The organism is Streptomyces mesophilus (genome assembly GCF_040300965.1).
In the GTDB taxonomy this organism is placed as follows: Bacteria; Actinomycetota; Actinomycetes; order Streptomycetales; family Streptomycetaceae; genus Streptomyces; species Streptomyces mesophilus_A.
The window spans coordinates 1-57,671 of record NZ_JBEPEW010000023.1; the positions used below are offsets into that span (position 1 = coordinate 1).

Annotated in this window: 46 protein-coding genes; 21 read left to right on the forward strand and 25 right to left on the reverse strand. The window is 70.6% G+C overall.

Features of this window, described 5'->3' with window-relative positions; translation table 11 throughout:
• From ABT367_RS11520 to ABT367_RS11540, 5 genes are all read right to left on the reverse strand, one after another.
• Positions 1-681: DNA polymerase Y family protein (locus ABT367_RS11520; protein ID WP_434975446.1), on the reverse strand; the 681-nt coding region annotated here is incomplete at its 3' end.
• On the reverse strand, positions 678-4,133 hold the full coding sequence (locus ABT367_RS11525; RefSeq protein WP_352252004.1) for a DNA polymerase III subunit alpha: 3,456 nt from the start codon (positions 4,131-4,133) through the stop codon (positions 678-680). The genes ABT367_RS11520 and ABT367_RS11525, both read right to left, overlap by 4 nt.
• Before the next feature lie 273 nt (positions 4,134-4,406).
• Entirely contained in the window at positions 4,407-4,589 is a 183-nt protein-coding gene (locus ABT367_RS11530; protein ID WP_187815806.1) for a hypothetical protein, read from the reverse strand.
• Between the two features lie 180 nt (positions 4,590-4,769).
• Positions 4,770-5,201: an SRPBCC family protein gene (locus tag ABT367_RS11535; RefSeq protein ID WP_352252006.1), complete on the reverse strand. Its 432-nt coding sequence runs from the start codon at positions 5,199-5,201 to the stop codon at positions 4,770-4,772.
• Between the two features lie 184 nt (positions 5,202-5,385).
• Positions 5,386-6,384, reverse strand: coding sequence for a lytic polysaccharide monooxygenase (locus ABT367_RS11540; protein ID WP_352252008.1), 999 nt, complete (start codon positions 6,382-6,384; stop codon positions 5,386-5,388).
• A 612-nt stretch (positions 6,385-6,996) separates the two neighbouring features.
• Between ABT367_RS11540 and ABT367_RS11545 the strand changes: the two genes are divergently transcribed.
• Both ABT367_RS11545 and ABT367_RS11550 read left to right on the forward strand, forming a co-directional pair.
• On the forward strand, positions 6,997-7,491 hold the full coding sequence (locus ABT367_RS11545; RefSeq protein ID WP_352252010.1) for a DUF6650 family protein: 495 nt from the start codon (positions 6,997-6,999) through the stop codon (positions 7,489-7,491).
• A 72-nt stretch (positions 7,492-7,563) separates the two neighbouring features.
• Positions 7,564-8,025: a hypothetical protein gene (locus ABT367_RS11550; RefSeq protein ID WP_352252012.1), complete on the forward strand. Its 462-nt coding sequence runs from the start codon at positions 7,564-7,566 to the stop codon at positions 8,023-8,025.
• 688 nt (positions 8,026-8,713) lie between these two features.
• On the opposite strand, the gene ABT367_RS11555 is transcribed toward ABT367_RS11550, so the two are convergent.
• On the reverse strand, positions 8,714-10,621 hold the full coding sequence (locus ABT367_RS11555; protein ID WP_434975447.1) for an ATP-binding cassette domain-containing protein: 1,908 nt from the start codon (positions 10,619-10,621) through the stop codon (positions 8,714-8,716).
• Between the two features lie 268 nt (positions 10,622-10,889).
• Positions 10,890-11,594, reverse strand: coding sequence for a response regulator (locus tag ABT367_RS11560; RefSeq protein ID WP_352252015.1), 705 nt, complete (start codon positions 11,592-11,594; stop codon positions 10,890-10,892).
• A 185-nt stretch (positions 11,595-11,779) separates the two neighbouring features.
• Here ABT367_RS11560 and ABT367_RS11565 point away from each other — a divergent pair, with 185 nt between their 5' ends.
• Genes ABT367_RS11565 through ABT367_RS11575 form a run of 3 tightly spaced genes read left to right on the forward strand, consistent with a single transcriptional unit; the run spans position 11,780 to position 14,815 of the window.
• Positions 11,780-12,763: a Bug family tripartite tricarboxylate transporter substrate binding protein gene (locus ABT367_RS11565; protein ID WP_352252017.1), complete on the forward strand. Its 984-nt coding sequence runs from the start codon at positions 11,780-11,782 to the stop codon at positions 12,761-12,763.
• A complete protein-coding gene (locus ABT367_RS11570; RefSeq protein WP_352252019.1) occupies positions 12,760-13,293 on the forward strand; it encodes a tripartite tricarboxylate transporter TctB family protein in 534 nt (177 codons plus the stop codon). Before ABT367_RS11565 ends, ABT367_RS11570 begins: the two co-directional genes overlap by 4 nt.
• Before the next feature lies 1 nt (position 13,294).
• A complete protein-coding gene (locus ABT367_RS11575) occupies positions 13,295-14,815 on the forward strand; it encodes a tripartite tricarboxylate transporter permease (protein ID WP_352252021.1) in 1,521 nt (506 codons plus the stop codon).
• Between the two features lie 80 nt (positions 14,816-14,895).
• On the opposite strand, the gene ABT367_RS11580 is transcribed toward ABT367_RS11575, so the two are convergent.
• Positions 14,896-15,039 carry a hypothetical protein gene (locus tag ABT367_RS11580; protein ID WP_352252023.1) on the reverse strand — a complete coding sequence of 48 codons (144 nt, stop codon included), beginning with the start codon at positions 15,037-15,039 and terminating at the stop codon, positions 14,896-14,898.
• Between the two features lie 264 nt (positions 15,040-15,303).
• Here ABT367_RS11580 and ABT367_RS11585 point away from each other — a divergent pair, with 264 nt between their 5' ends.
• Positions 15,304-16,842, forward strand: a complete 1,539-nt coding sequence (locus ABT367_RS11585) for a trifunctional class I SAM-dependent methyltransferase/NUDIX hydrolase/VOC family protein (protein WP_352252025.1) — start codon at positions 15,304-15,306, stop codon at positions 16,840-16,842.
• A 52-nt stretch (positions 16,843-16,894) separates the two neighbouring features.
• Here ABT367_RS11585 and ABT367_RS11590 read toward each other — a convergent pair whose 3' ends face one another.
• Positions 16,895-17,401, reverse strand: a complete 507-nt coding sequence (locus tag ABT367_RS11590; protein WP_352252027.1) for a DUF402 domain-containing protein — start codon at positions 17,399-17,401, stop codon at positions 16,895-16,897.
• Positions 17,382-18,302: a GNAT family N-acetyltransferase gene (locus tag ABT367_RS11595; RefSeq protein WP_352252029.1), complete on the reverse strand. Its 921-nt coding sequence runs from the start codon at positions 18,300-18,302 to the stop codon at positions 17,382-17,384. Before ABT367_RS11595 ends, ABT367_RS11590 begins: the two co-directional genes overlap by 20 nt.
• Before the next feature lie 151 nt (positions 18,303-18,453).
• On the opposite strand from ABT367_RS11595, the gene ABT367_RS11600 reads away from it, so the two are divergent.
• Positions 18,454-18,825 carry a GntR family transcriptional regulator gene (locus ABT367_RS11600; protein WP_352252031.1) on the forward strand — a complete coding sequence of 124 codons (372 nt, stop codon included), beginning with the start codon at positions 18,454-18,456 and terminating at the stop codon, positions 18,823-18,825.
• Positions 18,826-18,837: 12 nt separating this feature from the next.
• Here the strand turns inward: ABT367_RS11600 and ABT367_RS11605 are convergent, their stop codons facing one another.
• Positions 18,838-19,950, reverse strand: coding sequence for a DUF5925 domain-containing protein (locus ABT367_RS11605; RefSeq protein WP_352252033.1), 1,113 nt, complete (start codon positions 19,948-19,950; stop codon positions 18,838-18,840).
• 146 nt (positions 19,951-20,096) lie between these two features.
• Here ABT367_RS11605 and ABT367_RS11610 point away from each other — a divergent pair, with 146 nt between their 5' ends.
• Positions 20,097-21,503: a GH39 family glycosyl hydrolase gene (locus ABT367_RS11610; protein WP_352252035.1), complete on the forward strand. Its 1,407-nt coding sequence runs from the start codon at positions 20,097-20,099 to the stop codon at positions 21,501-21,503.
• Positions 21,504-21,531: 28 nt separating this feature from the next.
• Here ABT367_RS11610 and ABT367_RS11615 read toward each other — a convergent pair whose 3' ends face one another.
• The 6 genes from ABT367_RS11615 to ABT367_RS11640 all read right to left on the reverse strand — a co-directional run bounded on the left by ABT367_RS11615 (position 21,532) and on the right by ABT367_RS11640 (position 30,854).
• Complete coding sequence (locus ABT367_RS11615; RefSeq protein ID WP_352252037.1) at positions 21,532-26,193, reverse strand: polysaccharide biosynthesis C-terminal domain-containing protein; 4,662 nt, start codon at positions 26,191-26,193, stop codon at positions 21,532-21,534.
• Positions 26,186-26,986, reverse strand: a complete 801-nt coding sequence (locus ABT367_RS11620) for a polysaccharide deacetylase family protein (RefSeq protein WP_352252039.1) — start codon at positions 26,984-26,986, stop codon at positions 26,186-26,188. The genes ABT367_RS11615 and ABT367_RS11620 overlap by 8 nt, the downstream gene beginning before the upstream one ends.
• A 34-nt stretch (positions 26,987-27,020) precedes the next feature.
• A complete protein-coding gene (locus ABT367_RS11625) occupies positions 27,021-28,049 on the reverse strand; it encodes a glycosyltransferase family 2 protein (RefSeq protein ID WP_352252041.1) in 1,029 nt (342 codons plus the stop codon).
• Positions 28,046-28,933, reverse strand: coding sequence for a glycosyltransferase family 2 protein (locus ABT367_RS11630; RefSeq protein ID WP_352252043.1), 888 nt, complete (start codon positions 28,931-28,933; stop codon positions 28,046-28,048). Before ABT367_RS11630 ends, ABT367_RS11625 begins: the two co-directional genes overlap by 4 nt.
• Positions 28,934-29,270: 337 nt before the next feature.
• Entirely contained in the window at positions 29,271-30,395 is a 1,125-nt protein-coding gene (locus ABT367_RS11635) for a GNAT family N-acetyltransferase (protein ID WP_352252045.1), read from the reverse strand.
• A gap of 18 nt (positions 30,396-30,413) precedes the next feature.
• Positions 30,414-30,854, reverse strand: coding sequence for a hypothetical protein (locus ABT367_RS11640; protein ID WP_352252047.1), 441 nt, complete (start codon positions 30,852-30,854; stop codon positions 30,414-30,416).
• A gap of 200 nt (positions 30,855-31,054) precedes the next feature.
• Between ABT367_RS11640 and ABT367_RS11645 the strand changes: the two genes are divergently transcribed.
• A complete protein-coding gene (locus tag ABT367_RS11645; protein ID WP_352252049.1) occupies positions 31,055-31,861 on the forward strand; it encodes an SGNH/GDSL hydrolase family protein in 807 nt (268 codons plus the stop codon).
• Here ABT367_RS11645 and ABT367_RS11650 read toward each other — a convergent pair.
• From ABT367_RS11650 to ABT367_RS11660, 3 genes are all read right to left on the reverse strand, one after another.
• A complete protein-coding gene (locus ABT367_RS11650) occupies positions 31,845-33,542 on the reverse strand; it encodes a serine/threonine-protein kinase (RefSeq protein ID WP_352252051.1) in 1,698 nt (565 codons plus the stop codon). The genes ABT367_RS11645 and ABT367_RS11650 overlap by 17 nt on opposite strands.
• Positions 33,543-33,666: 124 nt before the next feature.
• Positions 33,667-34,983: a tetratricopeptide repeat protein gene (locus ABT367_RS11655; protein WP_352252053.1), complete on the reverse strand. Its 1,317-nt coding sequence runs from the start codon at positions 34,981-34,983 to the stop codon at positions 33,667-33,669.
• Positions 34,984-35,063: 80 nt separating this feature from the next.
• Positions 35,064-36,590: a DUF4331 domain-containing protein gene (locus ABT367_RS11660; protein WP_352252055.1), complete on the reverse strand. Its 1,527-nt coding sequence runs from the start codon at positions 36,588-36,590 to the stop codon at positions 35,064-35,066.
• Positions 36,591-36,837: 247 nt separating this feature from the next.
• On the opposite strand from ABT367_RS11660, the gene ABT367_RS11665 reads away from it, so the two are divergent.
• From ABT367_RS11665 to ABT367_RS11675, 3 genes are all read left to right on the forward strand, one after another.
• Positions 36,838-37,413 (forward strand): sigma-70 family RNA polymerase sigma factor, encoded by a 576-nt coding sequence (locus tag ABT367_RS11665; protein ID WP_352252057.1) that lies wholly within the window; start codon positions 36,838-36,840, stop codon positions 37,411-37,413.
• Positions 37,413-38,147: an anti-sigma factor gene (locus ABT367_RS11670; protein ID WP_352252059.1), complete on the forward strand. Its 735-nt coding sequence runs from the start codon at positions 37,413-37,415 to the stop codon at positions 38,145-38,147. The genes ABT367_RS11665 and ABT367_RS11670 overlap by 1 nt, the downstream gene beginning before the upstream one ends.
• Positions 38,148-38,262: 115 nt before the next feature.
• Positions 38,263-38,532, forward strand: coding sequence for a hypothetical protein (locus ABT367_RS11675; RefSeq protein WP_352252061.1), 270 nt, complete (start codon positions 38,263-38,265; stop codon positions 38,530-38,532).
• A gap of 148 nt (positions 38,533-38,680) precedes the next feature.
• On the opposite strand, the gene ABT367_RS11680 is transcribed toward ABT367_RS11675, so the two are convergent.
• Positions 38,681-39,898 carry a CaiB/BaiF CoA transferase family protein gene (locus tag ABT367_RS11680; protein WP_352252063.1) on the reverse strand — a complete coding sequence of 406 codons (1,218 nt, stop codon included), beginning with the start codon at positions 39,896-39,898 and terminating at the stop codon, positions 38,681-38,683.
• Between the two features lie 126 nt (positions 39,899-40,024).
• Between ABT367_RS11680 and ABT367_RS11685 the strand changes: the two genes are divergently transcribed.
• Positions 40,025-41,761 carry an amidohydrolase gene (locus ABT367_RS11685; protein ID WP_352252065.1) on the forward strand — a complete coding sequence of 579 codons (1,737 nt, stop codon included), beginning with the start codon at positions 40,025-40,027 and terminating at the stop codon, positions 41,759-41,761.
• A 93-nt stretch (positions 41,762-41,854) separates the two neighbouring features.
• Complete coding sequence (locus tag ABT367_RS11690) at positions 41,855-42,613, forward strand: ABC transporter permease (protein WP_352252129.1); 759 nt, start codon at positions 41,855-41,857, stop codon at positions 42,611-42,613.
• A gap of 10 nt (positions 42,614-42,623) precedes the next feature.
• Here the strand turns inward: ABT367_RS11690 and ABT367_RS11695 are convergent, their stop codons facing one another.
• The 4 genes from ABT367_RS11695 to hmgA form a co-directional block, all read right to left on the reverse strand.
• Complete coding sequence (locus ABT367_RS11695) at positions 42,624-43,133, reverse strand: GNAT family N-acetyltransferase (RefSeq protein WP_352252067.1); 510 nt, start codon at positions 43,131-43,133, stop codon at positions 42,624-42,626.
• A 32-nt stretch (positions 43,134-43,165) separates the two neighbouring features.
• Positions 43,166-44,365 (reverse strand): type ISP restriction/modification enzyme, encoded by a 1,200-nt coding sequence (locus ABT367_RS11700; protein WP_352252068.1) that lies wholly within the window; start codon positions 44,363-44,365, stop codon positions 43,166-43,168.
• 33 nt (positions 44,366-44,398) lie between these two features.
• Entirely contained in the window at positions 44,399-45,148 is a 750-nt protein-coding gene (locus tag ABT367_RS11705) for a GntR family transcriptional regulator (protein WP_352252070.1), read from the reverse strand.
• A gap of 67 nt (positions 45,149-45,215) precedes the next feature.
• Positions 45,216-46,535, reverse strand: a complete 1,320-nt coding sequence (gene hmgA / locus ABT367_RS11710; RefSeq protein ID WP_352252072.1) for a homogentisate 1,2-dioxygenase — start codon at positions 46,533-46,535, stop codon at positions 45,216-45,218.
• Positions 46,536-46,681: 146 nt separating this feature from the next.
• Here hmgA and ABT367_RS11715 point away from each other — a divergent pair, with 146 nt between their 5' ends.
• The 7 genes from ABT367_RS11715 (at position 46,682) to ABT367_RS11745 (ending at position 57,609) form a co-directional block, all read left to right on the forward strand.
• The gene (locus tag ABT367_RS11715; RefSeq protein ID WP_352252074.1) at positions 46,682-48,748 is read left to right on the forward strand and encodes a right-handed parallel beta-helix repeat-containing protein; all 2,067 of its coding nucleotides are present in this window, start codon (positions 46,682-46,684) and stop codon (positions 48,746-48,748) included.
• A 161-nt stretch (positions 48,749-48,909) separates the two neighbouring features.
• On the forward strand, positions 48,910-49,776 hold the full coding sequence (locus tag ABT367_RS11720) for a hypothetical protein (protein WP_352252076.1): 867 nt from the start codon (positions 48,910-48,912) through the stop codon (positions 49,774-49,776).
• Positions 49,777-49,784: 8 nt separating this feature from the next.
• Positions 49,785-51,536, forward strand: a complete 1,752-nt coding sequence (locus ABT367_RS11725; RefSeq protein WP_352252078.1) for a hypothetical protein — start codon at positions 49,785-49,787, stop codon at positions 51,534-51,536.
• 67 nt (positions 51,537-51,603) lie between these two features.
• A complete protein-coding gene (locus ABT367_RS11730) occupies positions 51,604-52,233 on the forward strand; it encodes a TetR/AcrR family transcriptional regulator (protein ID WP_352252080.1) in 630 nt (209 codons plus the stop codon).
• 199 nt (positions 52,234-52,432) lie between these two features.
• On the forward strand, positions 52,433-54,778 hold the full coding sequence (locus ABT367_RS11735) for a molybdopterin oxidoreductase family protein (RefSeq protein ID WP_352252082.1): 2,346 nt from the start codon (positions 52,433-52,435) through the stop codon (positions 54,776-54,778).
• A gap of 100 nt (positions 54,779-54,878) precedes the next feature.
• Positions 54,879-56,336: a CitMHS family transporter gene (locus ABT367_RS11740; RefSeq protein ID WP_352252084.1), complete on the forward strand. Its 1,458-nt coding sequence runs from the start codon at positions 54,879-54,881 to the stop codon at positions 56,334-56,336.
• A 4-nt stretch (positions 56,337-56,340) separates the two neighbouring features.
• Positions 56,341-57,609 (forward strand): MFS transporter, encoded by a 1,269-nt coding sequence (locus ABT367_RS11745; protein ID WP_352252086.1) that lies wholly within the window; start codon positions 56,341-56,343, stop codon positions 57,607-57,609.
• The last annotated feature ends 62 nt before the right edge of the window (positions 57,610-57,671 follow it).

Genomic DNA, 57,671 nt, shown 5'->3' on the forward strand with positions numbered 1-57,671 from the left:
GAAGTGGATGTCCGCGATCACCGGGATCTGTGATTTGCGGGCGATGGTCGCGAGCGCGTCCGCGCGGTCGCGGTCCAACTCGTCCTGCGGGAAGCGGTGTTCGACACGCAGTGTGCGGGGTGGGCCCGCGGGGACGACCGGTGTGGGATCGAGTCCGCGGGCCGCGTCGTGCAGCCGGCGGCCCGCCGCGGCGCCGAGGATCCGCTGCAGGGTGCCGAGGGGTGCGGCGGCGATCTTGCCGATGCTGTCGAGTCCGTACGAGGACAGGGTCCGGGTCGTCGCGGGACCCACTCCGTGCAGCGCGGCCGCGGGCTTGGCCGCGAGGAAATCGGCGACCGCGTCCACGTCGTCGGGCAGGGTGCGCACGGCCGAGGGCGGACCGTCGGCCGCGATCATCCGGGCCAGCATCGGGTTCGCGGCGATACCGACCGTGGAGCGAAGGCCGTACAGGCCGCCCGTACGGACCCGGATGCGTTCGGCCAGGCCGGGGGCGTCCGTGCCGAAGTAGCGCAGGCTGCCGGAGACGTCGGCGAGCGCGGCGTCCGGGGGGTGGGCCTGGACCTGCGGGGTGAACTCGGCTAGCAGGGACAGCAGATGGTGGTAGATCTGCTCGTCCACCAGGTCGTGGAAGTGGATGTACATGATCTGCACCCCTGATCCCTCCTTCAAGTGGCCGCTCATCCCGCACTCCCCGGGCTCTGGTGCCACAACTTCCTGCTCTGCTTGACCGATTCACCGGGCGGCTGCAGATCCGCCCACGGGTGCAGCTCGTAGCCGGTCTCCAGACGGATGCTGCGGCCGTCCCCGGCGGGGTCCGCGCTCGGCCGGTCCGCGGTGAGCCGTTCGGTGACCGCCGAGAGCCCTCCCGTACGGCGGAGTTCGGCCAGTTCAGCCAGGTCCCAGGCGGCCGAGCCGGTCACCGAGAGCGCCTTGCCGCTGCCGCCGCCGCGGCGCTGCACCACTCCTCGTACGAGAAGCAGCCAGGAGTGGAAGACGGTGTGCGCGCAGGCGTCATGGCTGTCCTCGAAGAACGCGCAGTCCACAAGCCCCGAGGTGTCGTCGAGCGTGGTGAAGATGACACGCTTGCCCGAGCGGATCGGCGGGGTCTGCACGGCGCCCTTCGCACCGGCGACCAGGACCACCTGTCCGTGCGGCAGGTCCTTCAGACGCTGGGCGGTGGCCACACCCAGTTCGTCGAGCAACTCCCGGTGATCGCCCAGGAGATGGCGCGAGGTGTCCATGCCGAGGATGCCGAGCTCGGCACCGAGCCGCTCGACGTCGTCGAGGTCGGGCAGATGGGCGGGCGCGACCTCGGCCGGCGCGTCGTCGCTCTCGCCGAGCGTCAACTGGCCCTGGGCGGCGCCCTTCTGCCCCTTCTGCAGCTCGGCGATGTGCAGCATCAGATCGCGCCGGTTGCGGCCGAACGCGTCCAACGCGCCGACCTGCGCGAGCCGTTCGGCCACCGGGCGGGAGGGGCGGGCCCGCGAGAGGAAGTCCTGGAGCGAGGTGTACGGACGGCCCGCGACGATCCGTGCCGCCTCGGCCTCGCTCATCCCGCGGACGTCGCTGAGCGCCAGCCGTACCCCATGAGTGTCCTTCGGAACGCTCGGATCAGACACCAGTTCGATTAGATAGGCGGAGTCCGAGGCATTCACGTCAAGGGGCAGGATCGGCACGCCTCTTCTGCGCGCGTCCGCGAGCAGCAGCCGCTTCGGATACATCCCCGGGTCGTGCGTGAGCAGCCCCGCGTAGAAGGCCGCCGGGTGGTGGGCCTTCAGCCAGGCCGACTGGTACGAGGGGACGGCGAAGGCGACGGCGTGCGCCTTGCAGAAGCCGTACGCGCCGAAGGCCTCGATGATCTCCCAGGTCCGCTCGATCACTTCATGCGTGTAGCCGCGCTTGCCCGCCTCCTGGGCGAACCACGCCCGCACCCGCCCGATCAGCTCGGGGTTGGACAGGGCGCGCCGGGTGTAGTCGCCGAAGGCGAGGGAGCAGCCGGTCATCACGTTCAGGATCCTGATGATCTGCTCGTGGAAGACGACCACGCCGTACGTGTCCTCGAGTGCTTCCTTGAGGTCCTCGTGCGGGTAGTCAGGTGCCTTCTTGCCGTGCCGGGCCTTGATGAACGGGTCGACCATGTTCGCCGCGACGGGCCCCGGCCGGAACAGCGAGATGTCGACCACGAGGTCGTGGAAGGTCTCGGGCTGAAGGCGTGCGATGAGGTCGCGCTGGCCGGGCGACTCGGTCTGGAAGCAGCCCAAGGTCTGGGAGGACTTGATGAGTTGATACGTCCTGGGGTCGGCGGGCGGGACCTGTTCGGGGTCCTCCATGTCGATGTGGCGGCCCGTGGCGCGCTCGATCTCCGTGACGGCGTGTGCGATCGCGGACTGCATCCGCACGCCGAGCACATCGAGCTTGAGAAGCCCGAGGTCCTCGACGTCCTCCTTGTCGAACTGGGACATGGGGAAGCCCTCGGTGCTGGTCGGCATCACCGGGGTGCGCCCGAGCAGTGTCGCGTCGGAGAGCAGGACGCCGCACGGGTGCATGGCGATGCCGCGGGGGAGGGCGTCGAGGGCCTCGACGAGGTCCCACATCTGCGGCCCGTACGCCCCCGGGTCGATGCCGCGCAGCTCCGGCAGCTCGGCCAGGGCGGCGCGGGCGTCGCGCGCCCTGATGTGCGGGAAGGACTTCGCGAGCCGGTCCACCTCGGCCGGGTCGAGGCCGAGGGCGAGGCCCGTGTCGCGTACGGCGTGCCGGACGCGGTACGTCTCCGGCATGGATACGGTCGCGACCCGCTCCGGGCCGAAGCGCTCCAGGATCGCGCGGTAGACCTCCAGGCGGCGGGCGGATTCCACGTCGATGTCGATATCGGGCAGCTCGGCACGCCTGTCGGACAGGAAGCGCTCCATGAGCAGGCCGTGCTCGACGGGATCGGCGGTCGCGATGCCGAGCAGGTGGTTGACCAGGGAGCCGGCGCCGGAGCCGCGTGCGGCGACCCGTATGCCCAAGTCCCTTGTGTCCTCGACGACTTGGGCGACGGTGAGGAAGTACGAGGCGAAGCCGAGCCGGTCGATCAGCTCCAGTTCCGCTTGGAGCCGTTCCCAGTACGCAGGCTTGCGGTCGTAGTGGCGCAGCACCATGCCCGCCGCGCACTTGGAGCGCAGCACCCGCTCGGGGGTGCGGCGGGAGGCGCCGACGAGATCCGGCTCGGGGAAGTGGACGCGGCCGATGCCCAGATCGTCCTCGGGATCGACGAGGCAGGCGGCGGCGGTCTCCGCGGTCACTTCGAGCAGGCGCTCGGCGGTGTTGGCCCGGTATCCGGCGGCCTCGGCGACCTGCTCGGCGATATGGGCCATGTCAGCGGGCGGCTTGAGCCAGCGCTCGCCGGGGTCGAGGGTGCCGCGCCGGTCGATGGGGACGAGCCGGCGCGCGGAGTCGAGGACGTCGGCGACCAGGCCCTGGCCTTCGTCGGCGTAGCGCACGGAGTTGGTGAGCACCGGCAGGATGCGCTGCTCGACGGCGAAGCCGAGGGAGCGGGCGGCGTGCCGCAGCGACCCCGTGCCGGTGCCGCTCAGCCCGTGCGAGACGACCTCGATCCGCAGCGCCGCGTCCCCGAACCGCTCCCGCCAGGGCGTGAGCAGCCGGGCCGCGCGGTCGGGGCGTCCCGCGGCCAGGGCGCGGCCGACGTCGGAGCCGGGGCCGAGCAGGACGGTGAGGTGCTCGCCGAGGGCGGCGTTCCAGGACAGCAGCGGGCGCCGGTCGTCCGCGTGCGCGGCGGTGACCAGGCGGCACAGCTCGGCCCAGCCGCGGGCGCCGTCCCGCGCGAGAAACACCACGCGCTGGGCCGACTCGTCGACAAAAGCGCCGCCTCGTGCGGGGGTGCGCCGGCGTTCGGTGCGCTGTGCCCTTTCCTCGGGTGCCGCGACGGCGAGATCCACTCCGAACAGCGGCCGCACCCCGGCGCGGCTCGCGGCCTTGGCGAAGCGCACGGATCCGCCGAGGGTGTCCCGGTCCGTCAGCGCGATCGCATCCATCCCGCGCTCGGCCGCCCGCTCGGCGAGCCGCTCGGGGTGCGATGCGCCGTAGCGCAGTGAGAACCCGGAGACGGTGTGCAGATGCGTAAAGCCGCGCATCCGTACCACCTCGCCACTGCTGCCCCCTGCCCTTGCTGTCGACCACGCCCGCCTCAGTGGCCTGGTCAGGCCACTGTATCGAACATCTTTGCGATTCGCCTGATCGTGGCGCGGTGCGGGTGGCGAGTCCCGGGACCGGCAGCCCCGAGGATCCCTTGAGGAGCGGTCTCAGGGACGTGGAAGTGCCGTCAAGGTGCCTGTGCAGATGCCCGTAAAAGTGCCCCGCACCTCCGCCGAAAAGGCAGGGATGCGGGGCGTCTGGTCGCAGTTGGTTCACCTGCGGGTTCGGCGGCGTCCTCCCGACCAGCCGGCGCCGATGCCCGCCACCTGCAGGGCGAGCAGCATCAGGCCGAGCAGCATGAGGTTTGTCGAGCTGAACACGTCGTTTCCATCGAGGTCCGTCGCATTGAAGAGAAACGCGAGGAAGAACAGCACTGCCGCAGCGATACCGAGCATTGCAGCCCCTCATGTCGTCGAGCCCGCCCCGATGGCGCGGCTCGCGGTCGAGGTCCGAGTTCCCCGACTGGCGCCGGTTACTTGCGGAGCCGCTTGGGCGCGTTGGTTGCGGACGTCGCTTGAGCGCGTTACTTGCGGACGTCGCTTGAGCGCGTTACTTGCGGACGTCGCTTGGGCGCGTTACTTCAGGAGCCGCCTGAGCGCGTACCCGAAGACCACCCGTCCGGACCGCGCCGTCGCCGCGTCCAGGAAGCGCGGGAGCTTGGTGAGGCGCAGGTCCTCGCGCCAGACGACGTACGAGCCGGGGCCGCGGACCGCCGGATGGACCTCGATCTCGGCCCAGCCCGTCAGGACCTTCCCCGTCTTCGTCAGGCGGCAGCGGGCTTCGGGGGACGGCGGCTGCCAGAGCGTGATCTCCATCGGATCGTCGAAGCCGAGCGGGCCGAGACCCGTGCGCGCGACGAAGCGGGTGCCCTCCCGGTTGGGGCCGTCGGTGAGGACCGTCGTGGACGTGAACGGCACCTGCGCGGCATGCCGCTCCCAGTCCGTCACCCGCCGCCAGGCCTCGGCGACGGGGAGCGGGGTGCGGTGGGCGATACGGAATTCGGGCACGGCGGGATCGTAGGACGTGGGGTCCGGGTCCGGGACGCGAAACACCGCCGCCACCGCTCCCTGAGGTGGGGGAGGAGCGGTGGCGGCGGGGCCGGCTCCGGGGGTCATGTCCCAAGACCCCCGGATTCTGGATGCCGGAGTGGAGGTGGGCCGGCGGCTGCGCGGACCCTGGAGACGCGGTGGGTCAGCGGCTGTGGCGGCCCGTGGAGACGCGGCGGCGGACCGTGCCGAAGAGCAGGGCCGCACCGACGGCGAGCACGCCCGCGCCGCCCATCGCGATGTACGGGGTGGTCGAGTCGCCGCCGGTCTCGGCGAGGTTCTCGTCGGCGGCCACCGGCTGGTCGGCGGAGCCGGCCGCCTCGGGGGCGTTGGCCTCGGGCGCGGCGGCGGTCTCCTTGGCGCCGGTCTCCGCGTCCTGGTCGCCGTGGCCCTGGTGCTCGACCGTCGACTGCTCCTGGCCGTCGGTGATCTGCTCCTCGCTCGGCGCGGACGGCTCGGCCGCCGGCTTCTCGTCCGAGGGTGAACTGCCGCTGCCCGCCGAGCCGTTGTCGGCGCCGAAGACCACGTCGGAGCAGGTGTAGAAGGCCTCGGGGGAGTCCGAGCGCTGCCAGATCGAGTAGATCAGGTGCCGGCCGGACTTCTCCGGGATGTTCCCGGAGAAGACGTAGTCGCCGTTCTCCATCTTCGGGTCGGTGACCTCGGCGAAGGGCTTGGCCTCCAGGTCCGACCACTTCAGCGGCTTCGACGGGTCGTAGCCGTCCTTGGTGATGTACAGCTCGAACGAGCCCTTGTGCGGGGCCGTGCCCTTGTAGCGGAAGGTGTGGCTGCCCGAGGAGAGCTTCGAGGACGGCCAGTCGCCGCGGGCCAGGTCGAGGCCCTTGTACTTGTCGTTGCCGGCGCTGCACAGCTTGCCGTCGGGGATGATCTCCTTCGACTTGCCGGCGGCGTTGGCGATGTTGACGCCGTTCCAGTCGTAGAAGGCCTGGACACCGGACGCGGCGACGGCGGCCTTGCACGCGGCCGAGTCGGGCGACTCCGGGCCCTCGGCGTAGCAGGCGGCGACGCGGCTCACCGGGTCCGTCATCGAACCGTGCGCGGCGGCCGGGGATATCGCCAGCGCGGTCAGCGCGAGCGGGGCGACACCGGCGGCTGCGGCGTAGGCGACTTTGCGGCGAGCGGTCATGTGTGGATCTCCTTGAGCGACTTCTTGGGGGGTGCGTGGGGGATACGGGGCGGGTACGTACCGTCGGTGCGGCCCCCCGAACAACTGCTGCACCGGCGGGTCGAACCCGCCCCGGCGGACACGAAGTTAGCCCTTGAGATCCACGATTTCGCCTGCTGAGGCCGCCTGAGGGTGATCCTTATGGCCCCTTTAAGGAAGCACTCAGAAGCGGTTAAGTGCGCGCCCGTGATGTCTGGTTTGGCGAGCCTGTTCAGCGGGTGCGCCCTCCATCAGGGTCCACTGGACTCCAGGTGATGTTGCTGAGATTGGCTCCCGGTTTGGCTCCCCAGGCGGTGCGAGGTGGCGGCAACGCAGGCCCGGGAGCGTCTGAGACAGGCAGCTGATCGTGGCGCTCCGTCGACGCAGGCGCGGGGCCTACGGAGCCAGGCGGGCTGCTGGCATAACGGATGCGCATGACTATCCGCTACATGGCGCCCCTGAGGTAGCGGTAGCCCCAAGGGGTACGCCGCACCACGGTGGCTGTGATCTTCCGGATCCCGACTCGGCCTCATGAGGGACGCCCGTGTACAGGATGAGCTGGGACCAGGCGCCGCACCTGAACGAGCGTCTGATATGAGTTTGCGAGACATCGCATCAACCGGGGGAAGCATGAGCCTGCGACCAACTGCCTTCAGCGTGCTCGGCGTTAGCGTGAACTGGGAGTTCACCAAGTCCGATCGGCAGGTTGCGCAGCATGTCATGGACTTCCTTGCTGACAAACGAGTCCTGACGATCGGGTGGGGCCGCCCCAGGAGTGAGGCCGCCGCGTGCTTGGATTCCGCGGCCGAGTGCCGCACGAAGCTGTCGGAGTACCTCGACCAGATCCAGAAACCGAACAGCGATCTGCGTACATGGGTACGTGGCATCCGCCAGGCATTCACCGACTTCATTGAGGCTGGTGGGCACGATGGTTGCCGCTTCACGGCTGCAGATTCCGCTGGCCTGGAGGGCCCGTTCAATCAGGCGCTGCGCGATCTGCGTGAGCGGGTCCGCTGCGAAACGGATCTCGTCGCGGAGCGCTACAAACTCACGGGACTTGGCCTACCACCGGGACGTGAGCGCGTCTGAGGCTGTGCTGCCTCCTACTTGTAGGCGTGCGTGCCAAGGATCAACTTTCTCAGCGCAGAGAGGTTTTGGTCGATGGAGTGGATCACTCTTGTCGCAACAGGCTTAGGAGCTCTCATCGGCGTAGGGTCCACCTTGTTGGCCGAGCGAGTGCGTGCATCCCGGGAAGAGTCCCAGCGCCGGCATGATTTGCGCCAGCAGTTGTATGCCGATTTCCTGGCTGCCCTTTCACGCGTGGCCGATGAGCTGTACGCGCTAGGGAGCGTCCCTGATCGGAACGAGATGAAGGCTCGGGCAAGTGAGGCGTGGCGGAGAGGCGATGCTTACCCACTCCGCTACCACATGACGATCTCTGCACCCGTTGGCATGGTCTCCGCGTCTGACAACTGTTTCCGCCGCTTGCGTGACTTCCGAGACGTCGTGGCGAGTGGCACCGCAAGCAACACCGCAGAATTCCGAGCAGCTCAGGTCGCTTACGACCAATCGCTGACCAAGCTGCGCGAGCTGATGAGAGCCGATCTCAATCCTGAGGACTGACTCAGGCTGCCTCATATTCGTGGGTTCTGTAATCGATTTCAATGTCTGTCGACAAGGTGGCCAGGTGGGCTCGTCTCTGCGTGGCGTCCAGATGGGCGAGGCGCGAGGTGTCTACCGCAACCTTTACTCCTCGGCGCCCCACCGGATCATTAGCGACGTCCGCCCGATGCCGCAGTGAGGCCTGTCAGGGAGTGTGAATGCTGGGGAAGTGTTCGTCATGGCCACTACCGCTACATCATCAGCCCTCAAAGATCAGGAAGTTGAGGGACCCTGTGACGTCGACTGCGACTCGGCACCCTCTGCTGTCGGTGCGGCTCAGGCTGAAGGTGGTTCTACGAGACAAGGTGTGGATCGGCCGACGCTCGATCGAGAGGCCCTGTGTCACGCTTGCCTGACGAGATCCGGCGTGTCGCATGCCGCAATTGAGCCGAGTCCGAGGACTGGCGAAGGGGAATCCCGTGCCGCAGGCCAGCCCGCGAGGTACGTACTTGCAGATCTCGGAGTCTCTGCGAGTGGGCATCAAGAGCGGCAAGATCGCCGCAGAGTCGTCGTCCGAGGCTGATCTCATGGCCACGCATGACGTCTCGCGCAACACCGCTCGGATGTCCCTTTCGTCGCTACGGCAACAGGCCCCGCAAGCGCTACGGCAACAGGCCCCGCAAGCGCCGGCCTCGTCCCGTAACGGAGGTCATCGGTCCTGGGACAGCGCCACCAGCTCCGCGAAGAGGCCGCCCGCGTGGGCCAGGTCCTCGTAGGTGCCCTGTTCGATGACGTGGCCCTTGTCCATGACCAGGATCCGGTCCGCGAGGCGTACGTTCTCCAGCTGGTGGGTGACGACGATCGTCATGCGCTCGGCGGCGATCCGCTTGATCTCCAGGAAGATCGCGTGCTCTCCGCGCGCGTCCATCTGCGAGGTTGGCTCGTCGAGGACCAGCAGGGGCGAGCGCCGGTACAGCATCCGCCCGCACACCAGCCGCTGCCACTGACCGCCCGACAGCTCGGCGCCGCCCCACAGCTCCCTGGCAAGGAGGGTGTCGAGCTGATGCGGAAGCCTCTCGACGGCCTCGCGCATGCCCACCGCGTCGATCGCCTGCCACACCGGCTCGTCGTCGAAGGTCCGCGGCTGGCCGAGCGTGATGTTCTCGCGGACCCGCAGCGGCCAGCAGGCGAAGTTCTGCGGTACGAGCGCGGTGCGCCGCCATACGGAGTCGGGGTCGGCCCCTGCCAGATCCGTACCGTCCCACAGGACGCGGCCCTTGTCGGCGAGCAGGATGCCGGTGATCAGCTTGGCCAGGGTCGACTTGCCCGACCCGTTCTCGCCCACGATCGCCAGGATCTCGCCGCGGCGCAGTGTGAGCGAGACGCCGGCGACAGCGGGCTCGGACTTGCCCGGGTACTGGTAGACGACCTCGTCGAGACGGATCTCGTCGACCTGCTCGGGGATGGTCGACTCGCCGCGCTTGGGCGCCAGTTCGGCGGCCATGTCGAGGAAGGAGCGCATGTCCGCGAGGTAGAGCGAGGTGTGGAACAGCGCGGCGCCGTGGATGACGAACTGCGAGAGCGCGGCGAGGGTGGTCTGTACGGCGATCACCGCGGTGGCGGCCACCGGCAGCGCGACCCGTCCCGTGGCGGCGAGCCAGGCGAGCGTGGACCAGGTGCCGAGCAGGAAGACGCCGCCGAGCGCACTGGAGGCCAGGACGATCCGCAGCAGCCGGGGCGCCGCGGCGAGGGTGCGCTCGTCGATCCGCCGGGACAGGGCGCGGTACCAGTGGACGAGGTAGCCGGTCATGCCGTTGGCGCGGACCTCGTCGCCGTGCCGGGAGTACGTGGCCCACCAGCGCATCATGGAGCGGACGTTGCGGTCGCCGACGTTCAGATAGTGGGTCTCGTAGTCGACGCGCGCCGACAGCACGGCCCCCACGCCTGCCGGCACCACGGCCAGCAGGAGCAGCGGCAGCATCAGCGGATGCAGCGCGGTGATCACCCCGCTCGCGGCGAGCATCCGGATCAGGGCGGACAGGAAGCGCTGGGTGTCCTGCACCATCAACCGGGTGCGGGTGACGCCGACTTCGGCAGCCTCCTGCCGGTCGGCGAACCCGTCCTGCGCGTACGCCGAGGACTCCACCCGGCAGACCGCCTCGACGAGTGCGATATCGGCCTCGGTCGTCAGGAGCGGAGTGACCCGGCCGTCGGCGTACGAGGCCAGGGCGCCGCTGATCCGGCCGGCCGCCGCGGCCGCGGTCACCGCGATGAGGGCGGGCAGTGCGGCGTGCAGACGTTCGGACACGCTGCCCGCTCCCAGTACGTGGCCCATCGCGCGAGCCGTGAAGGCGAGCACCACGGCGGCTGAGACACCGGTCAGGAGCTGGCAGACGACGAGCAGCACCACGCCGGTACGGTCGACTGCCCAGGCCCGGCGCGCGGTGTGTCCGAGGACCGCGGGAAGCCGTCGGCACATGGCACCGAAACCGGCGTCCGCCAGGGGGTTCTTGCCCGCCTTGCCCTCGAAGGTGATGGCGGCCGGGGGTGGTGGGGGAGGAGCCCCGCCCGAGTCCTCACCGCTCGCGGTAGAGGCGTTCGTCACCGTCACCTGCATCCCTCCAAGGAGGTCGTGCCGCACCTGGGTGGCTCGGCGGTGCTGGGACTAACGACGCTTGCGGAGAATCGAACGCGCTCGATTCCGGACGCCCTCGGGGCCTTGGCGGACAAGGAGCGGGATGCCTGTGCGCCGGGGTGCGGGCGTCCGCGGGCGCGGGGATGTGGCCGAATCGCCGAGGCTTGAAACGCCTGGGGCGGATGGGGTTTTGGGCCGGGTCAGGCAGGGGCGGGTGAGCCCACCGGGAGCGGGCCCGGGCGCAGCGAGCTCACCCCACCCACCGATACCGCCGCTCCGGCCGCCCCGTCCCCCCGTACTTGAGGGTCACCTCCGCCCGTCCCGTATCCGCGAAGTACTCCAGGTAGCGCCGTGCGCTGACCCGGGACAGGGAGCCGGCCCGGGCGCACTCCGTGGCCGAGAGGCCCGACGGGTGGGTGCGCAGGACGCGTTCGACCAGTTCCGCGGTGTGGGCCGCGAGGCCCTTGGGGAGTTCGCGCGAGCCCGGCGGGCGGGTGCCGAAGATCTGGTCGACGTCCTCCTGGCGGGCCTCGTCCAAGGTGTCGAGGCGGGTGCGCAGGGCCGCCACATGCCGCAACTGCTCCTGAAGCGCGGCCTGGTTGAAGGGCTTGATCAGGTAGTGCAGCGCGCCGGCGCGCAGTGCGGAGCGGATCACCTCGGCGTCCCGCGCGGCCGTGATGAACAGGGCGTCGACCGGCGGACGGGAGGGGTCCTGCTCTTCCGCGGCGCGCAGCTCCCGTAGGACCGAAATGCCGTCCATATCCGGCAAATACACATCGAGCAGCACCAGATCGGGGCGCAGCCGCTCGGCCGCGCGCAGGGCCTCCGCGCCGTTGTGGGCGACCCCCACCACGGTGAAGCCCTCCATCGCGGCGACATAGCGGCCGTGCAGCTTGGCCACCATGAAGTCGTCGTCCACCACAAGGACTGTCGTAGGGGGAGTCTGCGCACTCATCGGCGCAGGTTAAGCACGCGACCACAAGGACCACAACGTTCGTTGCTTGCGGAAGAGAGACAGCTTGTTAACGCGCAGGCAACATGTGGGCCACCTCACAAGGCCTTAACGCCTGCTTACAAAACCCGCTTACGAAACACCCGCATACAAAACCCCCTTACACAAACCGACAGGTGGTGGCACACGTGCGTCTGCGCACTCCCCTCGCCCTGCTCGGGGCCGCGCTCCTCGTCCTCGGGGCCCCGCCGCTGCTCTCGGCGGGCAGCGGTGCCGACGACGGCACCAAGATCCCCAGGCTGCGCTTCATGGTCCCCAACACCCCGGGCGGCGGCTACGACGTCACCGCACGCACCGCCGCCAAGGACGCGGAGGACGCCGGACTCACGCACGGCATCGAGGTGTTCAACATGCCCGGCGCCGGCGGCACCGTGGGCCTGGCCCGGATCGCAGAGGACAAGGGCAACGGACGGCTCGCGATGTCCATGGGCCTCGGCGTGGTCGGCGCCGCGCGCTCCAACGACTCCCCGAAGACCCTCGCCGACACCACCCCGATCGCCCGGCTCACGGAGGAGCAGGACGTCGTGGTGGTCGCCAAGGACTCCCCGTACAAGACCATCGACGATCTCGTCGGCGCCTGGAAGAAGAACCCGGGCAAGCTCCCGGTCGGCGGCGGTTCGTCGCCCGGCGGGCCCGACCATCTCGCACCGATGCTGATGGCGCGCGCCGCCGGGATCGCGCCCAAGGACGTCAACTACATCCCGTTCGACGGCGGCGGCGAACTGCTCGCCTCGATCCTCGGCAACAAGGTCGCCTTCGGCGTCTCGGGCGTCGGCGAGTACCTGGACCAGATCAAGTCCGGCGAGCTGCGACTGCTCGCCGTGACCGGACCCGAGCGGGTCCCGGGCCTGGACGGCCCGACGCTCATGGAGTCCGGATACGACGTGAACTTCACCAACTGGCGCGGCATCGTCGCCCCGCCCGGCCTCGACGAGGACGAGCGGACCAAACTCATCGAGTTCTTCGAGGAGCTCCATGACTCGCCCGAGTGGAAGAAGTCGCTCGAGGTCAACGGCTGGACCGACGCCTTCGTGACGGGGGAGAAGTTCGGCGACTTCCTGGAGAGCGAGGACAAGCGCGTGGTGTCCGTACTGAAGGAGCTGGGTCTGTGACGGCCACCATCGAACCCCCTGAGAAGGCACCCGAGAGCAAGTCCTGGCTGCGGGAGTATTCCGAACTCGGCGTCAGCGTCCTGCTGTTGGCGCTCGGCATCCTGGTGCTCACCGACGCGCTGACGATGGAGGTGGACATCGAGCAGCGCGGCCCGATCGGGCCGAAGACCGTGCCGATCGTGGTCGGCATCGGACTGCTCGTGATCGCCGTGCTGCTCGCGATCGACGTGCTGCGCGGCGGCCGCGGCGAGGCCGAGGGCGGCGAGGACATCGACCTGTCCGAACCGGCCGACATGCGCACGGTGCTGCTGCTCAGCGGTGTCTTCCTCGGCTTCGCGGTGCTCATCGGCCCGCTCGGCTTCCCCATCGCGGGCGCACTGCTCTTCTGGGGCGCCGCCTATGCGCTCGGCTCACGACGGCTCGACCGCGACCCGCTGATCGCGGCGGTGCTCTCCGTCGTCACGTACGCCGTCTTCAACAACCTGCTCGGGGTCCCGCTGCCCGGCGGCCCGCTGATCGGAGCGCTGTGACATGAACGCTCTCAACTCCCTGATGGACGGCTTCGGTACGGCACTGACGCCCATCAATCTGCTCTGGGCCGCGATCGGTGTGCTGCTCGGCACGGCGATCGGAGTGCTGCCCGGCATCGGCCCCGCGATGGCGGTGGCGCTGCTGCTCCCCGTGACGTACGGGCTCGACCCGACGGGCGCGTTCATCATGTTCGCGGGCATCTACTACGGGGCGATGTTCGGCGGTTCGACCACCTCGATCCTGCTCAACACCCCAGGTGAGAGTGCGGCGGTGGTCGCCGCCATCGAGGGCAACCCGATGGCCAAGTCCGGCCGGGGCGCGCAGGCGCTCGCGGCCGCGGCGATCGGGCACTTCGCGGGCGGCATGGTCGGCACGATCCTGCTCGTGGCCCTCGCACCGAAGATCGCGGACCTCGCGGTGGACATCGGCGCGCCCGACTACTTCGCCATCATGGTGCTCGCGTTCATCGCGGTGACGAGTGTGCTCGGCTCCTCCCGTATCCGCGGACTCGCCTCGCTGCTCATCGGTCTCACCATCGGCCTGGTCGGCCTCGACCAGATGACCGGCCAGCAGCGTCTGACCGGCGGCTCGCTCCAACTCGCCGACGGTGTGGACGTGGTGATCGTCGCGGTCGGTCTGTTCGCGATCGGCGAGGCCCTGTGGGTGGCCGCCCATCTGCGCCGCGGCGGTGCCGAGGCGATTCCGGTCGGCCGGCCCTGGCTCGGCAAGGCGGACGTCAAGCGGTCCTGGAAGTCCTGGCTGCGCGGACCGGTGATCGGCTTCCCGTTCGGCGCGATCCCGGCGGGCGGTGCGGAGATCCCGACATTCCTGTCGTACGTCACCGAGAAGCGGCTGTCCAAGCACAAGGACGAGTTCGGCAAGGGCGCCATCGAAGGCGTCGCGGGCCCCGAGTCGGCCGCGTCCGCTTCGGCGGCGGGCACGCTGGTCTCGATGCTGACCCTCGGTCTGCCCACCACCGCTGTCGCGGCCGTGATGCTCGCCGCTTTCCAGCAGTACGGGATCCAGCCGGGCCCGCTCCTTTTCGACCGCGAACCGGAACTGGTGTGGGGGCTGATCGCCTCGCTGTTCGTCGGCATGGTGCTGCTGCTCTGCCTCAACCTGCCGCTCGCACCCCTGTGGGCCAAGCTGCTTCGCATCCCGCGCCCGTACCTCTACGCGGGGATCCTCTTCTTCGCGGGAGTCGGTGCGTACGCGGTGGCCGGTGAGGCGATCGACCTGGTGATCCTGCTGGTCATCGGCCTGCTCGGGTTCGGGATGCGCCGCTACGGGCTGCCGGTGCTGCCCGCGGTCATCGGTGTGATCCTCGGCCCGGCCGCCGAGCAGCAGCTGCGGCGCGCGCTGCAGATCAGCGACGGCAGCGTGACAGGCCTGGTCGACACACCGTTCTCCGTCACGGTCTACGTGATCATCCTGCTGCTGCTCGCCTGGCCGCTCCTGAAGAAGCTGGTGCTCCGCAAGGGGCGCAGGGCCGCGCCGGAGCGCGAGGATGCCGCCGTCTGACCGGTGCTGATACGTGACGGGGTGCCGGGCCGCTCAGGCTCGGCACCCCGTCGGCGTCTGTCTGGAGGCGCTCACCGGGCTCAGGCCTCGGGCCACCAGGTCTTGTGGATGTCCTCGCGCACTTCCGGACGCGGGCCCACCCTGCGCTGGGCTTCATCGGAGCGCTCACGCTCACGGCGGATCGCGGGCTTGGGGATCGGCTTGCGGATCGTCTGGCGGCGCATGATGGCCTCCTAGCGTCGAGTCGCCCGGGTGCTGAGTACCGTTCATTCACTCGGTTAGACCCGGGCGAGGAGCCTTTCTCATCGCCGCCCGGTTTGTCAGTGGTGCTTGTCACGCTCCTGACGGGTTTCTTCCCTCCTGGACCAGGGTTCGACCCTCATGTTTCAGCATGTGGGACGACGCGTGAATTCCTTGCGCGGCAAGGGCGTTGGAGCGAGGCCTTCCGGCCAGGGGGAATTGTCGGTGGCGGCTGCGACGATCTCCGTATGAGTGACGAACAGACGCCGGCCGCCACGGTCGACTGGGACGCGGAGGCCGCGGCCTTCGACCGGGAGCCCGACCACGGCCTGCACGACCCGGAGGTCCGCGCCGCCTGGGCCGAGCGGCTCGCGTCCTGGCTGCCGCCCACGGCGTCCGACGTGCTCGACCTCGGCTGCGGTACGGGAAGTCTGGCGCTGCTCGCGCGGGAGCAGGGCCACCGGGTGGTGGGCGTGGACCTGTCGCCCCGGATGGTGGAGCTGGCCCGCACGAAGCTCGGCGCGGGGGCCGAGGTGCTGCTCGGCGACGCGGCCCGGCCACCGGTCGGTGCCAGGACGTTCGATGTCGTGCTTGCCCGTCATGTGCTGTGGACGTTCCCGGACCCGTCGGCGGTTCTGGCGCACTGGTGCTCCTTGCTGCGGCCCGGTGGGCGTCTGGTCCTGGTCGAGGGGGTGTGGGGCGCGGGGACCGGGGGCGTGGGGGCCCGCGGCGCGGGCGGGCTGCCCGTCGAGGAGATCACCGGGGCCCTCGCCCCGCTCGTCACCCGCGTGCACACGGAGGACCTGTCGCCGGATACGCGCCTGTGGGGGCGGCCCGTCGACGACCTGCGGTATGCGGTGGTGGCGCGGCGGGAGTCGCGGCGTCACCGGGAGGTCGTCGACGTCCATCTCCTGGTGCGGCGGGGCGATGAGGTGCTGCTCGCCCGGCGGGCCGGCACCGGCTATGCGGACGGCCTGTGGAATCTGCCGTCCGGTCACGTCGAGGACGGTGAGGACGTCCGGGCCGCGGTCCTGCGCGAGGCGTACGAGGAGGTGGGCCTCCGGCTGGAGCCGTCCGACGTCCAGATGGCGTTGGTGATGCAGCACCGGGGCCCCGGCGGCGCGCCGCGCGTCGGCTGGTTCTTCGAGACGTCGGCCGGCGGCACCCCGGTCAACCGTGAACCGGACAAGTGCGACGCCCTCGCCTGGTACCCGTTGTCCGACCTGCCGGACGGCATGGTCGCGTACGCCCGCGCGGGAGTCGAGGCCCACCGCGCGGGGGAGCGGTTCGTCCTGCACTGGCACGAGGACGGCGACGCGATCGCGTACGAGAGCGATCGCGACCGGTCGGTGCCGCTGCCCGCCACGACCGCAGGACAGGTCCACCACATCGAGCTGTGGGTGCCGGACCTGGCCGCGGCCTCCGCGTCCTGGGGCTGGCTGCTCGGCGAGCTGGGCTACTCCCCGTACCAGGCATGGGAGTTGGGCCGCAGCTGGCGTCTCGGGGAGACCTACGTGGTCGTCGAGCAGTCCGCGGACCTGTCCGGCAGCCGTCATCACCGCACCGCGCCCGGCCTCAACCACCTGGCGTTCCATGTACGGGACCGGGCAGCCCTCGACGCCCTGGTGGCGCGCGCCGCCTCCCACGGGTGGTCCCTGCTGTACGCCGAGGATCATCCGTACGCGGGCGGCAGGCAGCACTGCGCCGCGTACCTGGAGGACGGCCTCGGGTACGAGGTCGAGCTGGTGGCACGGGACGGCGCGGGCGGCCCCGACACAGTCCGCTGACGCGACGGCGTCGGCGACCGGGCGGTGTCGCGCACCCGCCGACGCCACGGCCTCAGTCGAGCAGCGTCGCCAACCCGGAGACCTGCGCGACCACTTCGAGCTCGTCCAGGGCGCGCACTGCCTCCGCCGCCGCCACCGGATCGCGGTCCGTGAGGCCGCTCTCCTCGAACTCGTCCTCGTCCAGGCGCAGCACCGTCGAGCCGTCCGCCGAGACCCACAGGTCCAAGTCGAGGTCCTCGACGACGAGTTCGCCGGAGTCCAGGACCGCCGGGCGGGTCACGTCGCAGTACCAGCCCTTCAGCCAGCCCTGCGCCGTACGCACCTCCTTGACCGAGTACCAGCGGTTGCGCCAGTAGTGCTCGGTGAAGACATCGCCCGGCTCGAAGCGTACGAAGCCGAAGTCCCGCACCCCGTCGCTCGCCCACGGCGCACGGACCGTCACCTGCGTGCCGTCGTCCGCGAGCAGGAGGGCGGGGTAGCGGATCTTCGTACGGCCCGCCTTGGTGAGATGGACCTTGAGCATGTCGTCCTTGAAGGGATCATCCGAGGTCGCGGACATAGCGCACCTCCGTCGCGCAGATTTCGTAACCGAACCATTTGTTGATCGCCAGCATCGGGCCGTTGTCCGAGTCGTTGCCGGTGAACGCCTCGGTGTAGCCGGCCGCACGGGCCCGCCGCAGCGAGTCGGCCTTCGCGAGCTTCGCCAGGCCACGGCCGCGGAACGCCCTTGCGGTGCCCGTCATCCCGGATCCGTAGCGGGTGCGCCCGTCCGTACGGGCCGCCGTGAACGCGGCCGGTGTCCCGTCGACCACGGCGACCGTGCTCAACTCGTGGTCGAGCAGCGGATGGCGCCAGGTCGAGTCGAGCCACTCCTCGAAGTCGTCGAGCTCGGCGTCGAGATCGCCGGGCTCGTCCGCCGTGCACTCCGCGTCGAGCTCGAACATCGGCCGCGGGTCGTCCGCCCAGGCCGACACCGGTACGAGCTCGACATCCGCCGGGATCTCGGGCGGCGGCGGCAGCGTGCCGTTCGCCAGGTCCAGGCGCAGAAAGTGCGCCGAGCGGCTGGCGCGATAACCGCGGCGCTCGGCGAAGGAACGGTTCGTCACCTCGTCGAGCACCCAGGAATAGACCGTGTCGCCCCCGGCGCCCGCGACATGCTCCTCCGCCGTACGCAGCACGAGGGCGCCCACCCCGTGGCCGCGGTGCTCCGGATGTACGTAGACATTCGCGAAGGCCTGCCCGGGAGTGCTGGCCTCGTGCGCGATCCCCGCTTCGGCGCGCGCCACGATCTCACCGCCCCGTTCGGCGACGAAGAGCTGATAGTGACTCGCGGGCGCGGCATGCGAGGTGTCCCACAGGGTCGCCTCGGGCGTGATCACCATGAACGGCAGGGCGGCACGGAGCACTTCGGCGGATGCCGAGGCGTCCTCGGGGCGGAAAGCACGGACGATGACGGTCATGGTCACGGACGTTACGTGGCGCGCGTCAGGCGTGCCTCCCAATTTCGGCGCGGTAGGTATACGGGACTTCGCCCTAGGTATGCGGAACGCGTACCGCCCGTAACGGGCGCTGTCCCGTGCGGCGGCGCGTCCTGCTGCCACAATCGGGCCCGTGACTTTGAAGCTCCGTATCGACCAGGGCGCAGCCGAGGCGCCGTATGAGCAAGTGCGCGCCCAGATCTCCGAGCAGGCACGCTCGGGAGCGCTGCCGGTGGGCTACAAGCTGCCGACCGTACGCGGTCTCGCCGAGACGCTCTCCCTCGCCGCGAACACGGTCGCCAAGGCGTACAAGGCCCTCGAAGCCGACGGCGTGATCGAGACCCGGGGACGCAACGGCACCTTCGTCGCGGCCGCCGGCGGAGCGGCCGAGCAGAAGGCCGCCGAGGCGGCCGCCGCCTACGCGGCCCAGGCCCGACGGCTCGGCCTCGACCGTGCGGCGGCGCTCGCGGCGGTCCAGGACGCGGTGCGGGCGGCGTACTCCTGAGGGCCGGAACCCTTACAAGTACAGCCCCGCATCCGCCCCGCCCCGCGGCTCGGGCACCGAGGTCGGTGACACCCCGCGCCGCAGCGCGTACAGCTCGGCGAGCGTCGCGCCCTCGCGGCCGACGGCCGATGCGGCGTCCGGGAAGTCCGCACCCAGCCAGTCCAGGGACTCGCGCCGGGTGAGCGCGCCCACCTCGATCCGGGCGAGACAGCGGCCGGGCCGGACGACCGCCGGGTGCAGCCGCTCCAGGTCCTCGTTGGTGGTGACGCCGACGAGGACATTGCGGCCCTGGCCGAGCAGTCCGTCCGTGAGGTTGAGCAGCCGGGACAGGGCCTGGCCCGCGGTGTGCTTGGCCTCCCCGCGGATCAGCTCGTCGCAGTCCTCGAGCAGCAGCAGCCGCCAGCGGCCCTTGCCCGCGCCGTCCTCCTCGCCGATCGCGATGTCCATCAGGTAGCCGACATCGTTGAAGAGACGCTCGGGGTCCAGCACACAGTCCACCTGGCACCAGTCCCGCCACGAGCGGGCGAGCGTGCGCAGCGCCGAGGTCTTGCCCGTACCGGGCGGACCGTGCAGCAGAAGCAGCCGGCCCGCGATGTCCTCGGGCGTGGTCTTCATCAGCCGGTCCATCGCATCGGACACCGAGGCCGTGTAGTTGGGCCGCACCTCGTCCCATGTACCGGCGGAGATCTGCCGCGTCGTGCGGTACGGGCCGCGGCGCGGCGATACGTACCAGAAGCCCATCGTGACGTTGTCCGGCTGCGGTTCGGGCTCGTCGGCCGCGTCCTCGGTGACCTGTTTGACCACACGTTCGGCGAGTTCGGCCGAGGTGGCGATCACCGTCACGTCGGCGCCGCGGCTCCAACGCGAGATGAGCAGCGTCCAGCCCTCGCCCTCCGCGAGGGTCGCCGAGCGGTCGTCGTCACGGACCGCGCGCAGCACCTTCGCGCCGGACGGCACCAGATCCAGGCCTGCCTTGACGCGCTCGATGGACACACCGTGCGAGTACGGCTGCTCGCCCACGGCGAACCGGGCGAGGAACAGCGCGTCCACGACATCCGACGGTGAGTCGTTGTCGTCCATGTTCAGCCTGATCGGCAGGGCCTGCCGCGGGTCCTTTTCGGGCATGCGGTACATGATCCGTCACGAAGGGCCCCAGCGCACGGCATTTCGGGTGCCGTCCCGCGCACCCGGTGCTCTGAACGGGTGTGTTACACACCCGTGGCAACGGAGCCTGTCATTCCGTCAACCGGCCCGATTACCCTTGCCCGTTGATGGGACGTCATGGGTGGAAATCGGGGGCACGGCGGTGGCGGCTCACCGCGTTGCTCGGCGTGGGCCTGGCCGCACTGGCGCTGGTCCTGACGCTCAGCAACCTGCCCGACGGCAATGGTTCGACCGCTGGTACGACGACCGACGGCGACAAGGTGTGGGGTTCTCCCACGATCCCCACCGAACGGCCCGAGGCCGAACTCGGCTGGGGTTTCACGCACACCGAGCACAGCGCGGACGAGGGGGAGGACGGTGCGGTCGAGCGCGCCGAGAAGACCCTCACCGGACCGCGTCTGCCGCAGCTGCAGCACATCATGGGCTGGGGCTCGGACAACCCCGAACCCTCGCCGGGCCGTTACCGGTTCGGTGAGATGGACGCGCGCATGGACTTCATCCGCGCCACCGGCAGCACCCCCGTGGTGACCCTGTGCTGCGCCCCGGACTGGATGAAGGGTGGCAAGGGCGGTGTCGACAACACCGACTGGGACCGGCTCGAGACCCCGCCCGACCCCCGGCACTTCAAGGACTTCGCCAAGCTCGCCGCGACCGTGGCCAAGCGCTATCCGGACGTGCGGCACTTCATCGTCTGGAACGAGTTCAAGGGGTTCTGGAACGACGCCGAGGAACGCTGGGACTACGAGGGCTACACGCAGCTCTACAACCTGGTGTACCGCGAACTGAAGAAGGTCAACAAGGACATCCTCGTCGGCGGCCCGTATCTGGTGATGGACAGCCTCAACCCGCGCCAGAGCGAGAACGCCTCCGACGAGCTCAAGGGCGACTGGGGCAGCGCGGACCAGCGGGTGCTCGACGCCTTCGACTACTGGAACGAGCACAAGGCCGGTGCCGACTTCGTGGTCGTGGACGGCTCCAGCTACACCGCCGACGACGAGCTGATCCCCGACGAGTTCGCCGCCACCGAGAAGTTCACCGATGTGAGCGAGTGGGTGCGGCAGCGTTCCGAGGGGCTGCCGCTGTGGTGGGCCGAGTACTACGTGGAGCCGGGCGACCACAACGACAACCGCGACGACTGGGCCGAACCGCACCGGGTCGCCGTGCAGGCCGCCGGCCTGATCGCGATGGCGCGGGGCGGCACGACCACGGCGTTCTACTGGAACCCGCAAAAGCGCGGCAAGGACTGCGCCGGCTGTCTGTGGACCTCCACCGAACTGGACGACGGCGGCGCCGGGTTGCCGATGCTCGGCCTGCTCGAGCGCTTCCACAAGGAGTTCCCGCCCGGCACGTCGTACGAGGACGTCACCGTCTCGCCCGAGGACGCATCGGTCCGTGTCCTCGCCGACGACAAGGCCCTCCTCGTGGTGAACACCGTCGACCGCACCACGCAGGTGACGGTCGACGGCAAACGCCTCACGCTCAAGCCGTACGAGGTGCGGTGGGCGGGCCGTTGAGGCCCGCCCCGCACAGCTGGGGCCACAGCTAGGCCAGCGTCAGGAACCGCTGCACCAGTGAGGCGAGCAGTACCGCGAGCAGCGGCAGCGAGAACCAGTACGTGGACTGGAGCCACTGCAACTGCCGTACGCTCGGCGGCGCCGCCACCCGTACGACCTCGCGCACGGCGAGCAGCGCGATCAGCGCGATCGCCGCGAGCGCACCCACAACCGACCAGGGCGTCCAGGTGACCTGGGGTCCGATCGGACCCGGATCCGCCTTCTTGACCTCGTCGTCCGGCTGCTGGCGCAGCGTGTACAGCGTGGCGTCCGCGTTGCTGTACGCGCGTTTCAGCTCGGGCCGGTCGTCGAGGTTGTTCATCAGGCGCTTGTCCCAGTTGCGGGGATAGCCGCCGTCCAGGTTGAGCGTGGTGGTCTGGCCGCGGTTCACCATCAGATACGAGTTGGGCCCGGCGTCCCTGAGCGATTTGATCAGCGAGCCCACGAGGACCGGGTCGAGCGGCGCAAGGGTGGGCTTGTACTCGACCTTCTCCATGTCCTGCTTGCCCCAAGGAGCCGCGGGCGTCACGTTGTTGACCTCATCGTCGGTGAGCCAGAGCAGCCGCACCGTCGGATCCGAGTGGTCGTACACGTACTCCATCGCCGCGACCTCGCCCGGCCTGACCCGCTCGAAGGGCTCATTGCCCCAGCGGGCGATCAGGAACCCGCCGACCAGGAGCAGGCCCGCCATCAGGGCCGCGAGCGGCGCGAGCGAGACCCGGTCGCGGTCGCGTTCCTGCGCGGTGATCCCGGTGCGCGGGAACAGGGCGAGACCGGCGAGCAGCGCCGCACCCGGCAGCGCGAACATGAACACGCGCAGCGCCATCTCGCCGCCGTACGACTGCATGCCGAACCCGAGGAACGGCACGAAGGTCAGGATGACCAGCGAACGTTCCGCGTACTGGTAGCCGCGCCTGCGCCACCAGCCCCACACGGCGAGCGCCATGACCAGGCCGGCCAGGCCCACCCGCGAGTAGAGGACCAGCTGGTGGATCGAGCTGCCGCCCTCGATCCGTCCGCCGACGGACGAGGTGACATTGCCCCCGACGCCGCCGACGCCGCCGAACAGTTCCTCGAAGTGCCCCGACCAGTAGGGCTCGGCGAGGAAGCCGATCCAGACCACGACCAGGATGCCGAAGAGGATCGGCAGGCCGCGCAGTTCGGAGCGGCCGAAGACGACAAGGGCGGCGATCACCCCGAGCATCACGAACGGGGTGAGCTGATGCGCCGGCACCGTCGCCGCGAACAGCGCTATCAGGACGAGGACCAGCGTCGCGCGCTGTCCGCGCGTGGTCTCGAGGACCTCGGCCTCGCCCGGGCGCCGCTTGGCCCAGAGCACTCTCGGCGCGCGGAACCAGACAAGCAGGATCGCCACGAAGGCGATGTAGAGCAGATACGTGAAGCCCTGCGGCGAGAAGTAGTCCTGGCCCACCCAGCCGCTGAGCACGAAGATCCACACGCCCGCCCACTTGGCCCGCCAGCTCGCCCGCATGGAGCGGATGAGCAGGAACATCGGGGCAAGATAGGCGAGTTGGACGCACATCGGCCACCAGCGGATGACCTCGCGCATATCGCTCACGCCACAGGCCTCGGCGATGAACGTGGCGGCCGCGAAGAAGCCCGGCCAGCTCCAGCGTGCGTCCAGGTCGGGGACGGCGGAGCCGGTGCGGTCGATGTACTCCATGAAGCCCAGGTGCTGCCACGCCGTCGCGAAACGCGGCTCCGCCTCGATCACGGCGGGCAGTGCGTGCAGCGAGACGAGCGTGCCCAGCAAGGCGAGGGTGAGCAGCAGCCGATGGGGCCGCTCATGCCAGAGCAGCGACGCGAAGGTGACCACGAGCAGCGCCGCGCCAAGGAGGGTCGCGGGCGGCAGCACGGAGATCAGTCCGAGCCCGTTCATCGCGTCGAGATCCGCGTCGTCCATGCCGAGCACCGGCACCCAGTACAGGCCGAGCGCGACGATCAGGAGCAGCCCGAGCCCGTACGAGCGGGAGACGGGTGTCGGCGCGGCCACGGCGCTGCGAGGCGGCTCGGGCGGCTCGGGGGCAGGACTCGACGGCGTGAATGCCCGCGCCCGCGGTACGGCCGATGAACTCGCCACCACCGACGGGAACTTGGACCGCTGCTCCCGTGCCACCGGTGTCCGCTCGGCGCCCGGTTCCTCGCTCGCCTCCCGCGAAGGCTCGGACGCGGCGGCGGAGGCCGCGGACGGGGGTATGGGCGGTGGTGTGGACGGGCGCGGGGGGAGCGCCGACGGGAGCCGCAGGGCCCAGGTGGGGCGGTGGTCGCCGGGGTCGGACGGGGGAGCGGGCGGGGTGCCGCCGTCGCGCGGTGTGTCGACGGGCTCGTCGTCCGCTTCGTCGCGGGGTTCGGCCGGCTCGTCGGCGGGCGGGGCGTCGGCAGGCGGCTTGTCCACGGGTGAGGTGCCGGACGGCGGTTCGTCGGCAGGCGACGTGTCGGGGGACGCCTCGTCGGCAGGCGATTTGGCGGAAGACGGCTCGTCGGCCGGCGACTTGGCGGAAGACGGCTCGTCGGCCGGCGACTTGGCGGAAGACGGCTCGTCGGCAGGCGACGTGGCGGAGGGCGGCTCGTCGGCAGGTCGCTCGAAGGCGGTCCGGGGGTCGGCGGGCCGCTTGTCCCGGGGCCGTTCGTCCGCGGGCTCGTCCTGCGGGGCGGCTGCCTTCGTGGCCGCTTCCTGCGAGGCGGCTGCCTTCGTGGCTGCCTCCTGCGAGCCCGCTGCCTTCGTGGCCGTCTCCTTCGAGGGCTCCGCACCCGTGGACACGTCGGCTCGTACGGTGACGGCATCCCCATCCTGTACGGCCGGAACGGCCCCGCTCCGTACGGCCGGAACGTCCTCACCCCGTACGGTCGGCGCATCCCCGCCCCGTACGACCGGAGCGTCCACCACTGCGTCCTCGGCCATCTCCTCGTCCTCCGTCCGATCCGCCCCGGCCGGCGGCTTCTGCGCACCGCCCCCGTCGCCGGACACCGCCTTCACCGCCCACGACGGGCCGACGCCCGTGTCCACGGGCGTGGGCCGGATGCGCTGATGCGGGGCGCGCGGCGCCTCGGGCACGACGATCGGCAGACCTCCGGCGGGCGTCCCCGGGCCGGGACGGACGTCCGGGCGGCGGTCCAAGTGGTCGAAGTCCAGCGGGAGTCCGAGCTGGAGCGTCTCCGCGTCGAGCGCCGCGCGCAGCGCCCAGGTGGGCCGTCGCACCAGCGGACCCAGGGCCATCGTGGTCTCGCCGGACGGCGCTCCGACGTCGGAGAGGTCGCCGTCGGCCGTCACCGGCTCGGGCGCCCGCGCGGGCGGGGCGCCGCGTACGACCCCGTACAGCCTGACGGCGGAGATCGAACCGATCACCGCGAGGCTGCAGACCTCCGCGACACCGGCGCCGGTGAGCCCCATACGCGGAAGGAGCACCAGCGTGAGACCGAGCACGAGGACGCACAACGCGCCCTGCAGATAGGCGAGCGGTGAGGTGCGGCTCTGGGCGCGCAGGACCGCGAAGTAGGTCTCGATGATCACGCGGAGCAGCGCACCGACCGCGAACCAGCGCAGTAAAGGAGTGGCCGCGTCCGCGTATCCGCTGCCGAAGACGGCGAGGATGTAGGGCGCTCCGAAGAACAGGATCGCGCAGACCGGCAGCATGATCCGCGCCATCCGCTTCAGCGCGGCCCGGCAGTTGGCGGCCAGCTGGCTCGGATCATGGGCGCCCTCGACGGTCAGCGAGGCGCCCATGTTGATGGCGAGCAGATTGACCGTGCCGCCTATCGTCGTGGCGATGTAGAAGTACGCGTTGTCCGCCGAGCCGACCTGCGCCGCGACGATCACCGGGATCAGATAGACGACGGCCAGCGAGAACAGCGAGCCGGTGTAGTCGCCGGCCAGGAAGCGCCCCATCTCGCGCAGCGACGGCGGCTGCACGGTGTCCTTGGTGGCTTCCGTGTGCCTCGGCACGAGGCGCCGGAACACCAGCCAGCCGAGCGGCAGCACCGACACCGCGATGGCCGCGACCCAGGAGACGAACACCCCGGCCGTCGGGATCGCCGCCGCGAACGCGACCAGGAGCACCAGCTTGACGATGGAGAACACGGTGTTGCCCACCGGCACCCACAGCGCACTGCGCAGCCCTGTGAGCACTCCGTCCTGCAGCGTCAGCAGCGACCATGCGACGACGGCGACCAGGAACCCCAGACCTGGCAACGGCCCGTCCAGGAAGGCGAACGAGGGCCCCCACAGATCGAGCGTGAGCAGGAAGATCCCCGCGGCGAACGCCACCGCGAGCGAACTGCCCGCGTACGTACGGAGGATGAGCTTGCCCGTCGTACGGCCCGCGACCGGGATGAACCGGGCCATCGCGCCGGTGAGGGTGAGCGCCGCGAGACCGGCGATCAGCTTCATCGCCGCGATCGCCGCCGAGCCCTGGCCGACCGCCGCGTCCGAGTAGTAGCGGGCGGCGGCCAGCCAGAAGCCCAGGCCGAGCACGGCGGAGATCCCGGTGTTCAGCATCAGCGCGTAGGCGTTGCGGAACAGCGGACTGCCGCCGCCCGAGGGCAGCTTGAGTCTGCGCCCGTCGGGCTGCCGAGGTCGCCCGGGCGCCCGGTTCACCTCGGAGGCCGCCTGGGCGGTGGACGTGTCAGACACGGGTGAGGCCGGCCTTTCGGCGGAGCTTGCGGGTTCTTCGGACGAGGGAGTACCCCTTGGTCAACGCACGGTCCTTCGCGAAGGTTCGGGCCACACCCCGGCCCTCCACGGAACGCGCGAATTCCTCGGCCGTGGTGCCGCGGCGCACGGTGAGCCGCTGGAGCGCGTACGGGCCCTGCGGCCGGCGCGCGAGCCGGTTGCCGACCGCGAGCGCCTGCCCGTAACCACTGGCACGCACGAGCCGGCGTACCGAGGCGTCCGAGTAGCCGTAGGGATACGCGAAGGAGTCCGGCCTGCTGCCGGTCTCGTCGCCGACGATCTCGCGGCAGCGAAGCAGCTCGAACCACAGGGCGTCCTCGGCCAGTTGATCGAGCTGGGGATGGGTGTGGCTGTGCCCGCCGATCTCGATGCCCGCCTGTGCGAGGGCCCTGACCTGCTGCCAGTCCAGCATGGTGTCGAGCGCGCCGCCGGTGTCGTACGCGCCGCGCAGCCAGCCGGTCGTGACGAACACCGTGGCCGTGAAGTCATGCCGGGCCAGGACGGGCAACGCATGCCCGTGCACGCCCTCGTAGCCGTCGTCGAAGGTGATGAGGACGGGCTTGGGCGGCAGCGGTTTCCCGTCGCGCCAGGCGGCGGCCAGGCGCGCCGTGGTGACGGGCGTGAAACCGCCCGCCGCCAGGACGTCCATCTGCTCCGCGAACGCCTCCGGTGCGACGGACAGATCACGGGTCGCGGGCGCGGGTGCGTGCGCGACCGCGTGGTACATCAGTATCGGTACAGCCTGGCTGCTCATCCCGCGGCCCCCTGACCGTCCGCGTCCCCACGTCTCATGCCGCGGCCCCCTCCCCGTCCGCGTCACGCGGCGTGGGCATGGAGATCTCGGCGACGCGGAAGGACCCGCCTCCCCTGCGGACCCGAACGCTCCCGAGTACGTACCCACCGGCGGCCGCGGCCACTCCGGCCACAATCGCCCCCGCCCGCCCGGCGCCCCCGCGCCGGCCGAGCACCGCGTCGCGCAGCCCGCGCGCGACGCCCGCGGGCAGGACGCGGGTGGTGTAGCGGCGTTCGGACTCGAGTCCCTTGTCGCTGCCCACACTTCGCGCCACCAGAGCTTTCGACAAGCCCTCCGCGTACGTACGGGTGCGGAAGTAGCCAAAGCGCTCGCGGACTTCGGGAACCCGGTGGTGGATCACCGCGCGGTCGTCGATGAGCAGCACGGCCTCGGGCATCGCCCGCGTGAGGCGGATGCACAGCTCCGTCTCCTCGCAGCCGAGCGGCCGTTTGTCGCCGTCGCGGCCGATGCCGGTCGCGAAGCCGCCCGCGACCGAGAAGGCCTCACGCCGGAACGAGGCGTTGCCGCCCAGGACGTTGCGCACCCGCACCAGACCCTCGGGCAGTCCCTTGTACGTACAGCCCACGACCCAGTCGAACTCGGCCGGAAACCAGTCGGGCCTGCGCCCCGAGGCCCAGATGGGCATGGTGCGCCCGCCGACCGCCATCACGTCCGGATCGTCGTACGCCTCGGCGAAGTGAAGCAGCCACTCGCGCTCGGCCACCGCGTCGTCGTCGAGGAAGGCGATCACCTCGCCGTGCGACGCGGCGATGCCGGTGTTGCGGCCCGCGGACAGGCCGCGGGGGCCCGCGTTCGCGAGCACCCGCACCTTCGCAGCGCCCTCGGGGGACTCCTTGTACTCCTTGGTGAGCCGGTCGAGGAGCGCCTCGTTGTGATCCACCACGAGAAGCGTCTCCAGGGCGGGCCTGGACTGCGCGCGCACCGAGGCGACCGCCGCGAGGATGTCCTCCCAGCGGTCCTCGGTGTACACGCAGATCACCACGGAGATGCGTGGTTCGCTCAAGGCCGTTCGCCCTTCTCGGAGCGGTCACCGCCGTGCACGCGGACCTCGTTGAGCCCGACGAACTGGGCCCGCCTGCGCCGCTGTTGGCGGTCCGCGCGCTCCTTGAGGATCACCTTGAGCACCCTGATGCCGTCACGGACGGCGCGCAGATTGCTCGCGCCGTGGATCCGTACGTACTCGTGGCTGGGGATCTCCTGGACCTTCAGGCCCGCCTTGACGACCCGGATGTTCATCAGGGTCTCGACCTCGAAGCCGGTGCAGTCGAGTTCGATCTTGTCGAGGCAGTAGCGCCAGAAGGCGTTGTAGCCGTAGCAGAGATCGGTGTAGCGGGCGCCGAACTTGCGGTTGACCACCGCGCACAGCGCCCAGTTGCCGAGCTTGCGGATCGGCGTCATGTCGTCGGTGCCGCCGCCGTTGGCGAAGCGCGAGCCCTTGGCGAAGTCGGCTCCGGAGACGAGCGCGGAGACATAGGACAGGATCTCGTGGCCGTCGGCCGAGCCGTCCGCGTCGACCATCACGATGATGTCGCCGGTGCAGGCCGCGAAGCCGGTGATGAGGGCATCCCCCTTGCCCTTGCCGGTCTGCGTCACCACCTTGACGTCCGGCCACAGCTTCCTGGCGACGGCGACGGTGTCATCCGTGGAATTGCCGTCGACCAGAACCACTTCATGGATCCAGTCGGGCAGCGTTTCGAAGACGTACGGGAGATTCTCCGCCTCGTTCATGGCGGGGATCACCACACTCACCGGCGGTGCTATCGCAAGGTGAGTGGAGACCGGACGGTACTGGTCGGGTATTCGTCCGGCCCTTGTCGAGTGGCCGTTCTCGGACGGCGCGATTAATGGATCGTCACCCGGTACTGCCGGGCGCAGAAATGCACTCATGAGTCAGGTCCCTCTCGTCCGGTGGACGGCCCGCCCCCGGGCAGTCCGGATGAGTTTCCGGTTCGAAAGGGGGGTTGTTCTCATCGTGAGGCATGACGGATCGAGCTCCCGGCACACCGGATGAGCTGGCTTGTGCTGCCGCGCGGCGCGTGATTCGGCAGTGTTGCGTTCACCGAGCACGGCACCCCCCTACCGCGCCCCGTACCGGTACCCATCGCGGCCCCTGGCCCTCCCCTGGTGCCGTAGTGCGTGATGGTCCGATGCGGGTGGATGTACGACGGTATTGATGTTTGGGACTGTATGGCAAGACCTGGAACGTGGTCCTACATTTTTTCCGCTAATGCCGGAGTTTTCCGCTCCGCCCCTGTGTGAGCTGCGATCGGAATCGTCCGGCTCTTTTGAGCAATTTGTCGGCCGACTCGAACCATTCCGGCCGGCTGTGCACGGTGTTGCGCAGCGCGCGGACGGGGGCGCGGCGCGCCCGATGTCCGTACGCCACCGGGTGACGACGCGTCACCCAGCCCTCGGACACGGTGAGTTCCCGTGTCTTGAGGGAGTCCTTGTATTCCTTCTGGCCCCGCCCGAGGTCGAGATACGCGATCCCTTCGGCGGCCGCGGCCTCGGCCATCCGCAAATGCAGCAGAAGGCCGGGGGAGTACTTCGCGAAGTCCGGGTCGTACGCGGGGAACCAGCACGCGAGCACACGCTCGGAGCGCAGTCCGAAGTGCGCGGCGACGGGCCGGCCGGCCGCGTACAGCACGGAGAGCTGAGCGGCGAAGGCGGCGGAGCGGGTGTGGAAGAGCCGCTCGACGAGGTCGTTGATCCATGGCTTGGCGAAGCGGTCGCTGCGACCGGTCCTGCGGTACTGCGCCGACTTCCACGCCTTGAGCGTGCGCAGCGCGGCGGGATCGCGCTCGTCGTGCACATAACGCACGGTGGGATGGTCGCGGTCGAGCTTGCGGCCCTTGGCAAGGGTCCGGCCGGTGAACTTCGGCGAGCGTGCCCGGAGTTCGGCCAGATATGTCTCGTATCCCTGGTCGATGTCCATCACTGGTGAGGCGAAGTACCCCGTGCGGGTCGCTTCGAACGCGGGCTGCCGCTCCACCAGGTGGTCGTACTCCCAGACCGACAGTGAGCAGGCCTTCAGCAACTCCTGGGCGTCCCAGGTGAATCCGGGTGCGTGCACGACGCCCTGGCAGTCGGAGAGTCCGAGACCCACTGCGCGGCCCACGCCTGCGGTCGTCCTCTCGTACGGGAAGAAGGCGACGGGTTCACCGGCCTCGCGGGTCACGGCGATGCGCACCCCGCGTCGGGAACGGCCCACCGAGAGCGCGAACTCGGGGGACAGGAACGGATTGCCCAGGCCCGGCAGGCCGTGCAGATGCGCCTTGGACTGCATCGCGGTCCATGCCGCCCGGTCGGCGCTGGTCAGTTCGCCGGGGCGGTACACGCTGATGTCCATTTCTGTGGATCCGCCCTACTACTCGGAGCTCTTCGTCGTACGCCGCAGATGTACGGGGTGCTTCCGCGTGAGCAGTGCGAGTGCCCCGATCACCAGGGACAGCCCGCACACCGCGACCATGCCGCCACGCACCGACCACATGTGCATGGCCAGCATCGCTTGTGCCACAAGGAGGTTGAGTGCTGCTCCACCCATAAAGGACGCCACGATGCGCCCCCACGGTTGCAGCCCGTTCAAAGCGAGGGCGATGGCTCCGGATGGGGCGCCGAGCAGCAGGGCGAGGGTGAGTGGTCCGCGTAACGGAGAGTCCAGATCGCCGAAGGCGAGAATCGCGCCGAGCACCACCACCGCGGTGGCCGCGCCGGCGAACAGCAGGGCCAAGTCGCCCGAACGCGGGCGTTCCTGGGCCGCTCTGCCGTCCCCTGATGAGTTGTCGCTGTCGTTACCGATCGTCTGCATTGGCGACTTTGCCCCCCAGCGCGCCGGATGCCGGGCTTCACTCTGGCCCGCGTCCCGACGGCCCGTCAAGACAGCGCGGGAGGTTGTGATCTGTCTGTGTGTGAACCTCTCTGCGCGGAATATTCATGGCATGCACACTCCCCGTGACATATGAGGGCTGGTACGACAGTTGTGGCAGAGATCCTGCTAAGGGAGGTTCCATGAGACCAGCCCGTATCACGGCCTATGTCACGTCACTCCTCCTCGCTCTCGGACTCGCCCTCACCGGTGCGGGTCCCGCGGCCGGCGCACAGGCGGCGGCAGAGCACTATGTGGCCCTCGGCGACTCGTACTCCTCGGGTGTCGGGGCCGGCAGTTACGACAGCGCGAGCGGCAACTGCAAGCGCAGCACCCGTGCCTATCCGCAGCTGTGGGCGAACGAGAACGCCCCGGCCTCCTTCCACTTCGACGCTTGTTCGGGCGCCACCACGGACAATGTCCTCAACTCGCAACTCGGCCACCTGAGTTCGACGACCAGCCTCGTCTCGATCTCGATCGGCGGCAACGACGCGGGCTTCGCCGATGTGATGACCACCTGCGTCCTGCAGTCGGAGAGCTCCTGCATCAACCGCGTCAACCAGGCCAAGACCTACGTCGACACGACCCTGCCCGGCCGCCTCGACAACACGTACAGCGCGATCCGCTCCCGTGCGCCGGGCGCCCATGTCGTGGTGCTCGGCTACCCCCGCTTCTACAAACTGGGCGGCTCCTGCCTCGCCGGTCTCACGGAGAACGAGCGGGCCGCCATCAACAGCGGTGCCGACCATCTGAACGCCGCGATCGAGAAGCGCGCCCTCAACAGCGGCTTCACCTGGGCCAGTGTGGTGCCCGCCTTCACCGGCCATGAGATCTGCTCCGGCAGTCCCTGGCTGCACAGCGTGAAGTGGACCAACATCGGCGAGTCCTACCACCCGACCGCCTCCGGGCAGTCGGGCGGCTATCTCCCCACGTTCAGGGCCGTCGCGTAAGCCCCGACTGCTGCTGAGCGTTGGGTGTGTACGTGCCCCCGCCGCCGTCGGTCGGGGGCACGTCCTCGCATGTGATGGTGTACGAGACCGTGTCCGACTGCGCGGTCACGGGTTTGCGGACTTCGACCTTGAGCGTCCCCTCGTAGGCGCCCTCGGCGGGGTGGGCCACCTCGACGTGGTTGATCTCCTGTGTCTTGGTGTCGGAGAAGTCGAGGCTCTTCCAGCCGGCGTCCGTGGTGCCGGCGGGTTCGGCCACCCACCGGTATTCGACGGTCACGGGCACGCGGCCCACGGTGAACGTCGCCGTGAAGCGCGGGTAGTCGGCGTCGGCCGGCGGACAGGTGCCGGTGTAGTCCTCGTTGGCGCGCTCCAGGGTGACTGTCACGGAGTGTTCGACGGGCGGGGTGGTCGTCTCCTCGCCGCCGCTTCCGCTTCCGTTGTCGCCCTCGCCGTCCCCGTTGGAGTCCTCGGTCGACGGATCGGCGGTGCCGGGGTCGTCGCCGCCCGTGTTGTCGGTGGAGCCCCCGTTGCCCCCCTGCGAGGTGCCGCCTTGCGAACCTCCGCTCGAACCCCCGCCGTTGTCCCGGTTCAGCAGGGCGTACGCGAGTCCGCCGAGCGCGAGCAGCAGTGCGGCGATCCCGGCGACCAGCACAAGGGCCGCGCGGCGCGGACGGTCGCCGGACCCCGCCGTGGTCATGCCGGCGCTCGTCGTGGCGGCCGAAGAGGCCAGCGGGACGGAGGCGTAGGGGGTGGTCGGCTCCCGCAACGGCGGCGGGGGAGTGGGCGCCGCGACCGTCGGCATGTAGGGGATCTGGGAACCCGTGGTGGGCTGACCGCCGGCGCCGACGATCCGCAGATCGCGTTCCGCGTCGGCGGCGGAGAGCCGCTCGGCCGGATCCTTGCGCAGCAGCCCCTGGATGACCGGGGCGAGCGCTCCGGCCCGCCGTGGCGGCGGCAGCTCCTCGTCGACCACGGCGCGCAGCGTCGACAGCGGGGTGTCCTGGCGGAACGGCGAGTGGCCCTCGACGGCCGCGTACAGGAGCACGCCCAGCGACCAGAGGTCCGACTCCGGTCCCGGTGTGCGGCCCAACGCCCGCTCGGGCGCGAGGAATTCGGGCGAGCCGATCACCTCGCCGGTGATGGTGAGCGCGGAACTGCCCTCGACCATCGCGATACCGAAGTCGGTGAGGACCACCCGGCCGTCGTTGGAGAGCAGCACATTGCCGGGCTTCACATCGCGGTGCAGGACCCCTGCCTCGTGCGCGGCGCGCAGCGCGCCGAGGATGTCGGCGCCGATGTGCGCGGCACGCTGCGGCGGCATCGGGCCCTCGGCGTCCAGCACATCGGAGAGCGAGAGCCCCCGGACCAGTTCCATCACGATCCAGGGGCGGTGGTCCTGCATCGCCACGTCATAGACGGTGACGACGCCGCGGTGCGAGATCCGAGCCGCGGCCCAGGCCTCGCGCTCGAGCCGCGCGTACATCCGCTCGACGTCCCGCGTGGGCAGTCCGGCGGGTGCACGGACCTCCTTGACGGCCACCTCGCGGTGCAGCACTTCGTCGCGCGCCCGCCACACCGTGCCCATGCCGCCTTCGCCGAGCGGGCCGAGCAGCCGGTAGCGACCGGCGATCAGCGGCTGTTCCCCTGCGCCGCCTGCAGTAGCGCCCGGCACATCACTCATGGGTGACCCCCCATCCGCAGCCGAGCCAATCCACCCCAAACTAGCTCAACCAAGCGCAGTTGCCGCCCCCTTGAGCATCAATCCACACATGAGGACGAAGACCGGCGGACGCTCCTGCCCACGCTCACGCGCCGCCGAGCCGGTCGAGCACCGCACGCGCGTGCCGCGCGCCGACCGGGGAGAACCCGGGATCCAGGTCCAGGGCCGCCGACAGGGAGCGCCGGGCCTCGGTGTCCTTGCCGAGCGCGGCCTCGATCACCCCGCGGTGGTAGCGCAGCTCCGCGTCGGGCAGCCCCGTCGCCGTGGCCCGGCGTGCGTAGGCGAGCGCTTCGTCCGAGCGGCCGTCGGCATGCAGCGCCCACGCGAGGGCGTCTGCGGTGTGCACGGTGCGGCGGCGCTGCCACTCGGCGAGCGCCGCGGACACAGCCGCTTTCCCTTCGCCGCGGGCGGCGGCCATGTGCGCCGTTTCGAGGTCCATGTTCACCCCGCGCACGCGCTCCTGCGCGACCTGCTCCGCTGCCAGGGTGTACTGCTCGCGCGCCGCCTCCTTGCGCCCGGTCACCTCGTACAGTTCCCCGAGCAGCTCCACCGCACCGGTCAGCGGCGTCTTCCGTACGAGCTCGCGCAGATCCCGTATCGCGGCGTCGAGTTGACCGAGTGCCGCCTTCGCCCGTGCCCGCCCCTCCAGGGCCGGCGGGTGGCCGGGGGCGGCCGTGAGGGCGGTGGCGTAATGACGCAGGGCGGTGCGGTAGTCGCCCTGGTGGCGGGAGAGTTGGCCGAGTTCCGTCGCCACGTACGCGCGGTCCGCCGGTGAGGTCGCCGTGGCGAGCGCCCGGGTGAGGACCTGGCGTGCCCGGCCGGTCTCGCCGCGCAGTTCGAGGACGTACGCGTAGCGCGTGAAGACAGGGATGCCGGGCTTGCGGGAGTCGGCCTCCTGCGCCGCCTTCCAGGCCGCCGGGTAGCGCCCGAGTTCGACGAGTGCGTCGATGTGCAGGGCCAGCGCCCGTTCGTTGTACGGGTTGGCGGCCAGCGTCTCCCGTACGAGACGCAGGGCGCCCGTGAAGTCATGGCGTGCGGCCGCGAGGGCGGCCCGGCCCGCGAGGGCCGCGTCGTAGCCGGGCCGCAGTTCGAGCGAGCGGGCCAGGGCCCGCTGGGCGAGCGGGTAGCGGGTCGGGTCGCCCTTGACGCGGGCCTGTTCCACGTAACCCGTGCCGAGCGCGGCCCAGGCGGTGAAGTCCTTGGGCTGCGTGGCCAGTTGGGCCTCGAGCGCGGTCACGGACCGGTCGAGGTCGTCCCCGCCGAGCCGCGCCGGATCCGCCACCGCGATCCGTGCGGGCGGCGCGGGCGACTGTGAGGAGTCGATGGTCAGCGAGCCGACCGTGAGGGCGCAGGCGAGCACGACCACCGCGCCCACCGACTTGCCGAGCTTGCTGGGAGCCATGGCCCCGTCCCTTCAGGAAGACAGTGGTGGGCGTGGCCCGCTCGGGGGGAGCACGAGCGGGCCACGCCGGTCGAGGAGGTTCAGATCACGCGGCGGCGCATCCGCCACCAGGTGAGTCCGAGACCGATGAGCAGCACACCCGCACCGGCCGCGGCGGCCGAGGCGATGAGCACCGCCGAGTCGTCCCCGGAGGCCGAACCGGCAGGGGTCGTACCGCCGTTGAGAGCGGTGCGCGGCGAGGAGCCGGCGCCCTTGTCGGCCGTGTCGCCACGCGAGCCCGACGTGGGCAGCGCCACGTACGGGAAGGTGTCGCCGAACTTCATGTCGTTGGCGTCGACCGCGTCGCCCAGATCGTTCTTCTGGCCGACCAGTTCGCCCTCGACGACCTGCAGCGAGATGTCCACCACGTCGTCGGCGAGCCGGCGTCCGTTGGGGTAGCCCGCGTTGTCACCGTCGAGCACCCCGAGCCGCTTGGGATCGGCGGACGGCGGGATCGAGGTGTTGAGGCGCAAGGCCTCGGCGGGACGGACATTGGGCGGCATGTTGAGGCCCTTGACGCCGGTGAGGAAGACCGACACCAGGTCGTTGCGGGGCTCGGCCGGAGCCTTGATCTTGTAGATCGACTCGATCAGCTTCGGCAGTTCGGGCTTGGTGACGTACGGCAGGAAGTCCGCGTCGTTCCAGGGCGAGGACGCGTTGAACTTGTCCTTGTCCTTCATCGGCACGACGACCTCGTTGACCAGCGGCATCCCGAGCCGGGACACCTGGGTCCACTTGCCGCTCGCGTTCTTGCGGCTGGTCGTCGACCAGACCGAGACCACCGGCTGCTTCTTGGACTGCACGAGCTTCGCGGTCGGCACCTGCAGGGCGACCGTGTTGACGTTGTAGCCCTTGAGCGTGTCCCGGCCGACCTCCGAGAGATCACCGCCGTACAGGAGGTCGAAGACCCTCAGGTCCAGGAAGAAGGGGTCGTCCGCCTGTCCCACGTACGAGGTGGATCCGTCGCCGAGCTGCCGGGTCGCCTGGTCGCGCAGCTTCTTGTAGTTCGGCATCGACGCCTTGCCGACGTTCGACGGCGCGATCGGCAGATCGTCCGCGATCTTCGTCGTGGACACGATCCGCTGCTTGTCCAGCTTCAGTACGTCGATGTCGTACGTCTGGTTCACGTTCAGGTCGGGATCGTCGAGCGAGGTCACCGGGCCTGTGTTGTACAGGAAGGTGTTGCCGTTCCTGAGCTTGGTGTCGAAGGTCCAGCGGTACAGCAGATCGCCCTGGGCGTCGCCGTCGCTGTCTATGTGGATGTCGTAGCGGCCGTCCTCGGGGAACGGGTAGAAGTTCGGGCCGCCCGCGGGCTCCTCGAACGGCACCCAGTTCGCCACGAGCGTGGTGGTGTCCGGCTTGTCGGGGCTCACGAACGCGTACACGTCCGTGTTGTCGTACTCGGGCTGCCCCGAGATCAGCGGCGCCTCACGGTGGCTGGAGGCCCGTGCCTGCCCCGGTTCGAGCAGGCTCACACCGGCGGCCGCGAGTCCCCCGGCCGCCAACGCACCACAGAGCAGAGCGGCCAGGGACCTGGGTCCCGGCTTGCTCCCGGTGAGTGCTGTCATCGCGTCCGTCCTCTTGGTCGGGCCCCGCGCCGAGTGGTGCGGGGCGTTCCGTCGGAGGCCATTCGGGGCCCGGGGCGCGGCGGATTGGGCCCGGGACGCATTCGTTCGGTCCGGGACACATCCGTGACAAAGCCGGGCGGCGCCTGAGGGAGAAGGCGGGAGTCCCGTGCGGGGAAGAGCCATCCGTTCCGCGCCCAGTGACGAATCAGCGGGACGGGACGACGCCGGACGAGGCCTGGGGGAGCGCATGGTGACGAGCACGCGAGGCAGGGACCGCAGGGGGGCGGACGAGCTGCTGCCGAAGGTGGCAAGTGGTGACCAGGGCGCCTTCGAGGACCTGTACGGCCTGGTGTCGGGGCAGGTCTACGGCCTCGTGCGGCGGGTGCTGCGCGACCCGGCCCAGTCCGAGGAGGTGGCTCAGGAGGTGCTGCTCGAACTGTGGCGCAGCGCCGGGCGGTTCGATCCCGAACGGGGCAGCGCCCTGGCCTGGATCCTCACCCTCGCCCATCGCCGCGCCGTCGACCGGGTCCGTGCCGCTCGTGCCGCGAGCGACCGCGAGGAACGGGTGGCCCGCCGTGCGCAGACCCCCGCGTTCGACCACGTCGCCGAGGAAGTCGAGGCCGGTCTCGAACGCGAGTGGGTGCGCCGCTGCCTCGACCGGCTCACCGCACTGCAGCGCCAGTCGGTGACGCTCGCGTACTACGAGGGCTATACGTACCGGGAGGTCGCCCACCGTCTGTCGGTGCCACTGGGCACGGTGAAGACCCGCATGCGGGACGGACTGATGCGGCTGCGGGAGTGTCTGGGCGGGGGAGCGGCGTGATGCGCGCCTCGTTCTCCGGGCCGCATTCGCTGGCCGGCCCCTACGCCCTGGACGCGCTGGACGGGCGCGAACTGCGCCGGTTCGAGCGCCATCTGGACCGCTGCGCCCCCTGCCGGGAACAGGTGCGCGCCCTGCAGACGGACACGCTCCGGCTCGCCCGGGCCACCTCGGGCACGGCACCGGAAGGGATGCGGGACCGGGTCCTGACCGCCGTACGCACCATGGAACAGGAACTTTCCCCGCGGCGGCCCGCACCGCGGTTCACCCCGCGCCTGGCGCCCGTCGCCGCCGCGGCCGCGACGCTCGCCCTGATCGCCGCCGCCCTGCTCGGGGTCCAGCTCGCTCGCACACAGGAGCGCCTCGACCGCGAACAGGCGCAGGCCCGTGCGATCGCACAGGTACTTGCGGCGCCGGATGCCCGTACGACGGGTGAACGATTTCCGGACGGCAGCGCGGTCGCGGTGGTGTCCTCACCGGAGCTCGGCCGGGCGGTGGTGACCGTCAGCGGACTCGGCGCACCGCCGCGTGGCAAAGATCACCAACTGTGGCTGACGGGGGCGGGAAACCCCCGGTCACTGGGCCTGCTCGACGGTGACGAACCCCTGGTCGCAAGGGACTTCCGAGGCCGTGCCACCGTACTCGCGGTCACCACCGAACCCGACGGCGGATCCCCCGCGCCGACCGGCCGGCCGCTCGTCCAACTCGCCCTGGAATCAGCCGTATTCGGGGAGTAATCGTCAACCTCCTTATCGTGCAGGTGAATCATGCGACCGGGATACACGAGTGTCATGAGGGGGCGATAGGGTTAACCTGCCCGGGCCGGGTGCCCTCGTATGGGTGGGGAGTGACATGGAACAGATAACAGTGCGCAGCAGGGCGCGAGTCCCTGCCATCACGTGTGGGAGCAGCGCGACCAGCTCGCGCCTCGACCGCCATCTCGCCGTGCTGGGCGGTCCCGCCGTCCCGCAGCGTGAGGTGGCCGAGGCGACGTCGCTGATGCGCGAGCTCACCTCGCGTGAGGTGCCGCGCGACCGCACGAGCAGGGGCGCCCGGGTGCGTCGGCTCTCGCTGTTCGCGCCGCTGCGCAGGCTGACCCGCTCGCTCTTCGGCGGCCATTGAGCCGGCGGGCGTCCGGCGTGATCCGTCCCCGGCTCTTCGAGCGGGGGATGCCCACTGCCCGCGTCCGCGCGGGCAGTAGTCCACCTTCGGCACGGGCCCCAGGTCCGTGAACTCCGCACGGGCCCCGGGTCCGTGCACCGGCCCGCGCTCAGGCGATCACACCCTCCCGGCGCAGCGCTGCGATCTCGGCGTCCGACTTCCCCACGGCACGCAGCAGCGCCTCGGTGTGCTCCCCGAGCGCGGGCACAGCGCCCAGCGCGGCCTGTGAACCCGGCAGATTGATGGGCGGCAGCAGGGTCCGCAACGGTCCCACCGGTGAACCCACCTCCCGCCAGCGGTCACGTGCCGCGAGTTGCGGATGCTCCGCCACCTCGGCGACATCCCGCAGCCGCGCGCAGGCGATACCGGCCGCCTCGAGCCGCGCGATCGCCTCGTCCGCGGTCAGCTTCCCCAGCGCCTCGCCCACCAGTGCGTCCGTCGCGCCGCGACGCGCGGTCCGCTCCGCGTTCGTCGCGTACGCCGGGTCGGTGCCCAACTCCGGCTGGCGTAGGACCTGTTCGGCAAGACGCCGCCACTCCCGGTCGTTCTGCACCGAGAGCAGCACGCGGGCGCCGTCGGCCGTCGGATAGGCGTCGTACGGAGCGATGACGGCGTGCGCGAGGCCCGTGCGCGCCGGGGGTGTGCCGCCGTGCATCGTGTGATGCAGCGGATGCCCCATCCACTCCGCGAGCGCCTCCAGCATCGAGATCTCGACCGGCCCTCCACGCCCCGTGGTGCCGCGCCGCACCAAGGCGGCAAGAACGCCCGAGAACGCGTACATGCCGGCCGCGATATCGGCCGCCGGAATCCCCGACTTGACGGGCTGCCCGGGAGTGCCGGTGACCGAGACGAGACCGGCCTCGCACTGGACGAGCATGTCGTACGCGCGCTTGTCCGCGTACGGGCCGCCGGCGCCGTATCCCGAGATGTCCACCGCGATCAGGCGGGGGTGCCCGGCGCAGAGCGCGGCCGCGTCGAGGCCGAGCCGGGCCGCCGCGCCCTGGGCGAGGTTCTGCACGAACACATCGGCCCCGGCGACGAGTTGGCGTACGACGGCGAGGCCGCGCGGGTCCTTCAGGTTCACCGCGAGGGATTCCTTGCCCCGGTTCGCCCAGACGAAATGCGAGGCGAGACCGCGCGCCGCCGTGTCGTAACCGCGGGCGAAATCGCCGCCGTCGGGCCGCTCGACCTTGATCACGCGGGCGCCCAGATCGGCGAGCTGACGGGTGGCGAAGGGGGCGGCCACGGCCTGCTCGACGGCGACGACCGTGATGCCGTCCAGGGGGAGGGGCGAGGCCCCGGCGAGGGGCGGGGGTGCGGTGAACATGAGAGTGATCCTGAACCCCGCGTAACACCTTTGTCATCCATGGATGTTGACGAGGCAACTTTTCGGGTCCATGGTCCTAGCTGATCACTTGCCTGTTACACCCATCCTCGTCCCCCGGAGGTACGCGTGTGTGACCTGCACGACCAGCATGAACACCAGACCCTTGCCGAGCACGGACAGCCGGTCCTCAGCCGACGCCGGATCATGCAGCTGCTCGGCGCCGCGGGCGTCACCGCCGCCGCCATGACCGCCGAGGCGGACCCGGCGATGGCCGCGGCCGACAGCGCTCCGGCCGAAGCCGCCGCGTACACCGCACCCGAAGGCCTGGCCGAGGACAGCCCCGCCAAGCAGGCGGCGCTCGCCTGGATCGACGCCAACGCCTCCCGTGTCACCGGACTCAACTCCGAGATCTGGGAGAACGCCGAGCTCTCCCTGCGCGAATGGAAGTCCTCGCTCGCGCAGGCCGAGTTCCTCGAACGCGCCGGATTCGAGGTCGAGTTCGGCACGGCCGGGTTCCCCACGGCGTTCACCGCGACCTTCCGGCAGGGCAAGGGCGGTCCGGTGCTCGGCTTCAGCGGCGAGTACGACGCGCTGCCCGGGCTCTCGCAGAAGAAGGGCGTCGGCCACCACGACCCCCTGGAGTACATCCACGACCCGTTCGCGCCCAGCTACGGTCCCGGCCACGGCTGCGGGCACAGCGCCCTCGGCACGGCGGCGGCAGCGGCCGCGGCGGCGGTCGCGCGGGCAGCGCGGGAGCAGAAGGCGCCCGTCACGGTGAAGTTCTTCGGCTCGACCGCCGAGGAGACGCTGATCGGCAAGACGTACGCGGTCAGCAAGGGTGTGTACGAGGGTCTCGACGCCTTCCTCGACTGGCACCCCTCCACAGCCAACGCCACGGGCTGGGGCACCACCACGGCGATGACCGCGGTCACCTTCACCTTCCTCGGTGTCGCGGGCCACGGCGGCACCCCGCTCGGCAACAAGTCCGCGCTCGACGCGGCCGTGATGATGGCAACGATGTCCGAGTTCCTGCGCGAGGAGAACCTGGCGCCCAGCGGCCGGCTGCACTGGGTGATCAACAACGGCGGCGACATCCCCAACGTCACCCCGGAGATCGCCGAGATCTCCTACTACGTACGCGAAGGAAGTCCCGCGCGGGTGCAGGTGCTGCTCGACAAGGTGATCGCGGTGGCCGAGGCGGCCGCGAAGGCCTCGCAGACCAAGGTCCAGCACAAGATCACCTCGGCATGCTGGAACCAGCTGCCCAACAAGGCGTTCGCGGAGCTGCTGCACGAGAACATGAAGCAGATCGGCGCACCCGAGTTCGGCGCGGACGCGCACAAGCTGGCCAAGGAGCTCCAGGAGTCGCTCGGTCTGCCGGCCAAGGGCATGCATGCCGAGATCGCCGAACTCACCCCGCCCAACCCGGTGTTCATGGGCGGCGGCTCCACCGATGTCGCCGACATCAGCTGGAACGTGCCGACCGTGTCGATGGGCGCCGCCCTCGCCCCGATCGGCACGAAGATGCACACCTGGTCCACGGCGTCCTGCGCGGCCGCGGCGCCCGGGCAGGCGGCGGTCGTCGCCGCGGCCAAGTACCTCGCGGCGACCGCGGTCGATCTGGTCACGCAGCCGGAGCGCCTGAAGGCGGTCAAGGACGAGTTCGCCGAGCGCACCAAGGGCGTCGACTGGAAGACGGCGCTGCCGGACGGCTATGAGCCGCCCATGTACGAGCCGCCGTCCTGGTTCCTCAAGCGCACCGGCCAGAAGTGGCCGCCGTCGAACATCACCTGGCCGCCGAAGAGGGTGGTCTCGCAGGAGAAGTTCGCGTCGCTGGGTCCGGAGCCGGCGCCGCAGAAGTAGCGGGTCGGGGCGGGAGCGTGCGGTGCGCCCCGCCCCGGTCGGTGCACCCCTCGGCGGCCTAGGGTGACCCTCGTGTCCGAGTCCGCCGCCTCCGTGCTCCTGCCCGTCGACGCCACGCTCGGCGTCGTGCTCGCCGTCCTGCTCGTGGTGGCCGTCGCGGTCGCCGCGTACGCACGGCTCTCCCCGGACGACAGCGGCGGCCGCGCACGGGAGATCGCCGTGGCCGGGGTGCGGGCGACGGTCCAACTGGCCGCCGTCTCGCTGCTGATCGGCTGGGTGGTGCGGTCGGTTCCGCTGCTGCTCGCCTTCGTGCTGCTGATGTTCTCGGTGGCGGTACGCACCGCGGGGCGCCGTATCACCGGCAACTCCACGTGGTGGTGGGCGGCCGCCCCGATCGCGGCCGGTGTCGTGCCGGTCGTCGTGGCTCTGCTGCTCACCGGACTCGTCCCGCTCAAGGGCATCGCGCTGATCCCCATCACGGGCATCCTCATCGGCGGTGCGCTCACCGCCACGGTGCTCGGCGGCCGCCGTGCCCTTGACGAACTCCACACGCGTCGCGGTGAGGTCGAGGCCGCGATGGCCCTGGGCATGCTCGATGCCGAAGCCCGTCTCGAGATCGCCCGCCCGGCCGCCTCCGACGCCCTGCTGCCCGGACTCGACCAGACCCGCACCGTCGGACTGGTCACCCTGCCCGGCGCGTTCGTCGGCATGCTCCTGGGAGGTGCGTCACCGGTCCAGGCGGGTGCGGTGCAGCTGTTCGTCCTGGTCGCGCTGCTCGCCGTACAGGTTGTGGCGGTGGCGGTGGCGCTCGAACTGGTGGCGCGGGGGAGGCTGCACCGGGGCGTGCCGTAGTCCCTCGGCGCTACGGCAACGAGCGGACGAACCAGGCGATTTCACCCGCCTTTTCCTCCGTGACCACGCGATCCCGCTCGAAGCCGAGCTTCTCGATGACGCGGAGCGAGGGGGTGTTCCACGTGCCGATGGTCGACCAGAGCCGCTTCCGCCCGGTCGCGGCAGCGGCAGCGAGCACCGCGCGGGCCGCTTCGGTGGCGTAGCCGCTGTTGTGCACGCGCCGGAACAACTCATAGGCGATCTCGGGCTCCTCCAGGCTGGAGCGGCCGATGATCAAACCGCAGTAGCCGATGAAGTCGCCCTCACTGCGGCGCTGGATGGCCAGCAGGGCGATCCCCGTGGTCTTCGTCGCGGTGAGCATCTCCGCGATGTCGTCCCGGACGGACTCCACGGTGAGTGTCCTGCCGTTGTCGCGCTCGCCGACGAGGTCGCGGAGCTCCTCGGCGTCCGACTCATCCCACGGCCGCAGTATCAGCCGCTCGGTCTCCAAGCGGTACGGCATCGTCTCGTACGTCGTCATGCCCCCACTCTGCCCCACCGGCCCGAGGCCCCTCAGAGCAGGGCGAACTGCCCGCCCGGCCCCTCCTCGTGGTGATCCAGGACGGAAGCCGGACGACGGGCCGCCTCGGGGACCGGCAGCACGCCGGCCTTGTGCAGGGCCTTCGTGCCGAGCGGGTCGGCACCGGCCGCTGCCGTCAACTCGTCCTGCCGGGGCCGCAGTTCCGCGAGCAGGGCCAGGACCGTGATCAGTTCGAGCAGCTCCGAGGTGCGCTCCTGCGGCCACACGCGCGGCCCGATCGCCTCGAGCTCCCCGGGCTCGGCCGTCTGCGTGCGGCGCGCGAACCACAGCTCGAGCACCCGGACACCGCTGACATGGAAATCCCAGGCCTCCGCCGGTACGGGGGAGATCCGGCCGTCCCCGATGTGCAGGGCCTCCTCGTCGCGGTCGTAGAGCAGCTCGGTGGGGTTCGGCGGAAGCGCGGCGCGTACGTAGGGGCGGCGGCCGCCCGGCAGCTTGGGGCGCTCACCGGTGCGCAGATGGAGCCAGAGGATGCGGTGGCCGAGCTCGACGCCGTGGGCCCAGATGTCCGGGTCCGAGGGCAGCGGCACGCGGACGCCGTCGGAGCCGTTGCGGCCGGTGGCCAGGGCCCAGGTCAGCAGGTGTTCGGGGAGGATCTCGCGGCCGTACTGCCCCGCAAGGAACTCGCGCAGGCCGGGTGCGAGATTCGGCTCCGTGCCGCCGGGCCTGCGGTAGAGGGGCAGGATGCGGCCCGGGCGTCCGGCCGGTGAACGGCCGTCCGGTATCAGGGCGGTCGCGAGCAGCGCGGGCCCGCTGCCGTCGGGAACGTAACCCTGCTCGACGAGGAAGAGCTGCTCGGGACCGGCCACGCGCCACAGCTCGGGCCGCGCCACGTCGATCAGCCGGTGGTCGGCTATCAGCCACTGCTCGTCGAACGGTCCGTGCAGGATCTGTACGGGCGCCGGACAGGGACCGGACGCGGAGGCGAGCGGCCCGGTGCCCGCGGGATGGCCGGGAAGCTGGGCGACGGTGGTGCGCAGGGTGCGTGACCGGCTCGGCTTGAGCAGCGCCTCGCGCGAGACGCCTTCTGCTCGTACGAACGTGTCCCAACGCGCTTTCAGGGACGGCGAATCCGGCGCCAGCGGCCAGCCGCGCCCGATGCGCAGGGGCGCGACGGACCAGGGCATGAGGTCCTTGAGCAGCGGCGCTTCTTCTTGCGTCACGGTCAGCATGGTACTCAGGGGCGATCCGCCGAGCCCGGCGTCCTAGTGAGCGTCCAAGGTCACCGTGAAGGAGAACCGGTCGCCCCGGTACAGAATCCTCGCCACATCCAGCGCGCATCCCTCCTCGTCGAAGGTCACGCCCGTGTAATGCAGGATCGGGCTGAGCAGCGGGACTTCGAGGAGGCGGGCCGTCTCCGGATCGGCCAGGCGGGCCTCCACCGTGTCGGTGATCCGGCTGATCTGGACGCCCACGCCGTCGCGCAGCACCTTGGTCATCGGCCAGCGCAGCAGATCGTCCGGATCGATGCGCTCGGCCAGATCGGGGCGCACGAAATTGCGGGCGTGGTTGGTCGGTTCACCTGTCGCCTCGTCGCAGCGCAGCCGGTGATACGTGGCGACCTCGGTGAAGTCCGGGAAGTACTCGGCGAGTTCGCTGTCCACGGGCGCCTTGCCGTGGTCGAGCAGCCGGGTGATCATCCCCGACTGCTGCGCCACGATCGCGTCCACCGAGCCGAGCAGCCGCACCGGCGCACTGCGCGTCGCGCTCGGCTCGATGAACGTGCCGCGCCGCCGGTGCCGGCTGATCAGGCCCTCGTCCTCGAGCTCCTTGAGCGCCTGCCGCATCGTCAGCACGCTCACGCCGTAGTGCAGCGCGAGCTGTTCCTCGGTCGGCAGCCGCAGCGGCGCCTCCGGGGAGCGGCCCAGTATCGAGGCCCGCAGGGACTGCGAGACCTGATACCAGAGCGGCAGCTTGCGGTTCAGGACGATCGAGTCCGGGGCGAAAGCGGTCACTGGCAACTCCGATCCGGTCGCGGCTGCGTCAATGCCGACAAGAAGACGTAGCGCTCTCACGGCGCTCTTACGGCCTGAAGTGCCGTTCGAGACCCTGCCACACATCGTCGTAGGACGTCTGCAGATGGTCGGCGCCTTGGGCCTGCCCGGTGAGCGTCACCGGCCAGCGTGTCTCGAACATGAACGCGAGCCCGTCGTCGATCTTCTGCGGCTTCAGCTCCGCCGCCGAGGCCTTCTCGAAGGTCTCGCGGTCGGGCCCGTGCGCGGACATCATGTTGTGCAGCGAGCCGCCGCCCGGCACGAACCCTTCGGCCTTCGCGTCGTACGCACCCTCGATGAGGCCCATGTACTCGCTCATCACATTGCGGTGGAAGTACGGCGGCCGGAAGGTGTCCTCGCCCACCAGCCAGCGCGGCGCGAAGACCACAAAGTCGACGCCCGCGAGTCCGGGGGTGTCGGTGGGGGAGGTGAGCACCGTGAAGATCGACGGGTCGGGGTGATCGTAGGAGATCGTGCCCATGACGTTGAAACGGCGCAGGTCGTAGACGTACGGGACGTGGTTGCCGTGCCAGGCGACGACATCGAGCGGCGAGTGGTCGTAGGTGGCCGTCCAGAGGTTGCCGCAGTACTTGTTGACCACCTCTACCGGGCCTTCGACATCCTCGTACGCGGCCGTCGGCGCCTGGAAGTCACGGGCGTTGGCGAGACCGTTGGCGCCGATCGGGCCCAGGTCGGGGAGCTGGAACGGGGCGCCGTAGTTCTCGCAGACGTATCCGCGTACGGAGTCGGCGAGCGGTTCCACGCGGAAGCGGACCCCGCGCGGGATCAGCGCCACATGGCCGGGCTCGGCGTGCAGCAGCCCGAACTCGGTACGGATCAGCAGACCGCCCCGCTCGGGCACGATCAGGAGCTCGCCGTCGGCACTGCTGAACACCCTGCGCCGCATAGGGGAGTTGGCGTGGTAGAGATGCACCGCCATGCCCGTGCGCTGGGTGGCGTCACCGTTGCCGCCGAGGGTCCACAGGCCGGCGACGAAGTCGGTGCCGGGAGCCGGGTCCGGCAGCGGGTTCCAGCGCAGCCGGTTGGGGTCGGGCGTCGTTTCCGTGAAGGGCGCCGTGCGGATATGGCCGTTGTCGGTACGCGTGAAGGCGGGGTGCGCGGCCGAAGGGTGGATGCGGTACAGCCAGGAGCGGCGGTTGTGGGCCCGCGGCTCGGTGAACGCGCTGCCGCTGAGCTGCTCCGCGTACAGACCGAGTGGTGCGCGCTGCGGTGAGTTGCGGCCGACGGGCAGCGCACCCGGCACCGCCTCGGAGCTGTGCTCGTTGCCGAAGCCGGTGAGATACGTGAGCTCCTGGGCCGTCTTCCTCGCCTGCTCGATGCCGTTCATGGTGGCGCTCCCGGTGCGTTAAGGAATCCTATGGTCCACCGTAGGATTCCCGCGGGGGCGCGTCAACGGGGCCCCGCAAGGAGTGCCGCAGAAAGTTACCGCCGGAGGGGCTCCCAAAAGATGAACAATCCTCTACTCTCACGCGCATGCCATGGACCCGAAGGCTCCTTGCCGTCCTTGTAGCGCTCTGCGCAGCGCTTGTCATAGCCCCCGTCGCCCAGGCGCACGAGGAGCGGCCGGTGACGTTCCCGGACGGTTCGGGCAGTGTGCCCACGTATCGCGACGGGCCGCCGGACCTGCTGGTCTGCAAGGAGGACCGGGCGGACTTCGAGCGCCGGATCTCCGGCTTCCCCGCCGAACTGCGCAAGGAGAACCTCGACCTCTTCGCGAAGTGCCAAAAGAGCGGCTTCCGGCATCTGCAGGAGGCGGTGGACGCCGTCGACGAGCCCGGCATGAACATCGCGATCCTGCCCGGCCTGTACGAGGAGGAGCCCTCGCAGCCCAAGCCCACGGGCGCGTGCACCGAGCTCAAGGCCAAGGACTCCGCGCTGGGCTACCAGATCCTGTCGTTCGCGCAGCAGAAGCAGTGCCCGCACAACCAGAACCTCGTCGCGATCCTCGGCAAGAAGGATCTGCAGATCGAGGGCACGGGCGCCTCACGGCTCGACGTGGTGATCGACGCCAAGTACTCCAAGCTCAACGCGATCCGCGCGGACGAGAGCGACGGGATCTACTTCCGGAACTTCACCGCCCAGCGCACCACCTTCAACTCCCTGTACGTCCTGGCCGGTGACGGCTTCGTGATCGACGACGTGCTGACCCGATGGAACGACGAGTACGGCTTCCTCACCTTCGCCAGCGACCACGGGCTCTACAAGAACTGCGAGTCGTACGGGAACGGCGACTCCGGCATCTACCCGGGCAGCGCCTCCGACATCAACAACGAGCGCGGCTACGACGTTCCGCGCTACTCCATCGAGATCACCGGCTGCCGCAGCCACCACAACATGGTCGGCTACAGCGGCACCGCGGGCGACTCGGTCTATGTGCACGACAACGAGTTCGACCACAACATGGGCGGCGCATCCATGGACTCCGCCTTCCCGGGACACCCCGGACTGCCGCAGAACCACGCCCGGTTCGAGCGCAACGACATCCACGACAACAACGCGGACTACTACAAGTACATCGCCGACGGCACCTGCGCGAAGGCTCCCGTGGACCGCGGCTACGAGGACGGCGTGGTCTGCCCGCAGATCTCCATGCCACCCGGCACCGGCATCATCACCGCCGGCGGCAACTGGAACCTGTACGAGAACAACTGGGTGTACGGGCATGACCGTGCCGCCTTCTTCCTGAGCGCCGTGCCCGCGTTCATCCGCGGGGAGTCGGCCTGGTCGAAGCAGGCGGACACCTCGCACCACAACCGGTACGCGGGCAACAAGCTCGGGGTCGACAAGCAGGGCAAGGCGCGGCCCAACGCCACCGACGTGTGGTGGGACGGGCAGGGCGAGGGCAACTGCTGGCAGGGCTCGGCGGGCGCGTCCACACCTCGGGCACTGCCGGAGTGCGGGTCCTCGCGCGGGGACGTGTCCGGCGGTGCGGACCGGCTCGCGGGCGAACCGACCAAGCTGGCGGCGCTGTTGGTGTGCGCCGACTACGACGCACGGGCGGCGCGGCTGCCGGCGGGCTGCGACTGGTACGGGGCGACGGGCATCGAACGGATCGAGGTCCAGGTCGCGTTGGGGATCGCGGTTGTACTGACCCTCGTCGGGGGCGTGCTGTGGTGGCGCAGGCTGCGCACCCATCGGTGGGCGACGGCGGCCTGCGCGGCGGGTCTTGTCGGACTCGCGCTGGATGTGGCCGGGGCCACCAAGGGCCTGCAGGCCGGCTATCTGCCCGCTGTGGCACTGCTGTTGACCGGCGCCTGGTGGGTCGGCGCCGGTGTGGTGCTGCGCGGGGAGCGGCCGTGGTTCGGCTGGGTGACGGTGGCCCTCGGGGTGCTCACGCTGCTCGACGCCTTCGACAAGGCGGTGGTGATGCTGCCGTGGATCCCGCTGGGTCCGGCCTGGATCCGTGGGCTGCTCGGTGTGGTGTGGGTGATCTGGGCCGTGGTCGTGGCGGCTTCGCGCGCGGGGGAGGCCCCCGTCGTGGCGGAGGCGGACGAGGAGCAGCCGCCGCCGACGGTGGCCGAGACGGAGGTGCCGGCGTGAGGGGGGTCGGTCCGAGGGGTGCTGGGGTGAGGGAGGCCGGTGTGAGGGGTGCCGGCGTGAGGGAGGAGATCGGTCCGAGCGGTGCCGGCGTGAGTAGTGCCGGCCCGAGGGGGCTCGAGGTGAGGCGTGCCGGGGTGCGGCGTGTCCGCCGAGGTGCGGGCGTGGTCGCCGTGGTGCTGCTGCTCGCCGGTGTCACGGCGGGCTGCAGCGACCGCCCCACCACGCACCACAAGCCCGGCACCAGCCATGAGGAGGCGAGCGGTTCGACCGGCCGGCTGCTCGACCGCGAGGACGAATCGGGGCATCGCTACCGGCAGGTCGACGCCGCGGACGCGCCGTCCGTGGAGCTGGCGGTGCGCCCGGACTCCGTGGACGGCTGGAACGTCCGGCTCTCCGTCCGTGCCTTCCGGTTCACGCCCGACAGCGTGGGCGGGGGAGCGCTGCCGGGCCGTGGTCACGCCCATCTGTATCTGGACGACCGCAAGATCGCCCGGGTGTACGGCGAGTGGTACCACCTGCCCGCATCCGCCGTCCCCAAGGGTGCTCACACGCTGACCGCCCGCCTGTACGCGGACGACCACACCGTCTGGGCGGTCGGCGGAAAGCCGGTCGAGTCGACGGCCGAGCTGTCGCAGGCCGCACGGGGGAGCGGGCACAGCCATGACGAGGGCGGCTCGGGAGAAGACTCCTCGGCCGGACCGGACGGCAAGGGCGGCACGGACGCGCCGGACGGGGACGGCACCGACGCGGCGGACGAGGGCAGCGTCGACCGCACCGTGACTATTGCCGTCGACGGCAAGAACGTCGAACCCCCGCCCGGACGCGTCGAGTTGAAGAAGGGCCAGCGCATCCGCCTCTCGGTGACGAGCGACCGCGCCGACACCCTCCACGTCCACGGCTACGACAAGGAGGCCGACCTTCCGGCGGGCCGCGCGGGCACGCTGACGCTCACCCTGGACCGCACCGGCCTCTTCGAGGTCGAGACCCACGGCTCGGGTCTCGTCCTGACGCAACTCGTGGTGCGGTGAAAGGGGTGTTGACCCTGAACGCCCTGCGCTCGGTGGGGGATCTGCCTGCGATGCGGGACCTGCCCACCGTGCGCGACCTGTCGGCCGTGCACGACCTGCCAGCCGTGCGCGACCTGCTCACCGTGCACGAACTGCCGACCGTTCACGACCTGCCCACCGTGCACGACCTGCACGCGCTGCCCGTCCCTGAGGCCGGGGCACCGGCCCTGCACGCCGTCCTCGCACCGACGGACACCCCCACCCCGGGCCCCTCCGCCCTGACCCAACTCGCCCACGGCATCGGCTCCCAGCACGACCTGCCGATCTCCCCCTTCTACGCCTACGCCGGTGCCTTCACCGCCCTGTTGGTCTCCTTCCTCGCGCTCGGCCTGCTGTGGTCCACCTCCCGATTCCGCGGCGACCGCTCCGGACTCGCGCTGCCCCGCCCGGTGCAGCGCTTGGCCGACGCGCGTACGACCCGCCGCGTGCTGCGCGTACTCGGCCTCGCGGCCGCCCTGTTCGTCCTCGTTCATCTCCTCTTCGGCCCTGACGACCCCGAACGCAACCCGGCACCCGGCGCCGTACACGTCCTGTTCTGGGTCGGACTCGTCCCCGCATCCCTCCTCTTCGGTCCCGTCTGGCGCCTCCTGAACCCGCTGCGCACCCTGCACGCCGCGGGCTGCCGCGCCTTGCGGCGCGACCCGGAGGCAGGCCGCCCGCTCCCGCCGTGGCTCGGCATGTGGCCCGCCGCGGCCGGCCTCTTCGCGTACACCTGGCTCGAACTCGCCTCCCCGGACCCGGCCTCCCGTACCGCCCTGCTCGTCTTCCTCCTCACCTACGCGGCCGTCCACCTCGCGGCGGCCACCTGGTTCGGCGCGCGCTGGTTCACGCAGGGGGACGCCTTCGAGGCGTACTCGACCCTGTTCGCCCGGCTCTCCCCCGTCGGGCGCCGCCGCGACGGACGCCTCGTGCTCCGCAACCCCTTCCACGGCCTCGACGCGACCCCGCCGGTCCCGGGGCTCGTCGCCACCGTGTGCGTCATGCTCGGCTCCACCGCCTACGACGGCTACTCGGACTCCCCGTCCTGGATCACCACCCTCCAGACCTCCTCCCTCGGCCGCACCGCCACGGCCACGCTCGGACTGCTCGGCGCCGTCGCCCTGGTCGCCGCTCTCTACTCCCTGTGCGCCGGCGCCACCCGCGCCTTCGCCCGCCGCCCGGCCGCCGCGAAGACGACTGCCCGGCCCGACCCGAGACCCACTGCCGAGCCCGACCCGAGACCCTCTACCGCCAAGACCATCCCCACCGCCCCGAAGATCACCGCCCCGAAGATCGCCGCCCCGCAGACCCCCACCCCGAAGGCGCCCGCCCCGGCTGCCCCCGCCCCCACCAACCTCGACGCCCCCGCCGGCACCCCCCGCAGAACTCCCGTCACCACACCCCCGCACCCCCGGGCCGCCTTCGCCCACTCACTGATCCCGATCGCCCTCGGCTATCTCATCGCCCACTACTTCACCCTCTTCGTGACGGAAGGACCACGCACAGTCATCGTGGCATCCGGCACTGACAATCCCGTCCCGCCCGAACCGCTCCTGGATCCGGGCGGAACCGCCGCGCTCCAGGTCATCGCGATCATCGCGGGACATGTCCTCGGCGTCGTGGCCGCCCACGACCGCGCCGTCCGGCTGCTGCCGCCCGAGAAGGCGATCGCGGGCCAACTGCCCCTGTTCGCGCTGATGATCGCGTACACCTTGGGCGGTCTCGGACTGCTCATAGCCTGAGCTCCCGACCGGCGGCTGGACGCCGGATCCGGGCCGGGTACCGGTAGAGAAGGGCCGCACCTGCATCATGGATCCCGTGACCACGACGCCTTCGCTTACGGATCAGTCGGCCGGCGCCCTGCGCCGCGTGCCCGTGCAGGAGCGCAGTGCCGAACGGCTCGGCCGGATACTCGACGCGTGCGCCGCGCTGCTCGACGAGGTCGGCTACGACGGACTGACGACGCGCGCCGTGGCGGACCGCGCAGGGGTGCCGATCGGCTCGGTGTACCGCTTCTTCGGCAACAAGCGGGCCCTGGCCGACGCCCTCGCCCTGCGCAACCTCGACCTGTACGCCGACCGCACCGCGGCCCGGCTCGCCGCGCTCACGGCGCCCGACTGGCCGGCCGCCGTGAATGCCGCACTGGACGAGTACCTGGCGATGAAGCGCACCGTCGCGGGCTTCGCCCTGGTCGACTTCGGTGTCCCGTCGGGCGGCGCGGACGCCAATCACCAGGTCGCCGGCCGACTCGGAGGGGTCCTCGCAGGTCACCTCGGCAAACCGCTCGACGATGACGTACGGCGCGCGCTGCTCGTCGCCGTCGAGGCCGCCGACGCCCTGCTCCAACTCGCCTTCCGCGCCGAGCCGTCGGGAGACGAGGACCTGATCGCGGAAACCCGCAAGCTCCTGCACCGCTACCTGGCGCCGACCTTCGACTGAGCCACCGCCCGCCGCCCACAACCGCCCGGGCCGCCGCCCGCGCCACCCGAGCCGCCGCCCGCGCCCACCCGAACCGCCGCCCGCGCCCACCCGAACCGCCGCCCGCGCCCACCCGAGCCGCCCACCCGAAGCCCCCTCACCCACCCCTCCGCATGCCCGGATCCGGCGCACCCCCTCCCCACCGTGCATACCGGTCGGTATGCTCGCCGCGTACGCGCGACCACCGCGCAGCCCGCGCACGACGACCGCCGCCCCGGGAGGGCCCGAGTCCGCCACCAGTGACGCCCGCGCCGCACAGTCCGCCACGGACAAGACCCGTACCGCTCTGCGTATTTGTCCGCTCTGCGAGGCCACCTGCGGCCTGACCCTCACGATCGAAGGCACCCGCGTCACCGGCGCCCGCGGCGATCAGGACGATGTGTTCAGCAAGGGGTTCATCTGCCCCAAGGGTGCCTCCTTCGGCGAGCTCGACGCCGACCCCGACCGGCTGCGCACCCCGCTCGTCCGCAAGGACGGCCGGCTCCAAGAGGCAGGCTGGGACGAGGCGTTCGACGTCATCGCCGAGCGTCTGCGCCCGATCGTCGAGGCCCACGGACCGGACGCGCTCGGCATCATGCTCGGCAACCCCAATGTGCACACCATGGCCGGCGCCCTGTATCCGCGGCTGCTGATCTCCCCGCTCAAGATCCGCAAGGTGTTCAGCGCCAGCACCCTCGACCAGATGCCCAAGCACGTCTCCAGCGGGCTGCTCTTCGGTGACCCCTTCGCGATCCCGGTGCCCGACCTCGACCACACCGACCATCTCCTGCTGATCGGCGCCAACCCCCTGGAGTCCAACGGCAGTCTGTGCACCGCCGCCGACTTCCCCGGCAAGCTCAAGGACCTCAAGAAGCGCGGCGGCACCCTGACCGTCGTCGACCCCCGCCGCACCCGCACCGCCCGCATGGCCACCCGGCACCTCGCCGTACGCCCGGGCAGTGACGGACTGCTGCTCGGGGCCCTCGCGTACACCCTGTTCGAGGAGGGCATCACCGACCTCGGCGACCTCGGCGCGTACGTGGAAGGGGCGGACCAAGTCCGCGAGGCGCTCCGGCAGTTCACCCCCGAGGCCGTGGCGGACGCCTGCGACATCCCGGCCGAGGAGATCCGTACCGTCGCCCGTGAACTCGCCGGCGCCCGGACCGCCGCCGTCTACGGCCGGATCGGCGCCAGCACCGTCGAGTTCGGCACCCTCACCAGCTGGCTCGTCGATGTGCTCAACGTGCTGACCGGCAACCTCGACCGCCCCGGCGGCGCGCTCTTCCCGCTCTCCGCCACCGACAAGGCACCCCGTCCCGCGGAGCCCGGCAAGGGCTTCGCGCTCGGCCGCTGGAAGAGCAGGGTCTCCGGACATCCGGAGGCCAAGGGCGAGTTGCCGGCCGCCGCGCTCGCCGAGGAGATCGACACCCCGGGTGAGGACCGGATCCGCGCCGTGCTCACCATCGCCGCCAACCCGGTCCTGTCCGCGCCGGACGGCAACCGGCTCGACCAGGCGCTCGAGAGCCTCGACTTCATGGTCAGCGTCGATCCGTATCTCAACGAGACCTCGCGCCACGCGGATGTCGTGCTGCCCCCGCCGCCGCCCGCGCAGAGCGCGCACTTCGACTTCGCGTTCAACGCGCTCGCCGTGCGCAACCAGGTGCGCTACACCCGCGCCGCCGTACCCCTGGAAGAGGGCCTGCTCCAGGAGAGCGAGATCCTCGCCCGCCTCATCCTCGCCGCGACCGGGATGCACGGCATGCCCGCGGAAACCGTCGACCGGATGGTCATCGAGAGCACCCTCGGCAAGGCCGTGACCGACCCCCACCAGCAGGTCCACGGACGTGACCCGAAGGAACTCGCGGAGGAGCTCACGGGCGACGGCACCGTGGAGCAGCGGCTCGACATGATGCTGCGCCTGGGCCCGTACGGCGACGGCTTCGGAGCCCACCCCGAAGGTCTCACGCTCGCCAGGCTGCTCGCCCACCCGCATGGCATCGACCTCGGCCCGCTGCAGCCGCGGATCCCGCAGCTCCTGAAGACCCGCAGCGGAAAGGTCGAGCTGCTGCCCGGGCCGATCGCCGAGCACCTTCCGCGGCTCGCGGCGGCCATGGACCGGACGCACGACGGCCTCGTCCTCATCGGGCGCCGCCATCTGCGCTCCAACAACAGCTGGATGCACAACGTCCGCACCCTCGCCGGCGGCTCCAACCGCTGCACGCTCCAGATGCACCCCGACGACGCCCGCCGCCTCGGCCTCACCGACGGCGAGCAGGCACGGGTGAAGGGCGACGGCGGCGAGATCGAGGTGCCGGTGGAGATCACCGACACCGTACGGACGGGAGTGGTGAGCCTGCCGCACGGCTGGGGCCACGACCGGCCCGGCACCCGGATGTCCGTCGCACACGCAAGCCCGGGCGCCAACTACAACCAGCTGCTCGACGGCACCCGGCTCGACGTGCTCTCCGGTACGGCGGTGCAGAACGGTGTGCCGGTCCAGGTCGCGCCCGTGGGCACAACCGCCTGACCCACCGCTGTGACCTGGAGTTTTGCGCTTATTGCTCACGCGTCAACATCTTGTTAACGCAAGTTCGCGACACCTAACGTCGTCCGGACCGCCGCCTCTGGTGGAAGTTCAAGGGCGAACGTTAGGTGTCCATATGCTGACCATCCTCGGCTTCGCCATGATCGCGACCTTCCTGGTCCTGATCATGCTGAAGAAGATGTCGCCGATCGCGGCGCTGGTCCTCATCCCCGCGCTCTTCTGCGTGTTCGTCGGGAAGGGAGCCCATCTCGGGGACTACGTCCTCGAAGGCGTCACCAGCCTCGCGCCCACCGCGGCGATGCTGATGTTCGCGATCGTCTACTTCGGCGTGATGATCGACGTCGGCCTCTTCGACCCGATCGTCCGGGGCATCCTGCGCTTCTGCAAGGCCGACCCGATGCGGATCGTCGTCGGTACGGCGGTGCTCGCCGCGATCGTCTCGCTCGACGGCGACGGTTCGACCACGTTCATGATCACGGTCTCGGCCATGTACCCGCTGTACAAGCGCCTGGGCATGAGCCTGGTCGTGATGACCGGTGTGGCCGCCACCGCCAACGGCGTGATGAACACGCTGCCCTGGGGCGGCCCGACCGCCCGCGCCGCGACCGCGCTGAAACTGGACGCGTCCGACATCTTCGTGCCGATGATCCCGGCGCTCGCGGTCGGTCTGCTCGCCGTCTTCCTCCTCTCGTACGTGCTCGGCCTGCGCGAGCGCAAGCGCCTCGGTGTGCTGACCCTGGACGAGGTCCTGGAGAAGGAGCCGGAGCCGGAGACCGTGCTCGTCGGCGCGGGCGGCAAGGGCGACGGCAAGACGGGCGGCAAGGTCGCTTCCAACAAGCCCACCGGCGGCGCGGGTTCGGGTACGGACGATGCCGGTTCCGCCTCCGAGGAGGACGACTTCCAGGGCCTCGACCCCAACCGCGACACCCTGCGCCCCAAGCTGTACTGGTTCAACGCGGGCCTCACCGTCGCGCTGCTCGCCGCCATGATCATGGAACTGCTGCCGATCCCGGTCCTGTTCCTGCTCGGCGCGGCCCTGGCCCTCACGGTCAACTTCCCGCACATGCCCGACCAGAAGGCCCGGATCGCCGCCCACGCGGACAACGTCCTCAACGTCTCCGGCATGGTCTTCGCCGCCGCCGTCTTCACCGGTGTCCTCCAGGGCACGGGCATGGTCGACAGCATGGCGCGCTGGCTGGTCGACACCATCCCGGCCGGCATGGGCCCGCACATGGGCCTGGTCACCGGACTGCTCAGCCTCCCGCTGACGTACTTCATGTCCAACGACGGCTTCTACTTCGGCGTCCTGCCCGTACTCGCCGAGGCCGGTGCCGCCCACGGCGTCTCGCCGCTGGAGATCGCCCGAGCCTCGCTCGCCGGCCAGGCCCTGCACATGTCCAGCCCGCTGGTGCCCGCGGTGTACGTGCTCGTCGGCATGGCGAAGGTGGAGTTCGGCGACCACACCCGCTTCACCGTGAAGTGGGCGGCGCTCACCTCGCTGGTGGTGCTGTTCTCCGGGATTCTCTTCGGGATCATCTGACCCGATGGCCGACTCCATACGGCCCGGCAGGGGCTGGCTGCTCCGTCTCGTCATCGCCTTCGGTTTCGCGCAGGCGGCGGTGTCGATGGCGCGACCGGCCGTCTCCTACCGGGCCCTCGGTCTGGGCGCCGACGAACGCGCGATCGGTGTGATCGCCGGTGTCTACGCACTGCTCCCGCTGTTCGCCGCCGTACCGCTGGGCCGCCGCACCGACCACGGCCGGTGCGCGCCCCTGCTGCCGGCCGGTGTCGTCCTCATCGCGGGCGGCTGCGCGCTGAGCGGCACGGCGAACTCCCTGGCGGCGATGGCGGCTTGGAGCGGCGTGATGGGCCTCGGCCATCTCGCCTTCGTCATCGGCGCCCAGTCGATCGTGGCCCGCCAGTCCGCACCGGCCGAACAGGACCGCAATTTCGGCCACTTCACCATCGGTGCCTCGCTCGGCCAGCTGATCGGCCCGATCGCCGCGGGCGCGCTTGTCACGGGCGGTTCGCACGGCGATGCCATGGCCCGTACGAGCGCACTGGCCCTGCTCGTCTCGGCGGGAGTGGCCGTGGTCTCGTTCGTGTCCCTGTGGCGCATCGAGCACCACGCACCGTCGAAGAAGCCGGCCAAGGACGCGAAGGTACCGGTCCACCGCATCCTGCGGACGCGCGGCGTGCCCGCCGGCATCCTGATCAGCCTGGCCGTGCTCTCGGCCACCGACATCCTCACCGCGTACCTGCCGGTGATCGGCGAACACCGCGGCATCGCACCGTCCGTGATCGGACTGCTGCTCAGCCTGCGCGCGGCCGCCACCATCGCCTGCCGTCTCGTGATGACCCCGATGATCCGGCTGATCGGCCGCACCACACTCCTGGTGTCGACCTGTCTGCTCGCCGGTCTGCTCTGCGCGGGAATCGCCCTGCCCGTCCCGGTCTGGGCCCTTGCCGCCATGCTCGCCGTCCTGGGCTTCTGCCTCGGCGTCGGCCAGCCGCTGTCGATGACCACCGTCGTGCAGGCCGCCCCCGCCGAGGCCCGCTCCACCGCCCTCGCGCTGCGCCTGACCGGTAACCGCCTCGGTCAGGTCGCGACCCCCGCCTCGGCCGGGCTGATCGCGGGCGCGGCCGGGATCGGCGCACCTTTCGTCATGCTTGGTGCGCTTCTGGTAGGTGCGGCGGCACTTGGGCTGCGTCGTCCGGGGCCATCCCCTTCGTCGCCGCCATCCCCTTCGGGGGCCGCATCAACTACCGTCACCGACCGGGACGTTCGGACCCCCCTGGCGCGCGAAAACTAACAGCGCTAGTTTGGTGGCTCCGCGCAGCACTTCTGCCTGCGCGGCTCTCGTACGGCGAGTTC

What these genes read in the sequence shown, in the direction of transcription:
- ABT367_RS11640 (WP_352252047.1), bottom strand. Translation starts at nt 30,854, where the DNA reads ATGCAGACGATCGGTAACGACAGCGACAACTCATCAGGGGACGGCAGA.
- ABT367_RS11575 (WP_352252021.1), top strand. Translation starts at nt 13,295, where the DNA reads ATGAACGCTCTCAACTCCCTGATGGACGGCTTCGGTACGGCACTGACG.
- ABT367_RS11695 (WP_352252067.1), bottom strand. Translation starts at nt 43,133, where the DNA reads ATGACGACGTACGAGACGATGCCGTACCGCTTGGAGACCGAGCGGCTG.
- ABT367_RS11560 (WP_352252015.1), bottom strand. Translation starts at nt 11,594, where the DNA reads ATGAGTGCGCAGACTCCCCCTACGACAGTCCTTGTGGTGGACGACGAC.
- ABT367_RS11595 (WP_352252029.1), bottom strand. Translation starts at nt 18,302, where the DNA reads ATGACCGTCATCGTCCGTGCTTTCCGCCCCGAGGACGCCTCGGCATCC.
- ABT367_RS11605 (WP_352252033.1), bottom strand. Translation starts at nt 19,950, where the DNA reads ATGCCCGAAAAGGACCCGCGGCAGGCCCTGCCGATCAGGCTGAACATG.
- ABT367_RS11655 (WP_352252053.1), bottom strand. Translation starts at nt 34,983, where the DNA reads ATGGCTCCCAGCAAGCTCGGCAAGTCGGTGGGCGCGGTGGTCGTGCTC.
- ABT367_RS11545 (WP_352252010.1), top strand. Translation starts at nt 6,997, where the DNA reads ATGAGTTTGCGAGACATCGCATCAACCGGGGGAAGCATGAGCCTGCGA.
- ABT367_RS11630 (WP_352252043.1), bottom strand. Translation starts at nt 28,933, where the DNA reads ATGAGTGCATTTCTGCGCCCGGCAGTACCGGGTGACGATCCATTAATC.
- ABT367_RS11540 (WP_352252008.1), bottom strand. Translation starts at nt 6,384, where the DNA reads ATGACCGCTCGCCGCAAAGTCGCCTACGCCGCAGCCGCCGGTGTCGCC.
- ABT367_RS11530 (WP_187815806.1), bottom strand. Translation starts at nt 4,589, where the DNA reads ATGCTCGGTATCGCTGCGGCAGTGCTGTTCTTCCTCGCGTTTCTCTTC.
- hmgA (WP_352252072.1), bottom strand. Translation starts at nt 46,535, where the DNA reads ATGAACGGCATCGAGCAGGCGAGGAAGACGGCCCAGGAGCTCACGTAT.
- ABT367_RS11555 (WP_434975447.1), bottom strand. Translation starts at nt 10,621, where the DNA reads ATGCAGGTGACGGTGACGAACGCCTCTACCGCGAGCGGTGAGGACTCG.
- ABT367_RS11660 (WP_352252055.1), bottom strand. Translation starts at nt 36,590, where the DNA reads ATGACAGCACTCACCGGGAGCAAGCCGGGACCCAGGTCCCTGGCCGCT.
- ABT367_RS11645 (WP_352252049.1), top strand. Translation starts at nt 31,055, where the DNA reads ATGAGACCAGCCCGTATCACGGCCTATGTCACGTCACTCCTCCTCGCT.
- ABT367_RS11700 (WP_352252068.1), bottom strand. Translation starts at nt 44,365, where the DNA reads ATGCTGACCGTGACGCAAGAAGAAGCGCCGCTGCTCAAGGACCTCATG.
- ABT367_RS11730 (WP_352252080.1), top strand. Translation starts at nt 51,604, where the DNA reads ATGGATCCCGTGACCACGACGCCTTCGCTTACGGATCAGTCGGCCGGC.
- ABT367_RS11715 (WP_352252074.1), top strand. Translation starts at nt 46,682, where the DNA reads ATGCCATGGACCCGAAGGCTCCTTGCCGTCCTTGTAGCGCTCTGCGCA.
- ABT367_RS11635 (WP_352252045.1), bottom strand. Translation starts at nt 30,395, where the DNA reads ATGGACATCAGCGTGTACCGCCCCGGCGAACTGACCAGCGCCGACCGG.
- ABT367_RS11745 (WP_352252086.1), top strand. Translation starts at nt 56,341, where the DNA reads ATGGCCGACTCCATACGGCCCGGCAGGGGCTGGCTGCTCCGTCTCGTC.
- ABT367_RS11675 (WP_352252061.1), top strand. Translation starts at nt 38,263, where the DNA reads ATGGAACAGATAACAGTGCGCAGCAGGGCGCGAGTCCCTGCCATCACG.
- ABT367_RS11585 (WP_352252025.1), top strand. Translation starts at nt 15,304, where the DNA reads ATGAGTGACGAACAGACGCCGGCCGCCACGGTCGACTGGGACGCGGAG.
- ABT367_RS11590 (WP_352252027.1), bottom strand. Translation starts at nt 17,401, where the DNA reads ATGTCCGCGACCTCGGATGATCCCTTCAAGGACGACATGCTCAAGGTC.
- ABT367_RS11580 (WP_352252023.1), bottom strand. Translation starts at nt 15,039, where the DNA reads ATGCGCCGCCAGACGATCCGCAAGCCGATCCCCAAGCCCGCGATCCGC.
- ABT367_RS11670 (WP_352252059.1), top strand. Translation starts at nt 37,413, where the DNA reads ATGCGCGCCTCGTTCTCCGGGCCGCATTCGCTGGCCGGCCCCTACGCC.
- ABT367_RS11680 (WP_352252063.1), bottom strand. Translation starts at nt 39,898, where the DNA reads ATGTTCACCGCACCCCCGCCCCTCGCCGGGGCCTCGCCCCTCCCCCTG.
- ABT367_RS11550 (WP_352252012.1), top strand. Translation starts at nt 7,564, where the DNA reads ATGGAGTGGATCACTCTTGTCGCAACAGGCTTAGGAGCTCTCATCGGC.
- ABT367_RS11650 (WP_352252051.1), bottom strand. Translation starts at nt 33,542, where the DNA reads ATGAGTGATGTGCCGGGCGCTACTGCAGGCGGCGCAGGGGAACAGCCG.
- ABT367_RS11610 (WP_352252035.1), top strand. Translation starts at nt 20,097, where the DNA reads ATGGGACGTCATGGGTGGAAATCGGGGGCACGGCGGTGGCGGCTCACC.
- ABT367_RS11620 (WP_352252039.1), bottom strand. Translation starts at nt 26,986, where the DNA reads ATGAGCAGCCAGGCTGTACCGATACTGATGTACCACGCGGTCGCGCAC.
- ABT367_RS11665 (WP_352252057.1), top strand. Translation starts at nt 36,838, where the DNA reads ATGGTGACGAGCACGCGAGGCAGGGACCGCAGGGGGGCGGACGAGCTG.
- ABT367_RS11525 (WP_352252004.1), bottom strand. Translation starts at nt 4,133, where the DNA reads ATGCGCGGCTTTACGCATCTGCACACCGTCTCCGGGTTCTCACTGCGC.
- ABT367_RS11735 (WP_352252082.1), top strand. Translation starts at nt 52,433, where the DNA reads ATGCTCGCCGCGTACGCGCGACCACCGCGCAGCCCGCGCACGACGACC.